Origin of the sequence: Shinella sp. (assembly GCF_049651085.1) — a bacterium.
Classification (GTDB): Bacteria; Pseudomonadota; Alphaproteobacteria; order Rhizobiales; family Rhizobiaceae; genus Shinella.
This window is the reverse complement of the sequence record NZ_JBASBL010000021.1, coordinates 339,275-395,610: the sequence shown is the minus strand read 5'-3', so window position 1 is coordinate 395,610 and position 56,336 is coordinate 339,275. Positions and strand designations below refer to the sequence as shown.

The window sequence follows — 56,336 nt, the reverse complement described above, 5'->3', positions numbered from 1 at the left end:
TCCTTAAGAGCGCCTTCCGCCTTCTCGTCGGCAAGCTGAAGGATACGGATACGGTGTCGATCGTCACCTATGCGGGAAATGCCGGCGTGGTGCTGGAGCCCACGGCGGGCAAGGAGCGCGAAAAGATTCTCGACGCCATCGACAATCTGCAGCCGGGCGGGTCCACGGCGGGCGCGGAGGGGATCGAGACGGCCTACAAGCTCGCTCAGAAGGCGTTCAGGAAGGATGGCATCAACCGCGTCATGCTGGCGACGGACGGCGACTTCAATGTCGGCCCGGCAAGCGACGAGGATCTGAAGCGCATCATCGAGGATCGCCGCAGGAGCGGCATCTTCCTCTCGGTGCTCGGCTTTGGCCGTGGCAACTACAATGACGGCATGATGCAGACGCTGGCGCAGAACGGCAACGGCACGGCCGCCTATATCGATACGCTCGCCGAGGCGCAGAAGGCGTTGGTGGAGGAGGCGGGCTCGTCGCTCTTCCCGATCGCCAAGGACGTCAAGTTCCAGATCGAGTTCAACCCGGATCGCATCGCCGAATACCGCCTGATCGGCTACGAGACCCGCGTGCTGAACCGCGAGGACTTCAACAACGACAAGGTGGATGCCGGCGATATCGGCTCGGGCCATCGTGTCACGGCGATCTACGAGGTAACGCCGAAGGGAAGCCCCGCCGTGCTGCACGATCCGCTGCGCTACGGCAAGGGCGAGGCGTCCGCCACGCCGGCGACGGACAACGGCGAACTCGCCTTCCTGAAGATGCGCTGGAAGAAGCCGGATGGCGACACGAGCGAGCTCGTCACCATGCCGGTGACGGATGCGAATGCGGTTGCCGATGTGAATGCGGCCTCGACCGACATCCGCTTCTCCGTTGCCGTCGCCGCCTTCGGGCAGAAGCTGAAGGGCGTCTCGGCGCTGCAGGACTACGCCTACGGTTCCATCCTCGGCCTTGCGGAAGCGGCAAGGGGCAACGATCCGTTCGGTTATCGGGCGGAATTCCTGAAGCTCATACGGCTTGCCGGAGGGCTTTCCGGCGACAAGGCGCAGTAAGGCGTGATTGGAGCATTTCCAGCCGAAGCTAACTGGCCTGCCGGTCGCTCTCTTGCGGCAATGGATGTGGCGCGAAACGGGGCGTCCTTCTCAAGCGTTCAGCGCTTGAACGCGGGTGATGCAGGCGGATGAGGGGCGCTGTCCAGCGCCTCTCTTTCGTTTGGGGCAGGGGGGCGTAGTCTGGGTTGCTCCCCTCGATGAGATCGAGCCCCGCATCGCGCAGCATCCGCCGGTCCTTGCGCGCGACAAGTATGCGCAGGGCTTCCCGCTCCGCCCGCTTTTGCCGGTGATGCGCCATCATTCGCAGCAGTCCTTCGAGAATTTCCATGCCCGTTGCCTTCCATTTCTCGGGAAGAGCCAAGCAAAAACGTAGACATTTCACAAACGAATAGCGATGATGGTAGGCATCAGGAAAAGCGATGGCGCCATGTATCCTCCGCTCGAAAGCGATCTGCTCAGAATCTTCGTCGCCGTCGCCCAGGCCGGCAATGTCACCCATGCGGCCGAGAGGCTCGGGCGCACGCAATCGGCCGTCAGCATGCAGGTGCGCAAGCTGGAGGATTCGGTTGGTGTGACGCTCTTCGAGCGCGGACCGCGCGGCGTTGCCCTGACATTGGAGGGCAAGCGGCTCCTGCCCTATGCGCGGCGTATAGTCGGCCTTGTCGACGAGACGACGGCGGCGATGCGCACGACGCCGCTCGACGGGCCGGTGCGGGTCGGTATTCCGGAGGAATACAACCAGACGGTCCTGCCCAACGCGCTGGCGGCCTTTGCGGAAATCCACCCCAATATCGAGGTGACGGTGCTGTGCGGCTATACTGCGCAGCAGCTTGCCGCGCTCGATGCGGACGAGCTGGACCTCGCCATCATCTTCGACTGGTGCGATGGCATCGCCGGCGAATTGCTGGCGGTCGATCCCACCGTCTGGGTGTCCTCCGTGGCGCACAACCGGCATCTGGAGCGGCCGGTGCCGGTAGCGCTCTACTGGCGCTCGAGCTGGTGCAGGGATTTTGCGCTGCGCTCGCTGGAGCGATACGCGCTTCCCTACCGCATCGCCTATACCTGCGATACGAGCGGCGGGTTGCGCTCGGCTATCGTCAGCGGGCTCACCATCGCGCCGCTTTCGCGCAGCAACATTCCGCCAGGCGCGCGTGAACTCACCGTTGCGGACGGCTTTCCGCCGATCGATTCGTCCCGCGTCGTGCTGAAGCGCAATCCACGGCGTGGCGGGCCGGCGATCGACGGCATGGCGGACATGATCCGCAAATCCTTCGGGCCGCTCTCCGCCCCCGCGGATCAGGCCTTCGGATAGGCGCGTTCGAGGCCGCCGGAGCGGGTAAGGCCCGTGCGGAAGGCGGCATAGGCGGCGTGCTGGCTGGAGCGGGCGATTTCCGTCAGGCGGATCTGCAAGCGGGCCGGGGCAGTTTCACCCAGCCATTCGCCAAGCTTTTCCAGCTTCAGCGAATTGAGGAAACGGGCGGCGGCCGCATGATCCAGATGGAAGGTGACGCCTTCCAGCAGATTTTCTTCCTGCAGCGGGTTTTCCAGGAGAAGGCGCAGATAGGCCTGCTCGCCCTCGCCAAGGGCCGCGAGCTTGTCGGCCACGGTTTCCCGGTCCGGAAAGGCGGCAGGTTCGGCGCTCATATCATCCCCCAAAGAATCATTTTCACCTTGGATAGGACGGGCAAATGAGGGCTGCAAGCCTGCATGAAGTGTTTGGACTAAAAATCCAATATTGACAAAAAATCCATTTTTGGATTGTTAGGCGCATGTTCGATTCTTCAAATGCCGTTTTCCTGCTTCGCCAGCATTCCACGACCGCTGCTGCCGTCTCCACCCTGTTCTATCCTCATGCCGAAGTCGTGCTGCACGATCTCGAAACGGGGTTGATCGCCGGCATCTGGAATGCCTTTTCGGGCCGCAAGGCGGGGATGGAATCACTCGTCGAGGACGAGCTGGAGGAAAGCGGGGAGGCCGGCGTCTACGGCTCCTACGAAAAGATCGGCGAAGACGGACGGCGACTGAAATCGGTGACCGCCGTGCTGAAGGACGAGTTCGGGCAGGCGGTCGGCCTTTTCTGCATCAACATGGATGTCTCGCATTTCGATGCCGCGGCGAAGCTGCTTGCCGCCTTTACCAGTGCGCCGGTCTCCCGGCCGAAGTCGCTGTTCGCCGGCGATTGGCGGGAGGCGATCAACATTGCGCTTCACGATTGGCTGCGCAGCCGCGGATTGGCGCTGATGGCGCTCAAGAAGGCGGACAGGGTTGCGCTTGTCGCCGCGCTCGACGGGCAGGGCCTGTTCGAGACCCGCAACGCCGTCGATCATCTGGCGGGCCTTATCGGCGCCTCGCGCGCCTCGATCTACAACTATCTCGCCGATGCCCGGCGCCAGAGCCAGAAGGACAGAACCTCGTGACAACGCTGCCGGATTTCCGCCTCGAAACTCACTTCTCGCGCTGGGAATTCAAGGCGCGCCACCACATGACGGCGAGCGACGCCGAGACGATGACCATGTCGGATCTTCTGGCGCTTGCCGGGCCAGAGGACCGCGAGACGTGGGAAAAGGCCTCGCTCGGCTATACCGAGACATGGGGCGCACCGGCGCTGCGCGAAACCATCGCCTCGACCTATGACACGCTTTCGACTGCGGACATCCTCACCTTCGCCGGCGCGGAAGAGGGGCTCTACTGCGCCATGCTGGCGCTGCTCGGGCCGGGCGACCATGCCATCGTGACGGTGCCGAACTACCAGTCGATGGAGACCCTGCCGGTCACCATCACAGGCAACGTCACCGGTGTCGCGTTGCGGGCGGAAAATCGGTGGCAGCTCGATCTCGACGAAGTACGCGCGGCCATCCGGCCGGAAACCCGGCTCATCGCCGTCAATTTTCCCAACAACCCGACCGGAGCCATCGCCGACCAGGACATTTTCCGCGGTCTCGTCGATCTGTGCGCCGAGCGCGGCATCCATCTCTTCTCCGATGAGGTTTATCGCGGACTGGAGATCGATGCGGCAAAGCGCCTGCCGCAGGCGGCGGACCTGTTCGACAAGGGTATCTCGCTCAACGTGATGTCCAAGGCCTATGGCCTGCCGGGCCTGCGCATCGGCTGGATCGCCAGCCGCGACCATGCCCTCCTGTCACGCATGGAAAGGATGAAGCACTACCTCTCCATCTGCAACGCGCGCCCCTCGGAGGTGCTGGCGGGTATCGCGATCAAGGCGCGCGAGACGATCTTCGCCCGCAACCGGGCACTCTGCGCGGAAAATACGGCAAAGCTCGGCGCCTTCTTCGCCGATTACCCGCACCTTTACGAATGGGCAGCGCCGGACGGCGGCTGTGTCGCCTTCACCCGCTATCTCGGGAACGACGGCGTGGAAGAGCATTGCCGCCGGCTGGTCGAGGAGAAGGGCGTGCTGCTACTGCCCTCCAGCCTCTACGTTTCGGACCTGTTGCCGGTGCCGAAGGACCGTTTTCGCGTTGGCGTCGGACGGCGCAACATCGATGCAGGCCTTGCAGCGTGGCGGGAGTTCCTGCAGCAGGCGTGAAAAAAAAGCCGCCCGCGGCGCTGGCCGGGGCGGCTGATCGTTCACGGCAATGGATCTCAGCTCCGGCGACGGCTGCTGCGTTCGCGTGCCGGGGCGGCGGCGCTTTCGTCGGCGGTCTTGTTGCGCAGCGGGCCGATCTTTTCGATGATCTGCGAAAGGGCCGGGCGCTCGCGCGGCTCATGCGCGTCGAGCGCGACGCGCATGGCGGCAAGGTGCTCGCAGGACGTGCCGCAGCAGCCGCCGATGATGCGCGCGCCGGCATCGCGGGCAAGGCGGGCATATTCGGCCATCAGCGGCGGCGTGCCGGAATAGTAGATTTCCGCGCCGCGATATTCCGGGATGCCGCAATTGCCTTTGACGACGACGGCCGCGGACGGGTCAGCGCCGGTCATGTCGAGCAGCGAGGAGAGGATGTCGGAAGCCCCGACGCCGCAATTGGCGCCGACGGCCAGCGGACCGGCGCCGATATCGCCTGCGACGCCATGGATATCCTTCGGGTGCAGGCCCATCATCGTCTTGCCGGCCGTATCGAACGAGCCGGTATAGACATAGGGCATACCGACCCTGGTGGCGGCTTCGGCGGCCGCGCGGATTTCCTCCGGCGAGGACATGGTCTCGATCCAGGCGACATCCGCGCCGCCGGCCTTCAGGCCCTCGATCTGTTCGGCGAAGGCTTCGACGGCGTCGTCATAGGTCATGGCGCCGAGCGGAATGAGCAACTCGCCCGTCGGGCCGACGGAGCCGGCGACGATCACCGTGCGCGGGGCCTTGTCGGCGACGGCGCGGGCGATTTCCGCGGCCTTCCTGTTGAGGTCGAAGACGCGGTCCTGTGCGCGGTGCAGCTTCAGGCGGTGGCGCGTGCCGCCGAACGTGTTGGTGAGGATGATGTCCGCGCCGGCATCGACGAAATCCTGATGGAGCTTCGTGATGTTTTCCGGCTTCGCTTCGTTCCACAGTTCGGGCGCTTCCCCGGCCTCAAGCCCCATGGCGAAGAGCGACGTGCCGGTTGCGCCATCGGCAAGCAGGAAAGGCTTTTCGGCAAGAAGCTGGGCAAGCGGGTTCGTCGCGGTCATGGAGGCATCCTTCTGTTTGTCGCATCATATAAAGATTTCCTTATGTGATTGCAACGTAATGTCGGCAGAGATCAAAAAAGGGCGCCCGGAAAGAGCGCCCCTGTATGGGTATCCGGCAAGCGCGTCAGGCGGCCTGCGCCTCGTGGCTCGTCGGCGTCACCATGCTGGCGATGATCGCGCTGAGGCTGATCGCGCCGATCGGCCTGCCTGCCTCGTCTATGATGTGGGCAAGGGGCTGGTTTGCGGCGGTCATGGCGCGGGCGGCGCTTTCGAGCACGGTGCCCTTGGCGATCGGCATGCCTTCCGGGTTGCCGGACAGCGGCGCCATGATCGTCTCGACATTGACGACGCGGCCGCGATTCACTTCCTTGACGAAGGCGGTGATGTATTCGTCCGCCGGGTTCAGAACGATTTCCTGACCGGTGCCCTGCTGCACGACCATGCCGTCGCGCAGGATCGCGATCTTGTCGCCGAGGCGCAGCGCCTCGTCGAGATCGTGCGTGATGAAGACGACGGTCTTCTTGAGTTCCTTCTGCAGATCGAGAAGCACGGACTGCATGTCGACGCGGATCAGTGGGTCGAGCGCCGAATAGGCCTCATCCATCAGGAGGATGTCGGCATCGTTGGTCAGCGCCCGGGCAAGGCCCACGCGCTGCTGCATGCCGCCCGAGAGCTGGTTCGGATAGTGGTTCTCAAAGCCTTCGAGGCCGACGCGGGCAATCCACTGCCGGGCGCGCTTTTCGCGCTCGCTGGCGGAGACGCCCTGTATTTCGAGGCCATAGACCGTGTTTTCCAGAACCGTGCGGTGCGGCAGAAGCGCGAACTTCTGGAACACCATCGCCGTCTTGTGGCGGCGGAACTGGCGAAGGTCGCTTTCGTTCATCCGGCACACGTCGACGCCGTCATAGAGCACTTCGCCGGCCGTCGGGTCGATCAGCCGGTTGATGTGGCGGATGAGGGTCGACTTGCCGGAGCCGGAAAGCCCCATCACCACCATGATGCCGCCGGCTGGCATGGAAATGTTGATGTCGCGCAGCCCCAGCACATGGCTGTACTTCTGGTTCAGTTCCGCCTTGCCGAGGCCGTTCCTGACGGCATCGACATAGTCGCCGCCGTTGGGGCCGAAGATCTTGTAGAGATTGCGGACCTCGATTGCATGACTAACCATCAATTCCCTCCGAGTGCTTTGCGGCCGCTTGCCACTGGTCTGGCTGTGCGGCCGAAAATGATGGTGATGGCCACGCCGGGCGCCATTTGCCGCCGCCTGCCATCTCTTTCCCCTTTGAGCGCTCCGGGCCAGTCGTCCCGGGTCACTATGAAACGGCGCATCCGGGCTATTCTTGTTGTTTGTTCCCGGCTGCCTTTCGTAATCGCACGTCCTGCCACCTGATAATATGCTGTTTGCGACCTCTGCATTTTTTTGGGCCGATGTCAGGCAAAAAGTCCGGGCAGGCGGAGCGCGGCAGAGACGGTCAGAGCGCGGCCTTGACCTTTTCCGCAACGTCCGGGGCGACCCACTTGGTCCACATGTCCGGGTAAGTTTCGAGGAAGTGCCGTGCTCCGGCCTCGGTGGTGCCGTGGTTTTCGCCCATCCAGGCGAGGATCTTGCCGACCGTACTGTTGTCCCACTGGCGCGTCTTCATATAGTCCATGGCGACGCCCGCCTTTTCGGAAAAAGCCTTGGTCGCGACGGTGAAGACATCCGAGGTCGGATAGGAGTTGACCTTCGGATTGGCGCAATCGGGAACGGCCGTGCAGGTATCCCATTCCGCCTTGTCGTGCTCGACGCCGAACGACAGCTTCACCATCTCGTACTTGCCGAGCAGGGCGGTCGGCGCCCAGTAGTAGCCGAGCCAGCCGGTCTTCTTCTCGAAGGCGTTGGCGATAGAGCCGTCCAGACCTGCTGCCGAGTCCGTGCCGACCAGCGTGAAGCCGGCCTTGTCCGCATCGAGCGCGCGGTAGAGGTTGTCCGTGGAGACCTGGCAGCTCCAGCCCGCCGGACAGTTGTGCACCGCGCCCTTGGAGGCGTCGCCCGGCGCGGGGAAAAGCTCGGGCTGCTTCAGCGCATCCTGCACCGTCTTGATGTCCCGGTGCGCATCGGCGATGAATTTTGGAATCCACCAGCCTTCGACGCCGCCTTCCGAAAGAAGCGGGGCGAGCTGGATGAGGCGGCCTTCGGCGATCGCGGCATCGAGGGTCGTGCGCACGGCGTTCACCCACATTTCAGGGGCCACGTCGGGTTCGCCCTTCTCGTTCATCGAGGTGAAGGTCGACATGGTGTCGCCGGGCACCAGCGTGATGGCGCAGCCGTAGCCTTTTTCGAGGATGAGCTTGTCGACATGGGCTGCGATGCCGGCAGAGGCCCAGTTCATTTCCGCAATCGAGACTTCGCCGCACTCGGCAGCCTGGGCAGGGCCGCCAAAGCCATAGAGGGCGGCGGCGAAAATAGCGGGAGCGAGAAGCTTCTTCATAGGACAAGACCTCCCAGTCTTGAGATGCAGCGTTCAACCCGGAAGGCAGCGCAGGCTCCTGCGATATCCCGGCTGCCCGAAAGTTTTACGACAGGCAAGGAGGTTCGAAGCCAGGTCAGGCGAGCCAATCCCCCTGCTGTAGCCGACGCCGAGCTTTTCTCTGCTTCGCTAGCGGAACCCTGTCGCCGACGGTGTCTTCGTGCGTCACCAGTGCAAGCCTACGGGTTCTCATTGATAAATCAACCTCCTGCACCGTCCGGCTGCGCTTTCGATTCCCCGGCCGGGCGCGTGGAACGTTGCAAATTCTGGTGCCGTCCCGCGAAGATCCGGGCGTTTGCTCGCGGGCGGGACGCGCAGATCCGGCTTTCCAAAAAATAATGCGGATTTCTTTCAAAAAAAGCCGCGATTCATCTTTGCTTAAGCTCCCGATAACGGTCCGGTAACGATGTGCCTCTATTGGTTTTGTCACGGCGGGGGACACCGCCGCCTGCTCCGGAATAGGTATTGCGTACCGGGGTGCCTGGGCTTCGATGCGTTTTTGTCGAATGCCGCCATGCGTATTTTGGCAAGCCGTGCATCACCGCAAGGGATGCACGGCTTTCGCCGTTCAGGGGCATGCAAATCTTCAGGGAAAAGACATGAAAAAACGCCGCCTCCCGGAGAGAGGCGACGCTGCATGCGAGCGGACCTGACGTCTCGCTCGAAGGATCAGCCGACGTTGCGCGTGCGGATGAAGCCGAGCGGGCCGAGCGGTGCGTCCAGGACGACGTTGCGCACGCGGGACTGGGCCTTGGGGGCTTCGCCGTTCCAGGCGATCTGTACGAAGTTCGGCTTGCTGAAGATATACAGCATTGTCTTTTGTCCTTGAAACCCGAAGCCACATGCCCCGGCTGTGTGATGGGCTGGATATAGGCATGTCCGGACGGAAAACCATGGTCGTTCACGGCGCTGGATGTCGCAAAAGGAATATAGCGACGGGGCCGCCTGAACTGTGTGATGCCGTGTTGCGCAAATACATCTTTTTGCCTTGCCGGATTGCGGCAGAATTGCGCTGGATCAGGGCTTTTCGGCGACGGGCGGCAATGTTAGGAGGGCCTATGACAAGAACGATCATGCTTCAGGGCACCGGCTCGGATGTCGGAAAAACGGTACTGGTTGCGGGCCTGTGCCGCATTGCCGCCAATCGCGGGCTGACGGTGCGTCCCTTCAAGCCGCAGAACATGTCGAACAATGCCGCCGTTTCCGCCGATGGCGGCGAGATCGGCCGCGCCCAGTGGCTGCAATCGCTCGCCGCCCGCGTGCCATCCTCCGTGCACATGAATCCGGTGCTTCTCAAGCCGCAGTCGGATGTCGGCAGCCAGATCATCGTGCAGGGCAAGGTGTTCGGTCAGGCGAAGGGGCGCGACTATCAGGCGCTGAAGCCGAAGCTGATGGGCGCCGTCATGGAAAGCTTCGAGACGATCGCCACGGGGGCCGATCTCGTCATTGTCGAGGGGGCGGGCTCACCAGCGGAAATCAACCTTCGGGCGGGCGACATCGCCAATATGGGCTTTGCGACGCGGGCCGGCGTTCCCGTCGTGCTCGTCGGCGATATCGACCGCGGCGGCGTCATCGCTTCGCTGGTCGGGACGCATGCCATCCTGCCGGAGGAAGACCGCCGCATGGTCACCGGCTACCTCATCAACAAGTTCCGCGGCGACGTCACGCTGTTCGATGAGGGGATTGCGGAAATCGGTCGCTTCACCGACTGGCCCTGTTTTGGCGTCGTGCCTTGGCTGAAGGATGCGGCGCGGCTGCCGGCGGAGGATTCCGTCGTTCTGGAGCGGCTTGCCTCGGGCGGCGAGGGGGCCTTGAAGGTTGCCGTGCCCGTGCTGCCGCGCATCGCCAATTTCGACGATCTCGATCCCCTGAAGGCCGAGCCTCAGGTCGATCTCGTCTTCGTGCGGCCGGGCGAACGCCTGCCGGCCGATGCCGGGCTCGTCGTGTTGCCCGGGTCGAAATCCACCATCTCGGACCTTCGCGATTTCCGTGCGGCCGGGTGGGACAGGGATCTGGCCATGCATATGCGCCGGGGCGGCCGTGTCATCGGCATTTGCGGCGGCTACCAGATGCTGGGGGCTCGCGTCACCGATCCGCTGGGCATCGAGGGCAGCGAGCTCGAGGTCGAAGGGCTTGGCCTGCTTGCCGTCGAGACCGAAATGGCGCTTGAAAAGACCGTGCGCAACAGCGCAGCCCGCTCCCTGCAATATGATGTGCCGCTGGAGGGCTACGAAATCCATCTCGGCCGCACCACGGGGCCGGATGCATTGCGACCGGCCGTCAGCATCGACGGCCGCCCGGATGGGGCTGTCTCGCCCGATGGCCGCGTGATGGGCACCTACCTGCACGGCATTCTTTCGAGCGACGCCTATCGCGCCAGGCTGCTTGCCGATTTCGGCATCGAAGGCGGCGGGTTCGATTATCGCGCCAGCGTCGATGCCGCGCTGGACGGTGTCGCGGCGGAGCTGGAGGCAGTTCTCGACCGTCAATGGTTGGAAGGCCTCTTCGGCGCTTCTGATTAAACCGGCTTCCTGAAACGTACAGCCATCGGGTTTCTCCGCCACCTGACTGCCGCACCAAAGTTGCGCCAGAATTCGGTGCGAGGAGTGACGGAAATTCGCCCGATTGTCGGGCGTCGATGCCTGCGCGCGATCCGAAAGGGTGAAATATATGGGTTCTGGTCTTCTCGCACGTTCCGTTCTGGCCAGCCTGGTCGGGCTGTCGCTCGCCGGACTTCCGGCGGTGGCCTTTGCCCAGACCGCCAAGGAGACCACCAGTGCCGGAAAGCGCTGGGAAGAGGAGTTCTCCCTTTGGCAGAAAGTCTCCTCCGGCAGCGATCTTGCGCAATATGAAGGCTACCTGACGCAATATCCCAACGGCACATTCGCCTCCATGGCGCGCCTGCGCATCGCCGAGTTGCAGGCTGCTGCCAAGAACAAGCCGGCCGCTGCCATTGCCGATGAGGCGGCTGCCAAGGCCAGGGCCGAAGAGGCTGCCGCTGCCGAAAAGGCGAAGGCCGAGGACGCGAGGAAAACGGCCGAAGCGGAAAAGGCCAAGGCGGCGGAAGAGGCCAGGGCGGCGGAAGAAGCCCGCAAGGCCGAGGCGGCCGAGAAAGCCGCGGAAGCGGAGAAGGCCAAGGCGGAGGCGGAAGCCGCACGCCTGAAGGCGGCAGACGAAGCGAAGAAGGCGGAGGAAGCGGCCGCCACCCGCAAGCTTGCGGAAGAGAAGGCTGCTGCCGAGGAGAAGGCAAAGGCAGAAGCAGCTGCCGCGGAAAAGGCGCGCGCCGAGGAAGCGGCCCGCCTCAAGGCCGAAGCCGAGAAGAAGGAAGCGGCCGCACGCAAGCTCGCCGAGGAACAGGCGGCCGAGGCAGAGCGCCTGAAGGCGGAAGCGCAGGCCGCTGCCGACAGGGCGAAGGCGGAGGAAGCCGCACGTCTCAAGGCCGAGGCGGACCGCAAGACGGCGCAAGACGCTGCGGCTGCGGAAAAGGCCCGCGCCGAACAGGAGGCCGCTGCCCGCCGCGAAGCCGAGGCCAAACGGGTCGAAGCGGAAAAGGCCGCCGCTGCCGAAAAGGCGCGGATCGAACAGGAAGCCGCCGCCGCTCGCAAGCTCGCCGAAGAGAAGGCAGCCGAAGTGGAGCGCCTGAAGGCGGAGGCCGCCAGGGCTGCGGCCGATGCCAAGGCCAAGGCCGATGAAGCAGCGCGCCTTGCCAGCGAAGCGGAAAAGCGCGCGGATGAAGCTGCCGCTGCCCGCAAGCAGGCCGAGAGCGGCCGGGCCGCCACCGCGACGGACGAAGCCGCGAAGGACAATCGCGCCCTTGCCGCCGAGAAGGCGGATGCTGCCAAGCGCGAGGAAGAGACATTCCAGAAGGCCGTGCTCGAAGGCTCCGAAAAGTCTTTCCGCGCCTACATCGCCCAATATCCGAACGGTCGTTTCGTGGCGGATGCCCGCGAGCGTCTTGCCGCGCTGGCCGGCAATGCCGGGCAGAAATCCGAAACGGCGACGGCTGAAGCCGAGCGCAAGGCCGTTCAGGAGCCGGTTGTCGATCCGCGCGAAGCCTATATGGGGCGCAACACCCGTATCCAGGCACAGCGCTGGCTGAGTGCGCTCGGCTACAACACCTATGGCGCCGACGGCGTCTTCGGCCGTCGTACCCGCGCGGCGGTCGCGGCCTGGCAAGGCGCTTCCGGCTATCGTGCCGACGGCTATCTGTCGCGCCAGCAGTACCGCGCGCTGCGGCAGGATGCGGAATATGCCGCTGCGCAGCAGCAGCAGCAGCAGCGTCAGCGGCAGCGCCGGTACCAGCAGGACTACGATGTGCTGGAAGGACCGGTCGACGGTTATTATGACGATCCCTACTACCGTGAGCGCCGCTACTACGACCCTCGCGGCGGCGTAGTAATCATCCCCGGCTATTGAGTTTGCGACGACCGGACGGCGGTTTCAGCACAGGTGATGGCGCTGCCGGTCGATTGACTTGTGGGGGTCAGAAGCATAATCATCTGGATATTGGATGGTTCCCGGATCCGGAAACGGATCGGGGAGTAAATGGGAATGTGACGCGGCGGACCCAATCAGGGCGCTGCAATCACGGCCGACCCCGCGACTGTAGAGTAGCGAGGGACGCCCATCCGGCGGGAGGACATGCGCGACAGCGTGGCAATGGTGCCCGCGAACCGCGCCTGAAGGCCGGCCGGAAAAGCCACTGGGTGGTATTGCGATAAGCCAAGGCTGGACGCCTCTATGTCTACGAATCGTCCGTCTTTCGCGATGCTGAAGCCCGGGAAGGTGAGGGTGCCCCGCAGGTGTTGAAAAACGCCGGACGCTGCGAGCCAGGAGACCTGCCAGACAATGAGGGCCTGTTGCCCGACCCGGGGAGGGACTTCCCCAACGCCTGCACGGAGGTTGTCATGGCTGTTACTACTACGTCTTCTGTTACCCTTTCCGCAAACGATCGTCTTGTCGCCGGCGTTTTCGCGCTGCTGCTCGGTGCCTTCCTGGTTTTCGGCGCCGGCCTTGCGAATTCGGCCGTGCTGCACGATACGGCGCACGATACCCGTCACTCCTACGGCTTTCCCTGCCACTAAGGAGTTCCTGACATGATCGTTCGTTATCTCCTGGCCGCTCTGGTGGCCGGGCTGTTCTCTGGCGTCCTGATGACGGCCGCCCAGGAGGCACGAGTCGTGCCGCTCATCCTGCATGCCGAGGAATTCGAGGGCGGCGAGGAAGCCGCACCCGCCGCCGAAGGCACAACGCCCGCAACCGAGGGTGCTGTCCACACGCAGGAGCATTCCTCGCTCGGCGCCGTCATCCTCGACGTCGCCTCCTACCTGTCGCCGGTTTCCGTCGCCTACGCCCATGCGGGCGAGGACCACGACGAGGGCGGCATCATGTTCGGCATGAGCCGGTTCTCCGGCACGCTGCTGGCAAATCTCGTGGCGGGCACCGGTTTTGCGCTGCTGCTGGCGGGCTTCAGCCTGGTTTCCGGCAACCCGATCACCGTCGCCAACGGGGCGCTGTGGGGAGCCGCCGGCTGGCTTGCGGTGCACATGCTACCGGCCATAGGTCTGCCGCCGGAACTTCCTGGTTTCCCGGCTGCCGATCTCGGCGACCGTCAGGCCTGGTGGATTGCGACCGTCATTCTCTCGGCGGCCGGTCTCTACCTCCTGTTCCTCAAGCAGGGCATCGTCGCCAAGGTTATCGGCCTCGTGGTGATCGCGGCGCCGCAGGTCTATGGCGCGCCGCAGCCGAGCGACATTTCCAGCAACGTCCCTGCCGTTCTCGGTGCGGAATTCGCTGTCGCTGCGCTTGCAACGACGCTGTTCTTCTGGATCGTGCTCGGCCTCTCGCTGGGCTTTGCCAACGAGAAGATCGCCAAGGCTGACTGATATGACCGTGACATCGCCCGGAGCCGTCCTGGTCCTGGGCGGTGCGCGTTCCGGAAAATCCGCTTTTGCCGAGAGGCTGGTCGCTGAGACCGGCCTCTCGCGTCATTATATCGCCACGGGCCGCGCCTGGGACGACGAGATGCAGGCGCGCATCGCCAAACACCGGGAAGACCGCGGACAAGGCTGGGAAACGCACGAGGAGCCGCTTGCGCTCGCCGCGCGCATCGCCGATGTCGCGCGTGCGGACCGCGCGATCCTGATCGATTGTCTGACGCTCTGGCTCACCAACCTGATGCTGGAAGAGCGGGACATCGCCGCTGAATTTGCCGGTCTCATCGAGGCCATCAAGACGGCGCCGGGACGGCTGGTCTTCGTGTCGAACGAGGTCGGCCTCGGCATCGTGCCGGAAAACCGCATGGCGCGCGAGTTCCGCGACCATGCCGGGCGGCTCCACCAGCAGGTGGCCGCCCTTGTGCGAGAAGTCTATTTCGTAGCGGCCGGACTGCCGCTGAAAATGAAGGGTTGAGCCAATGCTGCAACAGAAAATCCCCGCCACCGTCATCACCGGCTTTCTCGGCGCGGGCAAGACGACGATGATCCGCAACCTCCTGCTGAACGCCGGCGGAAAACGCATTGCGCTGATCATCAACGAGTTCGGCGATCTCGGCGTCGACGGCGACGTCCTGAAGGGCTGCGGCGCGGAAGCCTGCACCGAGGACGACATCATCGAGCTGACCAATGGCTGCATCTGCTGCACGGTCGCCGACGATTTCATCCCCACCATGACCAAGCTGCTGGAGCGGGAGAACCGCCCCGACCATATCGTCATCGAGACGTCGGGCCTTGCGCTGCCGCAGCCGCTCATTGCCGCCTTCAACTGGCCGGAAATCAAGACGCAGGTGACGGTCGACGGCGTCATCACCGTGGTGGACAGCGCCGCAGTGGCCGCCGGCCGCTTTGCCGACGACCATGACAAGGTCGATGCGCTGCGCGCCGAGGACGAGAATCTCGACCATGAAAGCCCGCTGGAGGAACTCTTCGAGGACCAGCTGACCGCCGCCGACCTCATCGTGCTCAACAAGGCGGATCTCATCGACGCGGCCGGTCTTCAGGCCGTGCGCGCCGAGGTTTCTTCCCGCACCACCCGCAAGCCCTCGATGATCGAGGCGCGGAACGGTGACGTCGCCGCTGCCGTGCTGCTCGGCCTTGGCGTCGGCACGGAAGACGACATCGCCAACCGCAAGTCGCATCACGAGCTGGAGCACGAGAACGGCGAGGAGCACGACCACGACCACGACGAATTCGACAGCTTCGTCGTAGAACTCGGCGCCATCGCCGATCCGGCCGCCTTCATCGAGCGCCTCAAGGGCGTGATCGCCGAGCATGACGTGCTGCGCGTCAAGGGCTTTGCCGACGTACCCGGCAAGCCGCTGCGCCTGCTCATCCAGGCCGTCGGCAGCCGTATCGACAACTACTTCGAGCGTGCCTGGACGCCGGGCGAAGCCCGCAACACCCGCCTCGTCGTCATCGGCCTGCACGACATGGACGAAGCTGCCGTCCGCGCCGCCATCGCCGCAGCGGTGTGATATCGGCATGAATGTGTGGTGGCACCCCCCTCTGGCCTGCCGGCCATCTCCCCCGCAGGGGGGAGGATCGGCAAGCGGCAAGACCTTCGCCCGGCTGGCACCGTCAGGGAGGGGGAAAGCCTCGCATCGTCTGTTTTCTCCCCTTGCCAACGCATATCGACAGGCAGGAGGCGTCCCATGCACCTCCTGCTAGCCCAGAAGGGCACCATTGCCGACGGCAAGGAGGCGATCGACCTCGGCCAGACGCCGGGCGATATCCTCTTCCTCTCCGCTGCGGATACGGAGCTCGCCGCCATCGCCGCCGCCCATCGTGCACGGGGCGGCGAAACGCGCCTGCGCCTCGCCAGCCTCGCGACCCTGTCGCATCCGATGTCGGTCGATACCTATATCGAGCGCACGGCGCGTCACGCCAGGCTCATCGTCATCCGCGCGCTCGGCGGGGCCAGCTATTTCCGATACGTGCTGGAAGCCCTGCTGGCGACGGCCGTCGCCAATGGCATCACGCTCGTCGCGCTGCCGGGTGACGACCGGCCCGACGACGGCCTCATCCCCTTCAACCGCGTCGACGACGGGGAACGCCAGCGCCTCTGGGCCTATCTGAACGAGGGCGGCGCTGACAATGCGGACCGCTTCCTTGCCTATGCGGATGCGGTTGTCTTCGGTGGAGAAAAGCCGGAGCCGGCGACACCGCTCGACAAGGCCGGCATCTGGTGGCCGGGGCGGGGCGTCGTTGATGTCGCGACATGGCGTGAACTGTCGGAAAATGTGGCAATCCCTGCAGGATCAGAACCGCCGACCGCCGCCATCTCCTTCTACCGCGCCTATGTCCAGAGCGGCGAGACGCGTCCGGTCGAAATGCTTATCGATGCGCTTGCCGCCGAGGGTGTCCGCGCCCTGCCGCTTTTCGTTTCCAGCCTCAAGGATCCCGCCTCCATCGAGACGGTGCGCGCCGCCTTCGCGGCGATCCACCCGGAAATCGTCCTCAACGCTACCAGCTTTGCCGTCTCGGCTCCCGGCGCCGGCCGCAAGCCGACGGTGCTCGACGAGACCGGCTCTCCGGTGTTGCAGGTCATCTTCTCCGGTTCTTCGCGCGAGGCCTGGGAAGCCTCCGGGCAGGGCCTGACGGCACGCGACCTCGGCATGAACGTCTCGCTGCCGGAGGTCGATGGCCGCGTGCTTTCCCGCGCCGTCTCCTTCAAGGCCGCCGCGCGCTACGACGAGCGGGTCGAGACCAATATCGTCAGCCTCGATCCGGTCGAGGACCGCATCCGCTTCGTCGCGAGGCTCGCTGCCGGCTGGGCGCGGCTTCGCCGTGCTTCGCCGCGTGAGCGCCGCGTCGCCCTCATCATGGCGAACTATCCGAACCGTGATGGCCGGCTCGGCAATGGCGTCGGCCTCGATACGCCGGCCGGCACGATGGAGGTGCTGCGCGCCATGGCGGCGGAAGGCTATGCGGTCGCCGGTCTTCCGGCCGACGGCGATGCGCTGATCGCCCACCTGATGGCTGGCCCGACCAATTCGGCGAGCGACGGCCGGGAAATCCGCGAGACGCTTTCGCTGAGCGATTACAACGCTTTCTTCGCCTCGCTTCCGGAATCGATTCAGCAGGAAATGACGGCGCGCTGGGGCGGGCCGGAGGATGATCCCTTCGTCACTGGCGATCTTTTCGCGCTGCCGCTTGCCCGCTTCGGCGAGACATTGGTCGGTATCCAGCCGGCGCGCGGCTACAATATCGATCCGAAGGAGACCTACCATTCGCCGGACCTCGTGCCGCCGCATGGCTATCTCGCCTTCTACGCCTTTCTGCGGCAGCACTACGGTGCGCACGCCATCGTGCATATGGGCAAGCACGGCAATCTCGAATGGCTGCCGGGCAAGGCTCTCGCGCTGTCGGAAGCCTGTTATCCGGAAGCGGTGCTCGGTCCCGTGCCGCATCTCTATCCGTTCATCGTCAATGATCCAGGCGAGGGCACACAGGCCAAGCGCCGCTCCGCCGCCGTCATCATCGATCACCTGACGCCGCCGCTGACACGCGCCGAGACTTACGGCCCGCTGAAAGACCTCGAAGCGCTGGTCGATGAATATTACGAGGCTTCCGGCGGCGATCCGCGGCGTATCAAGCTGCTCTCGAGGCAGATTCTCGATCTCGTGCGCGACATCGGCCTCGACCATGATGCCGGCATCGCCATATCCGACGGCGAGGATGCCGCGCTCCAGAAGCTCGACGCCTATCTCTGCGACCTGAAGGAAATGCAGATCCGCGACGGCCTGCACGTCTTCGGCGTCTCGCCGGAAGGCCGGCTTCTCACCGACCTGACGGTCGCGCTTGCCCGCGTTCCGCGCGGTCTTGGCGAAGGCGGCGAGGCAAGCCTGCAACGGGCCATTGCAGCCGATGCGCTGGGCGGCGTGGCGTTCGATCCGCTCGATTGCGTCACCTCCGATCCTTGGACCGGCCCGCGCCCTGAGCTCCTTGCGGCACAAACGGATGCCCCCTGGCGCAGCAATGGCGACACGGTGGAGCGCGTCGAATTGCTGGCGGCCCGTCTGGTGGATGGCACACTGGCCTGCCCGGAAGACTGGCACGCCACGCGCGCGGTGCTCGACACCATCGACGCGACGATCCGCCCCGCCATCGCCGCCTGCGGCCCGGCGGAGATCGCGGCGCTGATGCGCGGCCTCGACGGGCGCTTCATCGAGCCCGGCCCCTCCGGCGCGCCGACGCGCGGGCGGCCGGACGTGCTGCCGACGGGACGCAATTTCTATTCCGTCGACAGCCGCGCCGTGCCGACGCCGGCCGCCTGGGAACTCGGTCGGAAGTCCGCCGAACTCATCGTCACCCGCTATGCGCAGGATCATGGCGAATGGCCGACCTCCTTCGGCATCACCGCCTGGGGCACCTCGAACATGCGCACCGGCGGCGACGACATCGCGCAGGCCATGGCGCTGATCGGTGTGAAGCCGACCTGGGACATGGCGTCCCGCCGCGTCACCGGCTTCGAGATCATCCCGCCTGCCATGCTCCGCCATCCGCGCGTCGACGTGACGCTACGCATTTCCGGCTTCTTCCGCGATGCCTTCCCCGAGCAGATCGCGCTTTTCGACCGCGCGGTGCGCGCCGTCGGGGCGCTGGAGGAGGACGATGCGGATAATCCCATCGCCGCCCGCATGCGGGCGGAAGCAGCGGCGCTCGCGGCCAGGGGGGCGTCGGAAAGCGAGGCGGCCAGACAGGCCGGTTTCCGAATCTTCGGTGCGCAAACCGGTGGCTACGGCGCCGGTCTCCAGACCGTGATGGATGAGGGCGTGTGGACCGAGCGGGGCGACCTTGCCGAAGCATGGCTCGCCTGGGGCGCGCATGCCTACGACGGGACGGGCGATGCCGTGCCGATGCGCGAACGGCTGGAGGCGCGCATGAAGAGCCTGCAGGCGGTGATCCAGAACCAGGACAGCCGCGAGCACGACCTGCTCGACAGCGACGAATATTACCAGTTCGAGGGCGGCATGGCGGCGGCGGCGGCACATCTTTCCGGCCAGCAGCCCGTCATCTACCACAACGACCTGTCGCGCCCGGAAAAGCCGGTGGTGCGCACGCTCGAGGAGGAGATCGGCCGCGTCGTTCGCGCCCGCGTCGTCAATCCGAAATGGATCGATGGCGTCATGCGGCATGGCTACAAGGGCGCCTTCGAGATTGCCGCGACGGTCGACTTCATGTTCGCCTTCGCCGCAACGACCGGCGCGGTGAAGGATCACCATTTCGAGGCCGCCTATCAGGCCTATGTGCTGGACGAACACGTGCGCGACTTCCTCATGGAGAAGAACCCGGCGGCGCTCGCCGAACTGGCGGCGCGCTTTGGCGAGGCGATCGACCGCGGCCTTTGGACGCCGCGGTCCAATTCGGCGCGCTACGAGCTGGACATGCTCGGCAAGCGCAGGGCCTCATGACAAGCATTCAGGATCGAAGGGAAAAGACATGAGCGAGAATCACGATGAAACCGCCGGCATGAGCGAAGCCGAACTCGCCCGCCATTCGGAGAAGATGGCGAAGAAGAAGCAGGCGCGCGAAAAGATCATGGCGACCAAGACCGACGAGAAGGGCCTGGTCATCGTCCATACCGGCAAGGGCAAGGGCAAGTCGACTGCTGGCTTCGGCATGATCTTCCGCCATATCGCGCACAAGAAGCCCTGCGCCGTCGTGCAGTTCATCAAGGGCGCGATGGTGACGGGCGAGCGCGACCTCATCGAGGCGCATTTTTCCGATCTCTGCCAGTTCTACACGCTCGGCGAGGGCTTTACCTGGGAAACGCAGGACCGTGCCCGCGACGTGGCGGTGGCGCAGAAGGCCTGGGAAAAGGCCAAGGAACTCATCCGCGACGAGCGCAACTCCATGGTGCTACTCGACGAGATCAACATCGCGCTGCGCTACGACTATATCGACGTCAACGAGGTGATCTCGTTCCTGAAGGCTGAAAAGCCGCACATGACCCATGTCGTGCTGACCGGGCGCAACGCCAAGGAAGAGCTGATCGAGATTGCCGATCTTGCAACCGAGATGGAACTTCTGAAGCACCCGTTCCGCTCGGGCATCAAGGCCCAGCAGGGCGTGGAATACTAGGACCGATTGACCTGAACTGAATGTCGATCGATCCTAGAGCAATTCCGGTAAAAACCGGATCACCGCAATTGCTCCAGGGGTTTGTTTTTGCCGCATTATCCGACGCCGAAGCGATGCCGCTTCGGCTGGAAATGCTCTAGCCTTACCACCCAAGCCAGACCCTGAGGGGATGGCTCTCGTCGGCCATCAGGCGGATGGCCAGCGCGATCGAGGTGATGACGAGGAGCGGCTTGATGATCTTCGCGCCGTTCTTCATCGCCACGCGCGAGCCGGCCTGCGCACCGAGAAACTGGCCTGCGCCCATCACGAGGCCGACTTTCCACAGCACGACGCCGTAAAGCAGGAAGACGATGAACGAGCCGGCATTGGAGCCGAAGTTCAAAAGCTTGGTATGTGCCGTCGCCTTCAGCACACCGAAGCCGGCGAGCGTGACGAAAGCCAGCATGAAGAACGAGCCTGTGCCGGGGCCGAACACGCCGTCATAGAAGCCGATGGCCGGCACGATGGTGACGGTGAAGAGGAAGACGCTCATGCGGCGATGCTTGTCGACATCGCCGATATTCGGCTTCAGCCCGAAATAGATGGCGATGGCCACCAGCAGGAACGGCAGGATCGCCTGCAGCACGTATCCGGGCATGATCGTCGCCAGCAACGCTCCGAAAACCGCACCGAGCGCCGAAAGCGCTGCCATCGGCAATTGCTTGCTGAGCCGCACATGACCGGCGCGCGCATAGGCGAGGGTCGCCGAGCCCGAGCCGAACAGCGATTGCAGCTTGTTGGTGCCGAGCGTTTCCAGCGGCGGAATGCCGGCGATCAGCATGGCGGGAATGGTGATCATGCCGCCGCCGCCTGCAATGGAATCGATGAAGCCGGCGAGAAACGCGGCAAGGAACAGGAAGAACAGGACGTGGAGGGCAATATCGGCCACGAGGGACCTCGGAGAGAGCGGGAAAGGACTTGGCTGCCCTTCTGTCAGACTGGGCGGCAAAAGCAAGGCCCGCCGCCCGTCTGCCGGATGCTTGGCGGCTTGCGGCACAGCCCTTTGCGGGAAAATATGCCTGCCGATCCGCTGCGGGCATCGGGTGTGCCGCATCCGGCATGGTCCGTGCCGCAATCCGGTTTGACCGGTCTGGCGCCCTCCGCTACTAACAGGATTGCGACGGTGCCCCGAGCGGGCCGAGCGGTGTCCGGTGCGGCTGACCCAGAGGGGCTTCATCCGGAACTGTCGGAAACGGCATGGCCGGGCCCTTTCGCGCAGAAATTTGCGAGAGACCGCCAATGCGCGCCGAGGCCCCATCATCCGATACCGCACGACGATCGCTTGTCCTCGGCCTTGGCTGCGAACGCGGCACGCCGCCGGACGAACTCGTCGCTCTCGCTGTCTCCGTCATTGCCTGCCCGCAGGATGTCGCCTTCGTCGCGACGCTGGATGCGCGCGCGCAAGAGCCGGCCATGCATGCCGTCGCCCGGCATTTTTCAGCGCCGCTCGTGACCTTTCCTGCCGACCGGCTGGAGGCGGAGACGCCACGCCTTGCCAATCCTTCCGATCTCGTCTTCGCCTATACGGGTTGCCATGGCGTTGCCGAGGCGGCAGCGCTGGCGCAGGCTGGCATGAATGGCCGGCTGGTTGTGGAGAAGACGAAATCCGCGCAGGCGACAGTGGCAGTCGCCGAATGTTTTCAGTCGCTTGCATCCGTTCCTTCCGCAAGTGATTCTGCCCCTTCGCATTCTGATTCAAGCCGGGAGCACGCCTGATGCACGCCCTGTTCTCCGCCCTGCCGTCGATGGAAAAAGGCAGCGTCTGGCTCGTCGGCGCCGGGCCGGGCGATCCGGGCCTCCTGACGCTGCACGCCGCCAATGCGCTGCAGCAGGCCGATGTCATCGTGCATGACGCGCTGGTCAATGCAGAGTGCCTGTCGCTCGCCCGGCCCGGGGCCGTGCTGGAATTTGCCGGAAAGCGCGGCGGCAAGCCCTCGCACAAGCAGCGGGACATTTCGCTTCGGCTCGTCGAACTGGCCCGCGCCGGCCACCGCGTGCTCCGCCTGAAGGGCGGCGATCCGTTCGTCTTTGGGCGCGGCGGCGAGGAGGCGCTGACGCTTGTCGAGCACGGCATACCCTTCCGCATCGTGCCGGGTATCACGGCGGGCATCGGCGGGCTTGCCTATGCCGGTATTCCGGTGACGCACCGCGAGGTCAACCACGCCGTCACCTTCCTAACGGGCCATGATTCCTCCGGTCTCGTGCCGGACCGCATCAACTGGGAGGGCATCGCCAAGGGCTCGCCCGTCATCGTCATGTATATGGCGATGAAGCATATCGGCCAGATTGCCGCCAACCTGATCGCCGGCGGCCGTTCGCCGGACGAGCCTGTCGCCTTCGTCTGCAATGCCGCGACCGCTGAACAGACGGTTCTGGAAACGACGCTTGCCCGCGCCGAAGCGGATGTCGAGGCGGCCGGCATCGAGCCGCCGGCCATCGTCGTCGTCGGCGAGGTCGTGCGCCTGCGCGGCTCGCTCGACTGGCTCGGTGCGCTGACCGAGGGCCGCAGGCTTGCGCCCGATCCGTTCGGCTCGCGCGAAATGAAGGATCCGGCATGAGCGGATTGCTCATCGCCGCGCCGGCGTCCGGCTCCGGCAAGACGACGGTGACGCTCGGGCTGGCGCGGGCGCTGGCCGATGCCGGCGTGCGTCTCGTCTCGGGCAAGGCGGGGCCGGACTATATAGACCCGGCCTTCCACGCCGCCGCCAGCCGCAAGCCTTGCCTCAACTACGACCCCTGGGCCATGCGCCCGGAGCTCATCCGCGCGAATGCCGCCATTCAGGGCGGCGAGGGCGATTTCCTGCTGGTCGAGGCGATGATGGGCCTTTTCGACGGGGCTGCCGATGGCACCGGCGCGCCGGCCGATCTTGCCGTGACGCTGGGTCTTCCGGTCGTGCTCGTCGTCGATTGCAGCCGCATGTCCCAGTCCGTCGCCGCGCTGGTGAAGGGCTATACGGACTTTCGCGGCGATGTGCGCGTGGCGGGCGTCATCCTCAACAAGGTCGGCAGCGCCCGGCACGAGGCAATGTTGCGCGGCGCGCTGGAGGCGAGCGGCATCGAGATTTTCGGCGTTCTGGGAAGCGATCCTGCGCTCGCCCTGCCGGAGCGCCATCTTGGCCTCGTGCAGGCCGGCGAGCATGGCGCACTCGAAACGTTTATCACCCATGCGGCTGATGTCGTGACGCGCTGCTGCAACCTCGAGCGCCTCCTTGCCGTGGCGGCGACCCGGCCTGTGCAGCCACCGGCTCCGTCCGCCCTGCGCCTGCCGCCGCTCGGCCAGCGGATCGCCATTGCGCAGGACCAGGCCTTCGCCTTCACCTATGAACATCTGCTGATGGGCTGGCGTGCGGCGGGGGCGAGTCTTGCCTTCTTCTCGCCGCTTGCCGACGACGCGCCGGCCGCCGATGCCGATGCCGTCTACCTGCCCGGCGGCTACCCGGAACTGCATGCCGCGACCCTTGCCAATGCCGGCCGTTTCCGCCAAGGCATGCAGGATGCAGCGCGCCGGGGAGCGCGCATTTATGGCGAATGCGGGGGCTACATGACTCTGGGGGAGGCTCTGGTTGCTGCGGATGGATCCCGCTACGGCATGCTTGGCCTCCTGCCGCTCGTCACCAGCTTTGCCGAGCGCCGGCGCCATCTCGGCTATCGCCGCGTGAGGCCGCTCGCCGGTTCCGGCTTTGCCGCGCCGATGACCGCGCACGAATTCCATTATTCGACGGTGGTTCACGAGGGGGAGGCGGACCGCCTCTTCGCCGTTACGGATGCCATGGGCGAGGATCTCGGCGAGGCCGGCCTGCGTCGCGGCGCTGTCAGCGGTTCCTACATGCATCTGATCGACCTTGCGCCGGAGGCGGCATGAGCGCGCCGCGCATCGTCCATGGCGGCGGCATTGCAGCGGCGGCCGCGCGCTTCGGTGGCCGGCCGGAGGACTGGCTCGACCTTTCCACCGGCATCAACCCCAATCCCGTTGCCGTGCCTGACGTGGACGTTGCGGCCTGGCACCGCCTGCCGGATCGCCACAGGCAGGATGCGGCCCGCGCCGCCGCCGCCCGCTACTACGCCACGCCGAATGCCCTGCCGCTCCCCGTTCCCGGTACGCAATCCGTCATCCAGCTCCTGCCGCGCCTCGTGGCCCCGGGCCGCCGCGCCGCGGTGCTTGTCCCGACCTATGGCGAATATGCCCGTGTGCTCGCCAATGCCGGCATAGCGGTGGATCGCGTCTCCCGCCTCGATGAAGTCACCGAGGCGCACGGCCTCGTCGTCGTCGTCAATCCGAACAACCCGGACGGCCGGCTTTTTGCTCCTGACGAACTGCTCGGCCTCCACGCCCGTCTATCGGTGAAGAGTGGCCTTCTCGTCGTCGACGAGGCATTCGGCGACATGCGCCCGGACGGCTGCATCGCGCCGCTTGCGGGCGATGGAATGCCCGGCCTTGTCGTTTTCCGTTCCTTCGGCAAGTTCTTCGGTCTTGCCGGCCTGCGACTCGGCTTCGTGATCGGCGAGACGGCGGTGCTGGAGCGTATCGAGGACGGGCTCGGCCCATGGGCCGTCTCCGGCCCGGCCCTGACGATCGCCACCAAGCTCATGGCATCTGACACGTCCGGTATTCATCGTGCCATCGAGGAGCGCAAGGCGGCGCTCGATGCAACGCTCCGGGCGGCCGGTCTTGCAGTCGCGGGCGGAACCGGCCTCTTTTCCCTCGTTGAAAACCCGGCGGCCGCAGCGATCCACGAAGGCCTTTGCCGCCACCATATTCTTGTGCGTCCCTTTGATTATGATTCTCGCTGGCTGCGCTTCGGCCTAACGCCGGATGCGGCGGCGGATGCAAGGCTTGCCGCGGCGCTGGCCGATGTGGTGCACTGAGCGATGACCGAGACGCTGTTCATCCTGTTCTTCGCGCTCGTGCTGGACCGGTTCGTCGGCGACCCGGATCAGCTCTGGCGGCGCGTGCCCCATCCGGTCGTGCTGTTCGGCAAGGCGATCGGAACGATGGACAGGTTCCTCAACGGAAAACGCCTTTCCGCCGGCATCAGGCGGTTCAACGGCGCTGCCGGCATCGCCGTGCTGCTTGCCGCCAGTCTCTTCCTCGGCTTCCTCCTGCACCGGCTTCTCGCGCCGCTCGGGATCATCGGTGCGCTTATCGAGGTCGTCATCGTCGCCGTCTTCCTTGCCCAGAAAAGCCTGCACGATCATGTGCGCGCCGTCTCGATCGGCCTCAGGCAGGGCGGCATCGAGGGCGGGCGGCAGGCCGTGTCGATGATCGTAGGCCGCGACCCGGCGACACTGGACGAACCGGCCGTCTGCCGTGCCGGCATCGAGAGCCTTGCGGAAAATTTTTCCGACGGGGTCGTTGCGCCGGCCTTCTGGTACGCCCTGCTGGGCCTGCCGGGCCTCTTTGCCTACAAGATGCTGAACACGGCCGATTCGATGATCGGCCACAAGAACGAGAAATATCTCGATTTCGGCCGTGCGTCCGCCCGGCTCGACGATCTTGCCAACTGGCCGGCCGCGCGCCTCTCCATCCTGTTCATTGCCGCCGGTGCATGGATGGCCAGGGGCAGGGCGGCCGCGCGTCTGGCGATCGGCACGGCGCTGCGCGATGCGGGGCTCCACCGCTCGCCCAATTCCGGCTGGCCCGAGGCGGCGATGGCGGGTGCGCTCGGCATCGGCCTTGCCGGCCCGCGCATCTACGGCGGCACGCGTGTCGATGAGCCGATGATGAATGCCAGCGGCCGCACCGTGGCGGCGGTTGCCGACATCGACCTGTCGCTGCGCATCTTCTACGCGGCCTGCGCCGCTCTTGCCGCCGCGGTCCTGCTGGCGGCGTTTCTATCCGCGTTGCTCTGAGGCCCGCGCACGGCTCTTGCTGAAACTTTCCGGCGTCAGTCGTTGCCGGCGTAGCGCATCAACCGGTCCATGTCGGGAACTGTCAGGTGTCGGTTGTTTTCGATGCGGATGACGTTTTCCTTGCGCAGCTTGGTGAACTGGCGGCTGACGGTCTCGATCGTCAGGCCGAGGAAATCGGCGATATCGGCGCGCGAAAGCGGCAGGTCGAAGGTCGACATGTCGACGCTTTCCGGGTCGATATGGACGGCGATGAGGTAGAGGAAGCTCGCCACCTTCTCCTGCGCCGTCTTGCGGCCGAGCGTCAGCATCCAGTCGCGCGCCTCGTCCAGCTCCTTCAGCGCCTGCCGGTGCAGCTTGTGCTCCAGTTCCGGCGTCTTCTTGACGAGCCGGTCAAGCACGTTGCGCGGGAAATTGCAGACTTCGCTGTCGGTCGCCGCTTCCGCAGTGATGGCGCTTTCCTCGATGAACGGGCGGCCGAGGAAGTCGGGGGCGAATTGCAGGCCGACGATCTGCTGGCGGCCGTCCGCCATCACCTTCGTCAGCTTCACAACGCCGCGCATGATGTTGGAATAGTGCACCACCGTCTCGCCCTGGCCGATCACCTCGGTGCCGCTTTCCAGCCGGTGGCGGGTGGAGTGCTTGTTAAGCTCGGTCAGCTGCTCGGCCGTAAGTACGCCGCAAACCCCGCCATGACGGGCTTCGCATGCCTGACAGACAAGTGGAATGTCGGAATTATGGATATCTTTGCGGCGAACTTCCATATCGGCTTCCCTTTTGCCGCGCAGCTGTCGGCGTGCTAGTGCCGTGCTATCGCACGCAGACGTGAACATAAAGCGTATCGCCGCGTGGCAAAATAGCGCCTCCTGACGATTGTCAACTTGTAGCGTACCTGCGCCCGCATTCATTTGATCAAAATCAAATCGTGACGCGCCTTTCGGGGGTATCTGCCTTGTAAGCAAGGAGAGACCCATGCAGGACGCACTCGTAGAACGCCTTTCATCGCCGGTGCCGCGCTATACCAGCTACCCGACCGCCCCGCATTTCAGCGAAAGCATCGGGCCGGACGTCTATGCGGACTGGCTCGGGGCGCTGGGACCGGCGAATCGCCTGTCGCTCTATGCGCATATCCCCTATTGCGACCGTCTCTGCTGGTTCTGTGCCTGCCATACCAAGCAGACGCTGCGCTACGAGCCGGTGGAGGCCTATCTGAAAGGGCTGCATGCCGAGATCGCCGCCATCGGCGGTCGCGTGTCGCGCGAAGTGCCCGTGACGGCGCTGCATTTCGGCGGCGGCTCGCCGACCTTGCTGCGGCCGGCCGACATGATCGCGCTGAAGCACTGTCTCGACCGCAGCTTCGCCTTCGCGCCGGATGCCGAAATCTCCGTGGAAATGGACCCGAACGACCTCGACGAGGCGCGGCATGACGCACTCGCCGCCATCGGCATGACGCGCGCCAGCCTCGGTATCCAGGATTTCGACCCCAAGGTGCAGAAGGCGATCAACCGGATCCAGACCTTCGAGCAGACGCGCGGCGTGGTGGAAGCGGCGCGGGCAAGGGATGTCGGCTCGGTGAACTGTGATATTCTCTATGGCCTGCCGTTCCAGACGATGGAAACGCTGGCGCAGACCGTCCGCGCGGTCATCTCGCTTGCGCCGGACCGCATCGCGCTCTTCGGCTATGCCCATGTGCCGTGGATGAAGAAGCACCAGACGATGATCGATGAAGCGGCGCTTCCGGGCATCGTCGCGCGGTTCGAGCAGATGAGCATGGCGGCGGACATGCTTCAGGCGGCGGGCTATGAGGGCATCGGCATCGACCATTTCGCCTTGCCGGCCGACGGGCTTGCCGTCGCCTCGCGCAACGGCACGCTGCGCCGCAATTTCCAGGGCTATACCGACGATCAGGCCGATGCGCTGGTCGGGCTCGGCGCGTCGGCCATCGGCCAGCTGCCGCAGGGCTACGTCCAGAACATGCCGGCCACCGGCGAATATCTGCGCCGGGTGGAGGAGGGCGGTCTTGCCGCCGTGTGCGGTTATGCGCTGACGCAGGAGGATCGCGCCCGTGCCTGGGTCATCGAGCGGGTCATGTGCGATTTCGGCTTCTCCTTTGCCGATCTGGCCGCCCGCCACCGGATCTTCGCCGCCACCATCAGGGCGGAAGCCTGCGGTTTTGCGGCAGCGGATCGGGATGGTCTTTGCCGCATCGAGGGGGATCGTTTCCTGCTGACGCCGGCGGGCCAGCCCTTCGCCCGCACGGTCGCGGCCGTGTTCGATGCGCATCTTGCGAGCGGTCGCGGGCGGCATTCGATGGCGGTCTGATCCTTGGTTGCAGCCATGTCCTTTGCGCAACACAGCTTCGCGGATCATGCGAGGGCCCTCATCAAAGCCATTGGCAATCGCATCGGATTTCCATATAGGATCGCCCAACTATAGATTCATGAGGTATGGGCGTGACTGCTACATTCGACAAGGTTGCCGACATCATTGCTGAAACGAGCGAGATCGATCGCGAGACGATCACGCCGGACAGCCACACGATCGATGATCTCGGCATTGACAGCCTGGACTTCCTCGACATCGTTTTTGCGATCGACAAGGAATTCGGCATCAAGATCCCGCTGGAAAAGTGGACGCAAGACGTAAACGAGGGCAAGGTTGCGACGGAAGAGTATTTCGTCCTGAAGAACCTTTGCGCCAAGATCGACGAACTGCGCGCCGCCAAGGCCTGACACAACGGCCCCGGCTGCTTTCGGGCGGCATTGCGCCGGACGATCCCGGTGCATTTGGCTATCGGCCTGCCGTCTTGGCAGGCTTTTCGATTTCGGGACCCTGCCCGAGGGACTAATCCGATGCTGCTAGAATATTTCCAGATGATCGACCGGGTGGAAGCTGTCGACGGCGCACGCCGCGTGCTCAAGGCCCGTTCGGTCGTGCCGTCGAAAAGCCCGGTCTTTGAAGGCCATTTTCCCGGCATGCCGCTCGTTCCGGGCGTGCTTCTGATCGAAACCATGGCGCAGGCCTCCGGCTTCCTCGTGATGGCTGCGAGCGATTTTGCTGCCATGCCATTCCTGATGAGCGTCGACGGGGCCAAGATGCGCACCTTCGTCGAACCCGACGCGGTGCTCGACATCGAGGCCGTGCTGGAGCATGACGGATCGGGCTACGCCGTGACGAAGGCGAAGATTTCGTCTGCCGGCAAGAAGGTGTGCGACGCGCAGCTGAAGCTGCGCACCATGCCCTTTGCCGAGGTGCCGCTCGCCGATATCGTGCGCAAGCGCGCTGGCGAGGTGGGTTTGTTCGAGGCGCTCGCAGCGTCCGCTGAAGGGAAGTGAACATGGCCAAGGCGAACAACGATGTGGTGATCACCGGCGTCGGCATCGTCACCTGTCACGGTGTCGGGGCGGAGGCCCATGTGAAAATCCTCGGCGCTGCAACGGCGCCCGAGCTGAAGATCGAGACAGAGCGCTTCGCGCCCTATCCGGTGCACCCGATGCCGGAGATCGACTGGAACCAGCAGATCGCCAAGCGTGGCGACCAGCGCCAGATGGAGAACTGGCAGCGTCTCGGCGTCTTCGCCGCGGGCCTCGCGCTCGATGATGCCGGCCTCAAGGACGATGCGGACGCCTGCGGCACGATGGACATGATCGTGGCGGCCGGCGGCGGCGAGCGCGATATCAATGTGGATTCGCTAATCGTCGACGAGGGCCTAAAGCGCAACGACCGCGAACAGCTGCTCAACGAGAAGCTGACGACGGAACTCAGGCCGACGCTCTTCCTCGCCCAGCTTTCCAACCTGCTCGCCGGCAACATTTCCATCGTCCATAAGGTCACCGGTTCTTCCCGCACCTTCATGGGCGAGGAAGCAGCGGGCATCAGCGCGGTGGAGACGGCTTTCCATCGCATCCGGGCCGGTCAGTCGACGCATACGCTTGTCGGCAGCGCGCTCGTTGCCGAGCGGCAGGACGTCATTCTGCTTTATGAAGCCATCGGCGCGCATGCGACTGGCGGCTGGACGCCGCTCTGGTCGCGCGATGAGGACGCCGGCGGCGGCATCATCACCGGTTCGGCGGCCGCCTTCCTCATTCTCGAGTCGCGCGAGCACGCGCAAGCACGCGGCGCGCGCATCTATGCGACGATTGAGGCTATCGGCGGCGACCGCGGCGCGCGCGACGAGGGCCGCCTTGAAGCGCGGCTTGAGCGCCTTTCCGAGGGCGCTGCTGCCGGCGGCGAGACCGTGGTCTTCTCCGGTGCCTCCGGCGCGCATGATGCGACGAAGCGCGAAAAGGCCTGGCTCGACAAGCGCTTTGCCGGCAGTGCGCTGCGCGGCTACAGCGCCGTCATCGGCCAGTCGCTCGAAGCGCAGTTCCCGCTGGGCCTCGCCTTCGCCGCGCTGACGCTCGGCGCAGGTGTCAAGGTCGCTCCATTCGACACGGCGGCCGAGGCGGCCATGAATGCGCCAGCCGCGACCGCCGTCGTCACGACCGTCGGTCATTCGCGCGGCGAGGGCGTCGCAATCCTAGTCGCAGAGAAGTGAGGTCACGGCCATGACGAAAGCCGCATACAGGGATCATCTCGGTCGCCCCATCGTCGCCGTCACCGGCATGGGCGTCGTTACCTCGCTGGGGCAGGGGCTCAAGGACAACTGGGCCGCGCTCACCGATGGCGTTTCCGGCATCAAGGGCATCACCCGCTTCCCGGTCGATGGCCTCAATACCCGCATTTCCGGCATGGTCAATTTCATCGAGGTTCCGGTCGAAAACCCCGTCGAACGCTCCTATGCCTATGCCCGCGAGACGACGGACGAGGCGCTGGCGCAGGCTGGCCTTTCCGGCGACTTCGGCGGCCCGCTTTTCCTGGCCGCACCGCCCATCGAGCCCGACTGGCGCGACCGTTTCGCGCTTGCCGACCGCGCGCCGCCCTCGCAGCGCCCCGGCGACGCCTATGACCGCTTCCTGGCCGTGCTGCGTGACAAGCCCGATGCCGACCTGCATGAGGCCTGGGCCTTCGGTTCCATTTCCGAGCGCCTATCCGACCGCTACGGCACGCGCGGCCTGCCGGTGACGCTGTCGACCGCCTGCGCTTCGGGCGCGACGGCGATCCAGCTCGGCGTCGAGGCGATCCGTCAGGGACGCACCGACCGCGCGCTGACCGTCGGCACCGATGGTTCGGTCACGGCCGAGGCGCTCATCCGCTTCGCGCTGCTTTCGGCGCTCTCGACGCAGAACGATCCGCCGACCAGGGCTTCCAAGCCGTTCAGCAAGGACCGCGACGGCTTCGTGATCGCCGAAGGCGCCGCGACGCTGGTGCTGGAATCGCTCGAATCCGCCATTGCCCGCGGTGCAAAGGTTCTCGGCATCCTCAAGGGCTGCGGCGAGAAGGCCGACCATTTCCACCGCACGCGCTCCTCGCCGGACGGCGCTCCGGCCGTCGCGACGATCCGCGCCGCGCTGGAAGACGCCGGCATCGACGAGAGCGGCATCGGCTACATCAACGCCCATGGCACCTCGACGCCGGAAAACGACAAGATGGAATATCTCTCCATGTCGACTGTGTTCGGCGACAAGCTGGCGGGTATCCCGGTCTCCTCCAACAAGTCGATGATCGGCCACACGCTGACGGCGGCCGGCGCGGTCGAGGCGGTGTTCTCGATCCAGACCATGCTGACAGGCACCTTGCCGCCGACCATCAACTACCAGAACCCCGACCCGGCCATCGTTCTCGACGTCGTGCCTGGCGTGAAGCGCGACAAGCAGGTCACTGCCGTCCTGTCGAACTCCTTCGGCTTTGGCGGTCAGAACGCCAGCCTTGTCATGACGGCCGAACCCGCCTAAGCGGGCGGGTCGACAACTTTATACGGAAGAACACCATGCGCGCTCTCCAGCTCATCGACGACCGCAAGCTCGAAATCACCGACGTGCCGGAGCCGGAAGCTCCCGGTCCCGGTGAGGTGACGCTGCGCGTCAAGGCCGTCGCCCTCAACCATATCGACGTCTGGGGCTGGCGCGGCATGGCGTTCGCCAAGCGCAAGATGCCGCTGGTCATCGGCGCGGAAGCGGCCGGTGTCGTCGAAGCGATCGGTCCCGGCGTCTCCAGCGTGCTGCCCGGCCAGCTCGTTTCGGTCTACGGTGCGCGCACCTGCGGCCTCTGCAAGCCCTGCCGCGAAGGCCGTGACAATCTCTGCGAACATGTCGGCGGCGTTTACGGCTTCCATCTCGACGGCTTCGCGCAGGAGAAGATCAACCTTCCCGCCCGCCTGCTGGTGCCGGCACCGCCCGGCATCGATGCGGTCGCCGCGGCGCTTGCGCCCGTTACTTTCGGCACCGTCGAGCACATGCTGTTCGACAATGCCAAGCTCGAACCCGGCGAAACGATCCTCGTCCATGCCGGCGGCTCGGGCATCGGCACGGCGGCGATCCAGCTCGCCAAGAAGATCGGCTGCACCGTCATCACCACCGTCGGCTCGAACGACAAGATCGAGAAGGCCAAGGCGCTGGGCGCCGATCACGTCATCAACTATCGTGAAGACCGCTTCGAGGGCGTGGTGCGCAAGCTCACCAAGAAGAAGGGCGTCGACGTCGTCTTCGAACATGTCGGCAAGGACACCTGGGCGGGCTCGATGCTCTGCCTCAAGCGGGGCGGGCGTCTCGTCACCTGCGGCTCCACCTCGGGCGTTTCCACCGATATGAACCTGATGATGCTCTTCCAGCAGCAGCTCAAGCTGTTCGGCTCCTTCGGCTGCCGCATGGAGAACATGGCCAACGCCATGCAGAAGATGGCGCGCGGCATCGTGCATCCGGTCATCGATACGGAAATCACCTTCGACGGCATCGCGACGGCGCTGGAGCGCATGGAATCGCGCCAGATCTTCGGCAAGATCGTCCTGAAGCTGGATTGATCCTGTGAAGATGATCGTCACGCGTCTGGTTCTTGCGCTCAGGAACACGAAGCAATGGCTGGTGGCGCAGTTCGCCTTCGGCCTGCTCAACCTCCTGAAGCTGCTGCCGGCGGACGGTGCGATCAACTTCGCCGATCGTCTGGTGCGCTGGATCGGTCCGAAGACGCGCCGCCACAAGCTGACGCTGACCAACCTGCGCAATGCCTTTCCGGAGAAATCCGAGGCGGAAATCGAGGCGATCGCGCTCGATGCCTGGGGCAATATGGGCCGGCTCGCCGCCGAATATGTCTTCCTGGACCGCTTGTTCGATTTCGACCCGGAGAAGACGACGCCGGGACGTATCGAGGTCACGGGAATTCCGCTCTTCGTGGATCTTCGCGACAACCCGCGCCCCTTCATCGTCTTCACCGCCCATACCGGCAATTTCGAGATATTGCCCGTCGCCGGCGCGGCCTTCGGGCTGGACGTGACGGTCCTGTTCCGCCCGCCGAACAACCCCTATGTCGCCGAAAAGGTGTTCGAGTTCCGCCGCAAGCGCATGGGAGAACTCGTTCCGTCCCATGCCGGCTCATCCTTCACGCTTGCCCGCAAGCTGGAGAGCGGGGGGCCGGTCGGCATTCTGGTCGACCAGAAGTTCACGAGGGGCCTGCACACGAAGTTCTTCGGCTGCGACGTGCAGACCAATCCGCTTCTCGCCAAGCTCGTCCGACAGTTCAACTGCGAGGTCTACCCGGCCCGCTGCGTGCGTCTTCCGGGCAACCGGTTCCGGCTGGAGCTCGAACCGGCGATGGAAATTCCCCGCCGCGCCAACGGCTCCGTCGATGTGGAGGCGACCGCGCAGATGCTCAATGACAAGGTTGAGCAGTGGGTGCGGGATTATCCAGGCCAGTGGCTCTGGTATCACGACCGATGGAATATCAAGCACGGCCTTATTACTTGAGAGCTTTTTATCTCTTCTTGGCGTTCTAAATTTGAACGCGTTCAGTTTTGCAGCTTATGCGACTTTTGTTTAATTATGGATTTGACATCCCTCAATACGCTGTTACCATTTCGCTAATGAAAGCGCTTTGGGTGGGGTTTTTCGGGAGGATACGGTCAAAGATAGCTGTTTTCGGATTGTATTTAATAGTGATGTGATTTCAATTGCTGTATGTTTCAGCAATTCGGGGAACATGTATTGAAAGCTCTAGTAGAGTTGTTCTGGTTTAAGTATTCTCAGCTTCAATATGCTGTGAAATCTGGAAATGAAAAACTCGTTTCCATGCTGGACAGGGAAATCGAACCGGCCCTGGAGACCGTGTTGCAGAAGGAGGCCAGCAACGCCTCCGAACTCCGCTCCCAGTTCCAGTTGATTGTGGATCTTCTCCGGGACGAATCGGAAGACCGGATCTGCGTGCTCCGGCAGGCGCACAATCTCAAGTTTCTGCTGGACCGCTATTTCGGCACCGAGGAGGCGGCCGGCCCGTTCGGGCTTACGCAATCCGAAGGCATGCGTCCCCTCGCGGCGGCACGTGTCGTCGAGGACGGCCTGCTCAACGAGGCGATCCTCGACAGCCTGCCGGATCGCGTCGCGGTCATCACGACGGACTATCGCTACCTCTATTCAAATCCGTTGAACGCCGGACGTTTCAGCCTAAAGCCCATCGATCTCGTCGGGCGCCATATCGTGGAATTCATCGGCTTTCATCGATTCGAAAGCAGCATGAAGCGGAACCTCGATCGTTGCTTTGCCGGGGAGGTGGTCGAGTACGACTATGTTTCTTCCCGCCGGGGCAATGGCGCCACCCGCTGCCGCATGACACCCTGCCTGTCGGCTAGCGGGAGCGTGCTCGGCGCCATCCTCGTTCTCCAGGAAGAGCTCTCCTCGCGCAGTCCCGTAGCCGCATGAGGCTTACGAGGCGAGCTTCGTTCCGCGCAGCATGAACTGCTGCTCGAAGGCGATGTGACGCCGGATCGATTCGAAGAAGCCGCGGAGCATGTAGCCTGCGGCTTCGGCGTTCACGGTTTCATCGCCGCTGCCGAGCCGCGTCAGCGTGTCCGTCAGTTCTTCCGCAAAGCACTCGTCCTCGACATGCTCGAATTTTAGCCGGGCGATGGCTTCGGCCAGTTCCTGTTCGCCGGCGTTCCTGGTTTCCAGCATCGGGAAGAGGGCCTCCTCTTCGTAGCGATGGATGCCGTTGATCAGCGGGATCAGGGATTTCGCCGCGTAGATGCATTTCTGCCGGTTGATGTTGGCCGGGAGGCTGTCGGCGATTTCCTCCAGCGCCGTACACAGCGACAGTTGCGCGTTGTGGGCCTGTTTCAGCCAGTCGAGGGAAACGGCGTCCGTCGGGCGATCCGAGAGCAGCCGGGCGATGCCTGTATAGTCCGTCATGTCGTGCCTCCTCGTTCGGGCAAGCGCCGCGGTCATTTCGGCCCGGCTGCGTCAAGCTGTCTCTAGATGCCGTTCGCTTCCTTCTGCCGCCTTGATCCATGTCAAGGATGCTGGCATGCGCATCTGCGAATGCTCACTGGAGCGTAATGGCCGATTCCGCGCGGGAGCCGGTCGCTGCGAATGATTTACGAGTTGGGGGATGCCAACGATGAAATATGTAACGGAAACGATAGCCCTGGCCGTGGGGGCGTTCTTCGCGCTGCTCGGCGCGGCTTTTGCCAAGGACAGGCTCTTCGAGGCCCATATGTGGGTCCTGTTCTTCGTGCTGCTCGCCAGCACGCTCTTCATGGTGCGGCGTATCTCTTTCGCCCCGGCCAAGGTCACGACGTCATCTGGGGGTGACGACGTCTATTTCGACGAGGTCGTCAAATACGGCGTCATCGCCACCGTGTTCTGGGGCGTCGTCGGCTTCCTGGTCGGCGTCGTGGTGGCGCTCCAGCTGGCCTTCCCCGATCTCAATATCGAGCCGTGGCTGAACTTCGGGCGCACGCGTCCGCTGCATACCTCGGCCGTTATCTTCGCCTTCGGCGGCAATGCGCTGATCGCCACGTCCTTCTATGTCGTGCAGCGCACCTCGCGCGCCCGCCTGTTCGGCGGCAATCTCGGCTGGTTCGTGTTCTGGGGCTATCAGCTCTTCATCGTCATGGCCGCCACCGGCTATCTGCTCGGCATCACGCAGAGCAGGGAGTATGCCGAGCCGGAATGGTATGTCGACATCTGGCTGACCATTGTCTGGGTCGCGTACCTCGTCGCCTTCCTCGGCACGATCATGACCCGCAAGGAACCGCACATCTATGTGGCGAACTGGTTCTTCCTGTCGTTCATCGTGACGATCGCCATGCTGCACATCGTCAACAACCTGGCGATCCCGGTTTCGTTCCTCGGCTCGAAGAGCTATTCGGCCTTCTCCGGCGTGCAGGATGCCCTGACCCAGTGGTGGTACGGCCATAACGCGGTGGGCTTCTTCCTGACGGCCGGCTTCCTCGGCATGATGTACTACTTCATCCCGAAGCAGGTGAACCGTCCGGTCTATTCGTACCGCCTGTCGATCATCCACTTCTGGGCCCTGATCTTCATGTACATCTGGGCGGGTCCTCACCACCTGCACTATACGGCTCTGCCTGACTGGGCGCAGACACTCGGCATGGTGTTCTCGATCATGCTCTGGATGCCCTCGTGGGGCGGCATGATCAACGGCCTGATGACGCTCTCGGGCGCCTGGGACAAGATCCGTACCGACCCGATCGTCCGCATGATGGTCATGGCCGTCGCCTTCTACGGCATGGCGACCTTCGAAGGTCCGATGATGTCGATCAAGTCGGTCAACTCGCTCAGCCACTATACGGACTGGACGATCGGCCACGTGCATTCGGGTGCGCTCGGCTGGAACGGCCTCATCACCTTCGGCGCGATCTACTTCCTCGTTCCGAAGCTGTGGAAGCGCGAGCGGCTCTACTCGATCCGCATGGTCAACTGGCACTTCTGGCTCGCAACCCTCGGCATCGTCGTCTACGCCGCCGTCATGTGGGTCGCCGGCATCCAGCAGGGTCTGATGTGGCGCGAATACGACGAGCAGGGCTTCCTGGTCTACTCGTTCGCCGAAACGATCGCCGCCATGTTCCCGTACTACGTGCTGCGTGCCGTCGGCGGTGGGCTGTTCCTCCTTGGAGCACTCATCATGGCCTACAACGTGACCATGACAATCCTTGGCTACCAGCGTGACGAGGCTCCGATTCCGGGTGCCGTGCCCGCCCTCCAGCCGGCTCAATAGGAGGTGGATTGATGTCCATTCTTGATAAACACGCCATCCTCGAACGAAACGCGACGCTTCTGCTTGTCGGTTCGCTCTTCGTGGTCACCATCGGCGGCATCGTCGAGATCGCCCCGCTCTTCTACCTCGAGAACACCATCGAGAAGGTCGAAGGCATGCGGCCTTACTCGCCGCTGGAGCTTGCCGGTCGCGACATCTATATCCGCGAAGGCTGCTACACCTGTCATAGCCAGATGATCCGGCCGTTCCGCGACGAGGTCGAGCGCTACGGGCATTACTCGCTGGCGGCGGAATCAATGTACGACCATCCGTTCCAGTGGGGCTCGAAGCGCACGGGACCGGACCTTGCCCGCGTCGGTGACCGCTACTCGAACGAGTGGCACGTCCAGCACCTGATCGAGCCGCGCTCGGTTGTGCCGGAATCGGTGATGCCCAGCTACGCGTTCCTGAAGGAAACGACGATCGAGGTGAAGAACATCGCCATGCATCTCGAGGCCAATCGCGGCGTCGGCGTGCCCTATACGGACGAGATGATCGCCAACGCCGAAGCTGACCTCAAGGCGCAGGCCGACCCGAACGCCGATACGTCCGGCGTCGAGGCCCGCTACCCGAAGGCCAAGTTCGGCGACTTCGACGGCGATCCGGCGAAGCTCACCGAAATGGATGCGCTCGTCGCATATCTGCAGATGCTCGGCACGCTGGTGGACTTCTCCACCTATGATGACGCAGCCGGTTACCGCTGAGGAGGACCCCATGGAAACCTATACCGCCATGCGCGCCTTCGCCGACAGCTGGGCACTGCTCGCCATGACGCTGTTCTTCGTGGCTGTCGTTTTGTTCACCCTTCGCCCCGGCGCCCGCAAGGCGGCCGAACGGGCGGCTGAAATCCCTCTCAAGGAGGACTGATCATGGCCGAGAAGCATATCGACGAAATCTCGGGCGTCGAAACCACCGGTCACGAATGGGACGGGATCAGGGAACTGAACAACCCGATGCCGCGCTGGTGGGTCTGGACGTTCTACGTCACGATCCTCTGGGCGATCGGCTACACGATCTTCTTCCCGGCCTGGCCGCTGATCTCGGATGCGACCAAGGGCACGCTCGGCTGGTCGAGCCGCGCCAATGTCGCGGCTGAACTTGCCAGCGCCAAGGACGCGCAATCCGGCTTTGTCGACCAGATCGCCAAGTCGTCGCTGCAGGAAATCATGGCCGATCCGCAGCTGTCGCAATTCGCGATTGCCGGTGGCGCCTCCGCCTTCAAGGTCAACTGTGCCCAGTGCCACGGCTCGGGCGCAGCCGGCTTCCCGGGCTTCCCGAACCTCAACGACGACGACTGGATCTGGGGCGGAACCGCGGACGACATCTACTACTCGATTGCCCACGGCATCCGCCATCCGGGCGACGAGGAGACCCGCACCGCGGAAATGCCGGCCTATGGCGACATTCTCCAGCCGGAGGAGATCAAGCAGGTCGCGGCCTATGTCGTCAGCCTGACGGGCACGCCGTCGGATGCCGGTCTGGTCGAACCCGGCAAGCAGATCTTTGCCGACAACTGCGCCGCCTGCCATGGCGACGACGCCAGGGGCAACCGCGAAATGGGGGCACCCGACCTTGCCGATGCCATCTGGCTGAAGGGCGAGGGGGAAGCTGCCATTGCCGCCCAGGTCCGGGCACCGAGGCACGGCGTCATGCCGGCCTGGCTGCCGCGCCTCGGTGAGCCGACCGTCAAGCAGCTTGCGGTCTTCGTCCACTCGCTGGGCGGCGGCGAGTAAGCGCCGCATACCAATAGGCAAAAGAAGAAAGGCCGCGGTTTCCGCGGCCTTTCTTTTTGAGGATGTCTGGGGATCCGCCGCCTGACCCTTACGCCACCACGGTGTTTCGCCCTGCCGATTTGGCGCGGTAGAGGTTGCGGTCCGCTGCCGCGAGTGCTTCCACCGGGTCGAAGCGGGGCGCGCAATGGAAGGCGCCGATGCTGATGCCGAGCGCGATCCGGATTCCGGCCGGTGTCTGAAGGTCTATGGCTGCCACCGCCTCGCGGATCGTCTGGGAATGATCCAGCATGCGCTCGGGCGATGCCTGGTGCAGGAACACGGCGAATTCTTCCCCGCCGAGCCGGCCGACGATATCGTTTCCACGGGAAAGCCCGGCCAGAACTGTCCCGATGGCGCTCAGCGCCTCGTCGCCGGCTGCGTGGCCGAAGCGGTCGTTGACCGACTTGAAGTGATCGACGTCGATGAAGAGCAGGCCGCCATGCACGCCGGCGCGGCTTTGCGCTTCCAGTTCCGCCATGAAGGCAGCCCGGTTGAGAACTCCGGTGAGCGCGTCCCGTTGCGCCTGATGCTGCAGGCGCGCATAGGCTGCGGCAAGCTCGTCCCTTGCCTGCGCCAGCGCGAGGTTCGCGGAGCGCAGTTTTTCCGCCTGGTAGAAATGGGCGAGCGAGGCGGGAATGGAGATCGCGATCGGGCAGACGATGGTCATGACGAGCCCGGCACCAGCCACCTTGCCGCCCAGCATCGGTACGAAGGCGAAGCTGATCAACAGCGACGCCAATGTGGAGAGCACCGCGATGGCCAAAGTCTTGCCGAGGATTCTATACATGGAACGAGCCTGCGCCTGATTGAACCGCAGGCTCTGACTAGGAGCGTCTGGTTGATAAAGGCTGAATTCCTCCGGTAAAAGTCGCCCCGTCTATCATATTGAGTTTATTGGACGTATTTACCGATCGGACCAGACCGCAAGCTCGTAGCCGTCCGGGTCGGTAAACTGGAAACGCCGGCCGCCAGGGAAGTCGAAAATCGGCTTGACGATCGTTCCGCCGGCGGTTTCGACACGGGTGAGGGCGTCTTCCAGATCGACGGCGAACAGGATGACGAGCGGCCCGCCGGATGCCTGGACCGGCGCCATCGTCGTGAAGCCGCCGGTGAGGCGGCCGTCCTGGAACTCGCAATATTGCGGGCCGTAGTCCGTAAAGGTCCAGCCGAATGCGCCTCCATAGAAGGCCTTGCTCCTGGCGATGTCCGTGACATTGAACTCGATATAGTCGATCTTGCGGTCCGCACCCTTGCTGCTCATCGCCGTATCTCCTCTTCTTCCATCAGTCTTGCCAGCGCATCGATGTCCCGCGCCACATGGGCGGCATCCTGCTCGAACGCCGCCGCAGCAGTGTGAACATTACCTCTGCCCCGTCGCCGTTCGGCACGATGCGCAATGCGTTCTCCACCTTGATGCCGCTCGGCAGCGTCACCGTGTGATCGATGACGCCGAAGTCGTTCTGCGGCGCAAAGCGCACGCGCACGATCCCGATCGGTCCACCATCGGCGATCCAGTCGTCGCCGTCGCGCGTGAGGCCGGATGCAAGTCCCGAGGCCCATAGTGGCATGTTTTCGGGCTTTGCGGCAAAGGCGTATACAGCGCGCCAATCACGCTGGATGGTCCGGTGTATGATGCGGGCGGGCATGGTCGTCATGGGTATCTCCGTTTGGCTCGTTCAAGCTGCGGGTACAGGCTAGGCGATTGTCCGGGTCGAGAATCGTGTCGCGGGACGGGGAGAGATGCTTTCCGACCGCGGCCGGGCCGAAAAAGCCCTGTTGTGAGCAGAGCAAATCGACGCAGCCACGCGGTCCGGCAGTCCCCGTTCGACCGGTTTCCCAGCGGCGCGTCTTGCGTCCATGCATGCGGAAACATGCCGCAAAGCCCTGGAAATGCGGCGAACTTGCGGTAGCTGCCGTCGCGCCTGGCCAGGATCGTTCCGGTCATTGCGTCCTTCCTATGCGGCAACCCGCCACGTCCTGCTATGTATGAAACTTGACGTAGATCAACGATGGGGCCCCCCGTTGGGGTCATTGTGATAGCACAACGACAGGTGCGGCCGATCCTATGCAACAGAATTCTACCACCATCTACAGTTCCGTCGAACGCCACGAGGCGGAGCCGGTCAATTCGGCGAAGGTGCGCAAGCCACTCTACGAGAAGCGCAAGAAGATTTTCCCGAAGCGCGCGGAAGGCCGTTTCCGGCAGTTCAAATGGCTGGTGATGCTGGTCACGCTCGGTATCTATTACCTGACGCCGTGGATCCGGTGGGATCGCGGCCCCCATGCGCCGGATCAGGCTGTGCTGGTCGACCTTGCCGGCCGGCGCTTCTATTTTTTCTTCATCGAGATCTGGCCGCAGGAATTCTTCTTCGTGGCGGGGCTGCTGGTGATGGCGGGGTTCGGCCTGTTCCTCGTCACCTCCGCCGTGGGCCGCGCCTGGTGCGGTTATGCCTGTCCGCAGACCGTCTGGGTCGACCTGTTTCTTGTCGTGGAGCGGGCGATCGAGGGCGACCGCAATGCGCGCATCAAGCTCGATACCGGCCCATGGACGTTCGACAAGATCTGGAAGCGTGTCAGCAAGCACACGACCTGGCTGGTGATCGCGGTGGCGACCGGTGGCGCCTGGATTTTCTATTTCGCCGATGCGCCGACGCTGCTCGTCAATTTCGCCACGCTGCAGGCGCCGCCCGTCGCCTACATCACCGTCGCCATCCTGACGGCCACGACCTATATTTTCGGCGGGCTGATGCGCGAGCAGGTCTGCACCTATATGTGCCCCTGGCCGCGTATCCAGGCGGCGATGCTCGATGAAAGCTCGCTCGTCGTAACCTACAACGACTGGCGCGGCGAGCCGCGCTCGCGGCATACCAAGAAGGCGGCTGCCGCTGGGGAGACCATCGGCGATTGCGTCGATTGCAATGCCTGCGTCGTCGTCTGTCCCATGGGCATCGATATCCGCGACGGCCAGCAGATGGAATGCATCACCTGTGCGCTCTGCATCGATGCCTGCGACAATGTCATGGACAAGGTCGGCAAGGAGCGCGGCCTGATCGCCTATGCGACGCTTTCGGATTATTCGGCCAACATGGCGCTGGCGACGGCCGGTGGCACGGCCGCGATCGATCCTGCACGGGTGCGCGATGCCGGCGGCAAGTTCGACAACAAGATCAAGCATTTCAACTGGCGCATCATCTTCCGGCCGCGCACGCTGCTCTATTTCGGCGTCTGGTCGCTGGCAGGCTTTGCGCTGCTCTTTGCGCTCCTGTCGCGCGATCGGCTGGACCTCAACGTCATCCACGACCGCAACCCGCAATTCGTCGTCGAATCGGACGGCTCGATCCGCAACGGCTATGGCGTGAAGCTGCTCAACATGATTCCCGAGCCGCGCGTCATCACCGTCTCGATCCACGGCATGCCGGGCGCCACCATGAAGATCGCCGGCCATGAGAATACCGATGGCCGCAGCGTCGACGTTCCGGTCGATCCTGACAAGGTGACGGCGCTGCGTGTATTCGTTACCCTGCCGAAGGACCGGCTTGCAGAAGCAACAGACGGTTTCCAGATTGTCGCCGAGGACCGGCAGGGCCACGAGCAGGACGCCTATTCCGCCAACTTCAACACGCCGGGAGTAAAGTGATGACCACGGAGCGCAAGCAGCAAGGGTTCGTTTTCACCGGATGGCACATGGCGGGTGTCATGGTGCTGTTCTTCGGGACCATCATCACCGTCAATCTCATCATGGCCTGGAACGCCTCGAACAGCTGGAGCGGCCTCGTGGTGCAGAACACCTATGTCGCCAGCCAGCAGTTCAACGGCAAGGTGGCGGAGGCGAGGGCGCTCGCCGCCAGCGGCATCGAGGGCGAGCTTGCGATCGAAGGCGCCCGCATCACCTATCGCGTTGTCGATGCCAAGGGCGCGCCGCTTGCTGCCGACGAGGTGTTGGCCGTGTTCAAGCGCCCGGTGGACGAGCGCAAGGATTTCACCGTGGCTCTCATGCCGGACGGGTCGGGGCTCTTTGTCTCCGAGCGGGAGGTTCCCGCCGGCCAGTGGATCATTGATATCAGCACGAAGAACGACGGTGGAAAGGTGTTCCACCAGACCCTTCGGATGGTAGTTGCAGGAGGCACGAAATGAGCTGCTGCGCGCCGGGTACGGAAGGCGCTGTCGACGCTGAAAGGGCGCTGCACGCCTTGCCTTCCTCGGAAGAGCTGTTGCTTGCCAGCCGTCTGGTCGGCGAGGGGCTGCGCCAGAGTGACCTCGGCGTGCCGGGCGTTCATTGCGGCCTCTGCATCACCACCGTGGAAAACGCGCTGAATGCGCTGCCGGAAGTGGCGCGCGCTCGCGTAAATCTCTCCACGCGCCGTGTCTCGGTCGTGTGGAAGGAAGCGGTCGATGGCCGGCAGACGGACCCGCAGGCGATAGCCGCCGCCATCCGCGCCACGGGCTATGACACGCACCTGTTCATGCTCGCCGCAGAAGGCGACGACCGCTTGCGCAACCAGCTCATCCGCGCCGTGGCCGTTTCCGGTTTCGCCGCGACGAACATCATGCTGCTATCGGTGTCCGTCTGGTCCGGTGCGGAGGCCGCGACGCGCGACCTGTTTCACTGGATTTCCGCCTTCATCGCCGGCCCGACGCTGATCTATGCCGGTCGCTTCTTCTATCAATCCGCCTGGAATGCGGTCCGCCATGGCCGCACCAACATGGACGTGCCGATCGCGCTCGCCATCACGCTGTCCTATGTCGTCTCGCTCTGGGAAACCCTGCACAGCGCCGAACATGCCTGGTTCGACGCGACGGTGAGCTTGCTGTTCTTCCTGCTCATCGGCCGCACGCTCGACCACGTCATGCGCGACCGTGCCCGCTCGGCCATCACCGGCCTTGCGCGCCTTTCGCCGCGCGGCGCAATGGTCGTGCGGCCGGATGGCTCGCGCGACTACCGGACCGTCGAGGAGATCGCCGTCGGTGAACATCTTTCCATCGCGGCCGGTGAGCGCATTCCGGTCGATTGCCGCGTCATCACCGGCGCAAGCGACATCGACCGTTCCATCGTCAATGGTGAGAGCGCCCCGCTTTCGGCGACGCCCGGCACCCGGCTCGAAGCGGGCGCGATGAACCTTACCGGTTCGCTGGTCGTCGAGGCCGTCGCGACGGCCCGCAACTCGTTCCTGTCGGAGGTCATCGGCCTCATGGAGGCGGCGGAAGGGGGCAGGGCGCGCTATCGCCGCATCGCCGACCGGGCCGCGCAGATCTATTCGCCTGCCGTGCACCTTCTGGCGCTCGCCTCCTTCCTCGGCTGGGGCTTTTACGACGGCGACTGGAAGCATGCCATGCTCGTCGCCATCGCCGTATTGATCATCACCTGCCCCTGTGCGCTCGGCCTTGCCGTGCCCGTCGTGCAGGTCGTCGCGGCGGGCCGTCTCTTTGCCGGTGGCGTCATGGTGAAGGACGGTTCCGGTATGGAACGCCTTGCCGAGATCGACACCGCCGTCTTCGACAAGACCGGCACGCTGACGCTCGGCAAGCCGCGCCTCGTTGGTCGCGACAAGGTCGATCGAGCCAATCTGGCGCTGGCGGCGGCGCTCGCGGTTCATTCCCGCCATCCGCTTTCCGTTGCACTGGCAGGCGCCAATGCGGGGCCGGCGCCCTTCATCGATGCTGTGACGGAAGTGGCCGGCGGCGGCCTCGAGGCCGTCATGCCGCAGGGTGTGCTTCGCCTCGGGAACCGCGCGTTTGCGGCCGGCAGGGCCGCGACGGGCGAGGATGAGCACGGGCTGTCGGAGGTCGTTCTGGCGCGCGACGGCGCGGTGCTGGAAGTCTTCCGCTTTGAGGATGCGCTACGTGCCGGCGCGAACGAGGCCGTCACCGCCCTGAAGCAGGATGGCGTCGAGATGGCCATCCTCTCGGGGGACCGCGCGCCCGCCGTGTCCCGGATCGCCGGCATGCTCGGCATTGCCCGCTGGGGCGCCGGGCTGTCGCCGCGTGAAAAGACGGAATCGGTCGCCGAACGGGCTGCTGCCGGTCACCGTGTGCTGATGGTCGGCGACGGCATCAACGATGCGCCCGCGCTTGCCGCCGCCCATGTCTCCATGGCGCCCGCGACGGCGGCGGATGTCGGCCGGCAGGCGGCGGACTTCGTCTTCCTGCATGAAAGCCTGGAGGCCGTGCCCTTCGCCGTGGAGACCGCGCGCCGCGCCGGCCGCCTGATCCGGCAGAATTTCGCACTCGCCGTCACCTACAATGTCATCGCGGTTCCGATCGCGATCCTCGGCCATGCGACGCCGCTGATCGCTGCCATAGCGATGTCCACATCGTCGATCATCGTGGTGGTGAACTCACTGCGCCTGCGTGGAAAATTGCCGGCCTTCGCGATGCGCGCGGCAAACGAGGCCCGGAGGGGCAATCCCATGGCGCTAGCTGCATGAACACGCTGATCTTCCTCATCCCGATCGCGCTTTTCCTGGGCGCGCTCGGCCTCGGCGCCTTCCTATGGTCGCTTCGAAGCGGCCAGTACGACGATGTCGAGGGCGCCGCCTGGCGGGTTCTCGATGATGGTGACGACAAGCCGGGACGCTAGGCCTGTTGGCGGCTAAAAACCCGCAAAAGCCAAACAATCCCTTGTCGTAAATCGATTTGAATGCCAAAACACCACCGCTGGAGCCTAGGCTCCAAACTCTCTTTTTGCGCGGCGTTTCCGGCATGGGCCCGGAAAATCTCCCCGCCGCGCCATCCTACGGAGGTATTATCGTGGCACAGGCGGAAATCGGGCTTATCGGTCTCGGCGTGATGGGGTCGAACCTTGCGCTCAACATTGCCGAAAAGGGCAACAAGATCGCGGTCTTCAACCGCACGGTCGCGCGCACCAGGGAATTCTACGAAGAGGCAGGCGACCTGAAGGGCCAGATCGTGCCCTGCGAGACGATCGAAGAGTTCGTCGCCGCCATCCGCCCGCCGCGTCCGATCATCATCATGATCCAGGCCGGTGCTGCCGTGGACCAGCAGATGGAACTGCTGCGCCCGTATCTCGAAAAGAACGACATCATGATCGATGCCGGCAACGCGAATTTCCGCGATACGATGCGCCGCTTCGATGCGCTGAAGGATTCCGGCCTCACCTTTATCGGCATGGGCGTTTCCGGCGGCGAAGAGGGTGCACGCCATGGCCCGTCCATCATGGTCGGCGGCACGGAAGACTCGTGGAAGCGCGTCGAGCCGGTGCTGACCTCGATTGCCGCCAAGTACAAGGACGATCCGTGCGTCGCCTGGCTCGGCGAGAACGGTGCGGGCCATTTCGTCAAGACCATCCACAACGGTATCGAATATGCCGACATGCAGATGATCGCCGAAATCTACGGCATCCTGCGCGACGGCCTGAAGATGAGCGCCTCCGAAATCAGCGCCGTCTTCGGCGAATGGAACAAGGGCCGCCTTGAATCCTACCTCGTCGAGATCACCGAGAAGGTGCTCGCCGCCAAGGATCCGATCAGCGGCAATCCGATCGTCGACATGATCCTCGACAAGGCCGGCCAGAAGGGCACGGGCAAGTGGTCCGCCATCGAGGCGCAGAACATGGGCGTGCCGGCCACCGGCATCGAGGCGGCCGTTGCCGCCCGTTCCATCTCCTCCTTCAAGGGTGAGCGCGAAGCGGCTGAAAAGATCCTCGGCCTGCCGGATGTTCCCGCCCTTGCAGTTGCCGACAGGGCGGCCTTCATCAAGGATCTCGAAAGCGCACTGCTCGCCGGCAAGATTGGCGCCTATGCGCAGGGCTTCGCCGTCATGTCCGCTGCCTCGAAGGAATATGACTGGAACCTGCCGATGCCGACGATCGCCAGGATCTGGCGCGCCGGCTGCATCATCCGCTCGCAGTTCCTCGACGCGATCACCAGCGCCTTCACCAAGACGCCGGATGCGGCGAACCTGATCGTCACCCCGGCCTTTGCCGATATGGTCAAGGAAACCGACGGTGCGCTGCGCCGCGTCGTTTCCACCGCCGCCCTGCATGGCCTGCCGGTTCCGGCTCTGGCGTCGGCGCTCGGCTATTTCGACAGCTACCGCCGCGGCCGCGGCACGGCGAACGTCATCCAGGCCCAGCGCGACTTCTTCGGCGCGCACGGCTTCGACCGTGTCGATGGCGCCGACAGCCACCACGGCCCCTGGGGTTCCGGCCTCAACGGCTGAGGTTGGGTGAACGCTTGAAGTCAGAAGGCCCGGTCGCGAGACCGGGCCTTTTGCTTGATTGGAAGTCTGCGCGGGATCAGGCGTAAAGGCCTCGAAGGTGAGGGCCGGCCGCACCCTCCGCTGCCGCTGCCGGTGCAAGTTCGACCGAGGCGCTGGGCGGCGGCATTCTCGTGCCCACAGCAAAGAGGATCGCGCTAAGCACCGCGAAGCCGGCGAAGAGAAGGAACATGCCTGGACCGCCGAAGAGGCCGAGCATGAGGCCGCCCAAGGTCGGCCCTACGAAATTGCCGATGGTCGAGAACGAATGGGCTCCGAAATAGCTGCCCCTGTTGCGCTCGTTCGAGATGCCGTCGACGAGCAAGTATTCGGACGGAACGACCAGGATTTCTCCAATCGTGAAAACGACCATTGAGATCGCCAGGCCCCACAAGCCGCTGGACGCAAGGAAGCCGAGCTCGGCGGCAAGGAACAGCAGGCAGCCGATCACCAGCGCATTCAGCGCGCCCGCGCGCTCGATGAAGCGACGGGCGAACGGATTTCCGATCAGGACGACAGCGCCATTGATCGAGACGATATAGGCGAAAATCTCCACGCCGCCGGCGATGCTGCCGGAGAGATAAGGAGCAAGGGTGGCCGACCATTGGCCGTATACCGCAAGCAGAAAGGTGCCGCCGCCGACGAAGAAGGCAAGACGGGGATCGCGGATCGCAGTCTTGATGCTCTCAAGCACCGATGCTCCGGGCGCGGAGGCCGGCTCGGCTCCGCTGCGGTGAAGGGGAACCTTCAACAGGTGCAGGGCAAGCGCGAACAGCGCATAGACAATGCCGGCAAGGATGAAGAGCATCGTGGAGGCCGCGCCTGCCGCGATGCCGATCAGCGGGCCGACGGCAAAGCCGAAATTGATCGCGGTGTAGCGCCAGGAGAAGTATTTGAGGCGCAGCGGTTCCGGGCATACGTCGCTCATCAGGGCGCGGGAAATCGGCTCGTTGATCGCGATGGCGACGGCCGCGACGATCTGGGCGAGGCAGAATGCGAGAACCGTCTGGGCGACGCCCATCCCGACCATGGCAAGGGCCATGGACAGAAGCGTCAGTGTCAACACGGTCTTGCGCCCCACCTTGTCCGACAGGGAGCCGGCGAACGGGGCCGCGACCGCCCCCACAAGCGGGCCGATACCAAGCAGCATGCCGATCATGGCCGGTCCGAGCCCGAAGGACTGCTGCAACTTGATGGCAAGGAACGAGAGCGTCATCGCCCTCGCGACGTTCACGAGACCTGCGCCGGCGACGAGGAACAGCACATAATTCAGTCTTTGTTTTTCGTCGTTCATGCTCGACCTCTCGTTTGCCCGTTACGCTCGTTCCGATTCAGTCGGCGGCCTTGCGATGCCGCAAAATGCGGCCGCCTGCAACAGCCACAGTTGGCCACGCGGCAGAATGAGATGGAGGGTGGCGGATGATGCGTCAGGCTTCGTCTGTCGGGATCGGATAGCTCAGCGTCTGCAACTCTTCCGGCGCTATGCCTTCGATGCGGGCAAGCACCGCTTTGGCCAGTTCCCGTCCGGCAAGGCGGATGTCCTCGCGCATGGTCACGACCTCGGGGCGCAGCCATTGCAGCAGCATGTGCGATTCCTTTGAGACCAGGTCGACATCCTGCCCGAGCTTGCGGCCGCATGCTTCGAGCGCGGCGACGAGCGCCACTGCGCCGGAGCCGCTGCCCGAGACGATGCCGTCAGGCGCGTCGGGCGCGCCGAACATCGCTTCGGCCACCTTGCGGATATCGACAAGGCTGGTGTCGAGATTCACCTCGTTGAACGGCAGGGCCGTCGCGCCGAAATCGCGGATGCCCTTCTCGAAGCCTGCGCGCATGTGCAGGTAGAAGGTGAGGTAAGGCGGCGGCTGGAGCAGCACCAGCCGCTTGCGGCCGCGCTCGACCAGCTTGCGCACCGCCTCATAGGCAAAGCGCTCGTTGTCGAAATCGTGATAGGGGTGGGCAAGACCCATTTCCGTGCGGCCATGCGTGACGAAGGGGAAGTTGTGTTCCATCATCAGCGCGACGCGCGGGTCCTTGGGCTCGGTGCGTGAAATGATCACGCCGTCGGCAGCCCCCGTCTCCAGCACGTAGCGCACGGGATCGAGCGCATTGCCCTGCGTGCGGTAGGGCGTGACCACGAGATGGTATTGCGTCGAGGCGAGGATTTCCGAAATGCCGACGACCATCGGGCTCGTTAGGCCCATGATCTCCTCTTCCAGGCTGAGGATCAGGCTGATGACATTGGTCTTGCCGGTGCGAAGGCGCACGCCCGCGCGGTTCGGCTGGTAGCCGATCTGGCGCGCGACGAGGCGCACGCGCTCCTTCGTCTCGCTGCTGATGTCGGGCGCGTCTTTCAGTGCCCGCGAAACGGTGGTGATGCCGAGGCCGGTCATGAAGGCGATTGTCTTCAGCGTCGGCCGCTCGCCGGAATGTGGAAGTGCCGCTGTCTGGCCCTCGCTCATCTTCCTGTCCATGCCTGTCCGCCATTTCTCCGTGTGAGCGGCTGGTTATACTTTTTTAATCCCGGCCGCTACTCCCTCGGGAGAGCGTGCCTAAATCTGTAACGATACAGGTGGTTTGTCGAGATGGAATTTGCGAAACCGCTATGATTGTGGAGCGCCTGATGAGTGTTGCGCCGCAAAGCCGTAATTTGTGCGCCTGCGAGATTTGCGCCGTTCACGGCTTTCAATTTACCTTTAAATATTAATGTTTTTCAATGATTTGATTTGTTTTCTTCTTTCTGTTTTCCGCTGGCGACACAGCCGTCTTCGAGGAGGAAAATCTGCCGTGGAAAGAAATCGTGTAAATGCAGATGCACCCCGGTTGCAGGATTAAATCGATTGGACTAAGTTTTTACTGCAACGTTTCAGTGAGGGAGGAGACTCATGAAAATTCGCTCTATGGCTGCTGTTCTGGCAGCGACCGTGGTCCTGCCGTTCGCCGCAGCCAATGCGACCGATCTGGAAGTAACCCATTGGTGGACGTCCGGCGGGGAGGCCGCGGCGGTCGCCGAGCTGGCAAAGGCATTCGACGCAACGGGCAACAAGTGGGTCGACGGCGCGATCGCCGGTTCGGGCGGCACGGCGCGCCCGATCATGGTCAGCCGCATTACCGGCGGCGATCCGATGGCGGCCACGCAGTTCAACCACGGTCGCCAGGCCGAGGAACTGGTCGAGGCCGGGCTGATGCGCGACCTGACGGATGTCGCCATGCGCGAGAACTGGAAGGAGGTCATCCGCCCCGCGAGCCTGCTGGAAAGCTGCACGATCGACGGCCGGGTCTATTGCGCTCCGCTCAATATCCATTCCTGGCAGTGGCTCTGGCTGTCCAATGCCGCCTTCGAGGCGGCCGGCGTCGCGGTGCCGAAGAACTGGGACGAGTTCGTCGCGGCCGCACCGGCGCTCGAAAAGGCGGGCATCGTGCCTCTCGCCGTGGGCGGACAGGCCTGGCAGACTGCCGGCGCGTTCGACGTCCTGATGCTTGCCATTGCGGGCAAGGACACGTTCTACAAGGTCTTGAAGGACAAGGATGCGGAAGTGGCTGCTGGTCCCGAGGTCGCCAGGGTCTTCAAGGCGGCCGACGACGCGCGCCGCATGTCCAAGGGCACCAATGTGCAGGACTGGAACCAGGCCACCAACATGGTGATAACCGGCAAGGCCGGCGGCCAGATCATGGGTGACTGGGCGCAGGGTGAATTCGCGCTTGCCGGCAAGGTCGCCGGCACGGACTACACCTGCCTGCCGGGGCTGGGCATGAACGACGTGATCGCCACGAGCGGCGACGCATTCTATTTCCCGGTCCTCAAGGACGAGGAAAAATCGAAGGCGCAGGAGGTTCTGGCCTCCACCCTCGTCAGTCCGTCTGCGCAGGTCGCCTTCAATCTGAAGAAGGGCTCGCTGCCGGTGCGCGGCGACGTCGACCTCGCCGCCGCCAATGACTGCATGAAGAAGGGCCTGGACATCCTTGCCAAGGGCAATGTGGTCAATTGGACCGACCAGTTGCTTTCGGCCGACACCCAGAAGCAGAAGGAAGACCTCTTCTCCGAATTCTTCGCCAACGCATCGATGACGCCGGAAGACGCGCAGAAGCGTTTTGCCGACATCATCGCTTCGGCGGAGTGATCAGGCGCGCGTGACGACGGCCGGCGGCAGGGCCGCCGGCCGTCCACCCCTGACGAGGACCAAGGAGGATTGACCCATGACGGGCCAGGTACACACCGGTCGCCCCGGCAGATTGCTGCGCAATCTCAATTCCAAGATTGCTTCCATTCCCATGATCCTCACCGCCGTCGCCATCTTTCTCGGCGGCACGGTCTGGACAGTGGTCTACTCGTTCACCAATTCCAAGCTGCTGCCGAGGGCGAAGTTCGTCGGCTTCGATCAGTACGAGCGCCTGTGGGACGCGCCGCGCTGGATCATCTCGATCCAGAACCTGGCGATCTACGGCCTCTTCACGCTGGTCTTCAGCCTGGTGATCGGCTTCCTGCTCGCTGCGCTGATGGACCAGAAGATCCGCTTCGAGAACACGTTCCGCACGATCTTCCTTTACCCCTTCGCCCTTTCGTTCATCGTCACCGGCCTTGTCTGGCAATGGGTCCTCAATCCGGAATTCGGCGTGCAGTTCGTGGTGCGCTCGCTGGGCTGGGAGAGTTTTACCTTCGATCCGCTCTACAATTCCGAGATCGTCATCTACGGCGTGCTGATCGCCGGGCTCTGGCAGGGCACGGGCCTCGTGATGTGCCTGCTGCTGGCGGGCCTTCGCGGCATCGACGAGGATATCTGGAAGGCCGCGCGCGTCGATGGCATCCCGATGTGGAAGACCTATCTCTTCATCGTCATTCCGATGATGCGCCCCGTCTTCATCACCACGCTCGTCATCATCGCGAGCGGCATCGTCAGGGTCTACGACCTCGTGGTGGCGCAGACGAGCGGCGGGCCGGGCATCGCCTCCGAAGTGCCGGCGAAATACGTCTACGACTACATGTTCCAGGCGCAGAATCTGGGGCAGGGCTTTGCCGCTTCCACCATGATGCTCGTCACCGTCGCCATCATCATCGTGCCCTGGGCCTATCTGGAATTCGGAGGACGCAAGCGTGGCTGACCTCGCCCCCCTAAAGCCCGGCGCGGAGCCCTGGGGCGCAAAACCCCGCCGCACGCTCTCCGGCCGCAACATCATGCTGTACGGCACGCTTCTCGTCGCGGCGCTCTACTATCTGCTGCCGCTCTACGTGATGGTCGTCACCTCGTTGAAGGGCATGCCGGAAATCCGTATCGGCTCCATCTTCTCGCCGCCGCTGGAGGTGACCTTCGAGCCCTGGGCCAAGGCCTGGGCCAGCGCCTGCACCGGCCTCAACTGCGATGGTCTTTCGCGCGGCTTCTGGAACTCGGTGCGCATCACCATCCCCTCGACGCTGATCTCGATCCTCGTCGCCTCGGTGAACGGCTATGCGCTGGCCAACTGGAAGTTCAAGGGCGCCGACATCTTCTTCACGATCCTCATCGTCGGCGCCTTCATTCCCTATCAGGTGATGCTCTACCCGATCGTCATCGTGCTCAGGGAAATGGGCATCTACGGCACGCTCACCGGCCTCGTCATCGTGCATACGATCTTCGGCATGCCGATCCTGACGCTGCTCTTCCGCAACTACTTCTCCTCCCTGCCGGAGGAGCTGTTCAAGGCGGCGCGCATTGACGGGGCGGGATTCTGGCAGATCTATTTCCGCATCATGCTGCCCATGTCGCTGCCGATCTTCGTCGTGGCGATGATCCTGCAGATCACCGGCATCTGGAACGACTTCCTGTTCGGCGTCGTTTTCACCCGGCCGGAATACTACCCGATGACCGTGCAGCTCAACAACATCGTCAACTCCGTCCAGGGGGTGAAGGAATACAACGTCAACATGGCCGCGACTTTGCTCACCGGCGCGGTTCCGCTCATCGTCTATTTCGTGTCGGGACGCCTGTTCGTCCGCGGCATCGCCGCCGGCGCAGTCAAGGGTTAAGCCATGCAGAATTCCGTATCCATCAGGGACCTGTCTTTGAGCTTCGGCGCGGTTACCGTGCTGGAAAGCCTCAATCTCGACGTCGGCAACGGCGAATTTCTCGTGCTGCTCGGCTCGTCCGGTTGCGGCAAGTCGACCCTGCTCAACTGCATTGCCGGTCTCCTTGAGCCGACCGGTGGACAGATATTCATCAAGGACAGGAACGTCACCTGGGAGGAACCGAAGGACCGCGGCATCGGCATGGTGTTCCAGTCCTATGCGCTCTATCCGCAGATGACGGTGGAGAAGAACCTCTCCTTCGGCCTTCAGGTGGCAAGGATGCCCCGGCCGGAGATCGACAAGCGCATCGCGCGCGCCGCAGAAATCCTGCAGATCGGCCCACTGCTCAAGCGCAAGCCCGCCGAGCTTTCCGGTGGCCAGCGCCAGCGCGTGGCGATCGGCCGGGCGCTGGTGCGCGATGTCGACGTCTTTCTGTTCGACGAGCCGCTGTCCAACCTCGATGCCAAGCTGCGCTCGGAGCTGCGCGTGGAAATCAAGCGGCTGCACCAGTCGCTGAAGAACACGATGATCTACGTCACCCATGACCAGATCGAGGCGCTGACGCTGGCCGACCGCATCGCCATCATGAAGAGCGGCGTCATCCAGCAGCTTGCAGATCCGAACACGATCTACAATGCGCCGCGCAACATGTTCGTCGCCGGCTTCATCGGCTCGCCCTCGATGAATTTTTTGCGCGGCGAGATCGTGGAGCGGGGCGGCAAGCCGGTCTTCACGACGAACGGGGTGGATTTTTCGCTCGACGGCTATGCGGCCGGCGAACCGCTCCGGCAGGGGCGCAAGGTCGTGCTCGGCGTGCGGCCGGAACATGTGAAGGTCGATGAGGACGTTCCGGGGGCAAAGACCCATCAGGCAACCGTCGATATCGAGGAGCCGATGGGTGCGGACAACCTGCTCTGGCTGAAACATGCCGGCCACACCATGTCCGTTCGGGTCGGCGGCGCGCGTCGCTTTGCGCCCGGCAAGGCGGTGAAGCTCGCCTTCGACATGAGGCTCGCGTCGCTGTTCGATGCAGACACGGAGGAGCGGATCTAGCGGCAACCTGCCACGCATAGGTTCACGGACAATGCCATGACCCAGACAACCGACATCACCGCCATCGACCTTTCAGGCATCTGGAGCCTCACCAGCACCGACGCGGCGCACAGCGCGCCGATGCGCGTGCCGGGCGACGTGCACAGCGCGCTGCTTGCCGCCGGTCTCATTCCCGATCCCTATTCCGGCCGCAACGAGCGGGACGTGCAGTGGGTGGCGCAGAAGGACTGGGCGATCGAGCGCAGCTTCGACGTAACGCCCGAAATGCTGGAAGGAAACTGGTATCTCGACATCGGCAGCATCGACACGGTCGCCTCCGTCTATGTGAACGGCGTGCTGGTTCTCGATACCGACAATTGCTTCCGCCGCTACCGGCCGGATGTCAGCACTGCGCTGAAGGCCGGGCGGAATGGCCTGAAGGTGCTGATTCATTCGAGCATCGCGGCGGGCGCCAGCCGGCAGGCCGAGCAGCCGTTTTTCGTGCCGTGGCATCCCGGCAATTCGCCGATCCCGAACGGCAACATGCTGCGCAAGCCCCAGTGCCATTTCGGCTGGGACTGGAACATCGCCATCGCGCCGCTCGGCATCTATGGCGAGATTGCCCTGCGCAAGCTGGACGTCGCGCGCATCGAGCATGTCACGACCCGCCAGTTCCACCATGCCGACGGGGCCGTCGACCTCTACGTCACCGCTACCCTCCATGCCGAAACGCCGGGCATCCTGCCGGTGCATTTCGCCCTCGGCGAGGAGCGGGTGCGGCTCGATATCGGCGTTCGGGACGGCGAGACGCAGCTCACCCACATGTTCCGCATCGAGAAACCGGCGCTCTGGTGGCCGGCGGGCCATGGCGAGCAGGCGATTTATGCCTTGCGCGTCGAAACGCCAACGGAAACGGTGGTACGCCGCATCGGCCTACGACGGGTCGAGTTGATCACCGACAAGGACGAGGCGGGCAGCCGCTTTGCCCTCAAGGTCAACGGCCGGGAAATCTTCTGCCGCGGCGCGAACTGGGTTCCCGCCGACGCGCTGCCCTCGCGCATCACGCCGGCCGGCGTGCGCGATCTCCTGCAATCGGCCGCCGATGCCAATATGAACATGATCCGCGTCTGGGGCGGCGGCTTCTACGAGCCGGACTGGTTCTACGACCTCTGCGACGAACTCGGCCTGATGGTCTGGCAGGACTTCATGTTCGCCTGCAACCTCTATCCCTCGACCGGCGACTTCCTCGACAATGTCGCCGCCGAGGTGGAATATCAGGTGCGGCGGCTGTCTTCGCACCCATCCATCGTGCTGTGGTGCGGCGACAACGAGCTGGTCGGCGCGCTGACCTGGTTCGAGGAAAGCCGAAACAACCGCGACCGCTATCTCGTTTCCTACGATCGCCTCAACCGCACCATCGAAGTGGCGATGAAGAAGGCGGCGCCCGGCGCCATCTGGTGGCCGTCCAGCCCTGCCTCCGGCTATCTCGATTTCGGCGATGCCTGGCATGCCGACGGCTCCGGCGACATGCACTACTGGTCCGTCTGGCACGAGAACAAGTCCTTCGACGACTACCGCAGCGTGCGACCGCGCTTCTGCTCGGAATTCGGCTTCCAGTCCTACACCTCCATGCCGGTCATGAAGACCTTCGCGGAGCCAAAGGACATGAACATCGCCTCGCCGGTGATGGAGAGCCACCAGAAGAATGCCGGCGGCAACGAGCGCATTGCTGGCACCATGTTCCGCTATTTCCGCTTCCCGAAGGATTTTGCCAGTTTCGTCTATCTGAGCCAGATCCAGCAGGGCCTCGCCATCCGCACCGCCGTCGAATACTGGCGCTCGCTGAAGCCCCATTGCATGGGCACGCTCTACTGGCAGCTCAACGATACCTGGCCGGTCGCCTCATGGTCGAGCCTCGACTACGGCGGCAGCTGGAAGGCGATGCACTACATGGTGCGCCGCTTTTTCCAGCCGGTCACTGTGGCCGCCATCCC

52 protein-coding genes, 1 pseudogene and 1 riboswitch (2 of these 54 running past the window's edge) are annotated in these 56,336 nt (G+C 64.1%); of the genes and pseudogenes, 39 read left to right on the top strand and 14 right to left on the bottom strand.

Annotation, left to right across the window (positions count from 1 at the left end):
- Window positions 1-1,049, top strand: the 3' portion of a protein-coding gene (locus tag WA950_RS14415) for a vWA domain-containing protein (RefSeq protein WP_424552380.1). It extends 1,033 nt beyond the left edge of the window; the window shows 1,049 of its 2,082 coding nt (coding positions 1,034-2,082); its start codon lies off the left edge, out of view; the stop codon is at window positions 1,047-1,049.
- Window positions 1,050-1,077: 28 nt separating this feature from the next.
- Here WA950_RS14415 and WA950_RS14410 read toward each other — a convergent pair whose 3' ends face one another.
- Window positions 1,078-1,377, bottom strand: a complete 300-nt coding sequence (locus tag WA950_RS14410; RefSeq protein ID WP_424552379.1) for a hypothetical protein — start codon at window positions 1,375-1,377, stop codon at window positions 1,078-1,080.
- 99 nt (window positions 1,378-1,476) lie between these two features.
- Here WA950_RS14410 and WA950_RS14405 point away from each other — a divergent pair, with 99 nt between their 5' ends.
- Window positions 1,477-2,361: a LysR family transcriptional regulator gene (locus WA950_RS14405; RefSeq protein WP_424552378.1), complete on the top strand. Its 885-nt coding sequence runs from the start codon at window positions 1,477-1,479 to the stop codon at window positions 2,359-2,361.
- Here the strand turns inward: WA950_RS14405 and WA950_RS14400 are convergent.
- Window positions 2,346-2,693: a hypothetical protein gene (locus WA950_RS14400; RefSeq protein ID WP_424552377.1), complete on the bottom strand. Its 348-nt coding sequence runs from the start codon at window positions 2,691-2,693 to the stop codon at window positions 2,346-2,348. The two genes, WA950_RS14405 and WA950_RS14400, sit on opposite strands and share 16 nt — an antisense overlap.
- A 125-nt stretch (window positions 2,694-2,818) precedes the next feature.
- On the opposite strand from WA950_RS14400, the gene WA950_RS14395 reads away from it, so the two are divergent.
- Together WA950_RS14395 and WA950_RS14390 are read left to right on the top strand one after the other, a co-directional pair.
- Window positions 2,819-3,466: a helix-turn-helix transcriptional regulator gene (locus WA950_RS14395; RefSeq protein WP_424552376.1), complete on the top strand. Its 648-nt coding sequence runs from the start codon at window positions 2,819-2,821 to the stop codon at window positions 3,464-3,466.
- Window positions 3,463-4,596: an aminotransferase class I/II-fold pyridoxal phosphate-dependent enzyme gene (locus WA950_RS14390; RefSeq protein WP_424552375.1), complete on the top strand. Its 1,134-nt coding sequence runs from the start codon at window positions 3,463-3,465 to the stop codon at window positions 4,594-4,596. Before WA950_RS14395 ends, WA950_RS14390 begins: the two co-directional genes overlap by 4 nt.
- Before the next feature lie 56 nt (window positions 4,597-4,652).
- Here the strand turns inward: WA950_RS14390 and bmt are convergent, their stop codons facing one another.
- The 4 genes from bmt to WA950_RS14370 all read right to left on the bottom strand — a co-directional run bounded on the left by bmt (window position 4,653) and on the right by WA950_RS14370 (window position 8,992).
- Window positions 4,653-5,669 (bottom strand): betaine--homocysteine S-methyltransferase, encoded by a 1,017-nt coding sequence (gene bmt, locus WA950_RS14385; protein WP_424552374.1) that lies wholly within the window; start codon window positions 5,667-5,669, stop codon window positions 4,653-4,655.
- Between the two features lie 124 nt (window positions 5,670-5,793).
- Window positions 5,794-6,837, bottom strand: coding sequence for a quaternary amine ABC transporter ATP-binding protein (locus tag WA950_RS14380; RefSeq protein ID WP_424552373.1), 1,044 nt, complete (start codon window positions 6,835-6,837; stop codon window positions 5,794-5,796).
- Window positions 6,838-7,141: 304 nt separating this feature from the next.
- On the bottom strand, window positions 7,142-8,140 hold the full coding sequence (locus WA950_RS14375; protein ID WP_424552372.1) for an ABC transporter substrate-binding protein: 999 nt from the start codon (window positions 8,138-8,140) through the stop codon (window positions 7,142-7,144).
- A gap of 708 nt (window positions 8,141-8,848) precedes the next feature.
- A complete protein-coding gene (locus WA950_RS14370) occupies window positions 8,849-8,992 on the bottom strand; it encodes a hypothetical protein (RefSeq protein WP_424552371.1) in 144 nt (47 codons plus the stop codon).
- 245 nt (window positions 8,993-9,237) lie between these two features.
- Between WA950_RS14370 and WA950_RS14365 the strand changes: the two genes are divergently transcribed.
- The 8 genes from WA950_RS14365 (at window position 9,238) to cobO (ending at window position 20,259) form a co-directional block, all read left to right on the top strand.
- Window positions 9,238-10,701, top strand: a complete 1,464-nt coding sequence (locus WA950_RS14365) for a cobyric acid synthase (RefSeq protein WP_424552370.1) — start codon at window positions 9,238-9,240, stop codon at window positions 10,699-10,701.
- 148 nt (window positions 10,702-10,849) lie between these two features.
- Window positions 10,850-12,595, top strand: a complete 1,746-nt coding sequence (locus WA950_RS14360; protein ID WP_424552369.1) for a peptidoglycan-binding domain-containing protein — start codon at window positions 10,850-10,852, stop codon at window positions 12,593-12,595.
- Window positions 12,596-12,673: 78 nt separating this feature from the next.
- A riboswitch (cobalamin riboswitch) is annotated at window positions 12,674-13,039 on the top strand.
- A gap of 47 nt (window positions 13,040-13,086) precedes the next feature.
- Complete coding sequence (locus WA950_RS14355; protein ID WP_424552368.1) at window positions 13,087-13,263, top strand: CbtB domain-containing protein; 177 nt, start codon at window positions 13,087-13,089, stop codon at window positions 13,261-13,263.
- Window positions 13,264-13,275: 12 nt separating this feature from the next.
- The gene (locus WA950_RS14350) at window positions 13,276-14,064 is read left to right on the top strand and encodes a CbtA family protein (protein ID WP_424552367.1); all 789 of its coding nucleotides are present in this window, start codon (window positions 13,276-13,278) and stop codon (window positions 14,062-14,064) included.
- 1 nt (window position 14,065) lies between these two features.
- A complete protein-coding gene (gene cobU, locus WA950_RS14345) occupies window positions 14,066-14,590 on the top strand; it encodes a bifunctional adenosylcobinamide kinase/adenosylcobinamide-phosphate guanylyltransferase (protein WP_424552366.1) in 525 nt (174 codons plus the stop codon).
- 4 nt (window positions 14,591-14,594) lie between these two features.
- On the top strand, window positions 14,595-15,650 hold the full coding sequence (gene cobW, locus WA950_RS14340; protein WP_424552365.1) for a cobalamin biosynthesis protein CobW: 1,056 nt from the start codon (window positions 14,595-14,597) through the stop codon (window positions 15,648-15,650).
- A 177-nt stretch (window positions 15,651-15,827) separates the two neighbouring features.
- A complete protein-coding gene (gene cobN / locus WA950_RS14335; protein WP_424552364.1) occupies window positions 15,828-19,589 on the top strand; it encodes a cobaltochelatase subunit CobN in 3,762 nt (1,253 codons plus the stop codon).
- Between the two features lie 28 nt (window positions 19,590-19,617).
- A complete protein-coding gene (gene cobO / locus WA950_RS14330) occupies window positions 19,618-20,259 on the top strand; it encodes a cob(I)yrinic acid a,c-diamide adenosyltransferase (RefSeq protein WP_424552363.1) in 642 nt (213 codons plus the stop codon).
- Window positions 20,260-20,401: 142 nt separating this feature from the next.
- Here the strand turns inward: cobO and WA950_RS14325 are convergent, their stop codons facing one another.
- Window positions 20,402-21,187: a TSUP family transporter gene (locus tag WA950_RS14325; protein WP_424552362.1), complete on the bottom strand. Its 786-nt coding sequence runs from the start codon at window positions 21,185-21,187 to the stop codon at window positions 20,402-20,404.
- Between the two features lie 350 nt (window positions 21,188-21,537).
- On the opposite strand from WA950_RS14325, the gene WA950_RS14320 reads away from it, so the two are divergent.
- From WA950_RS14320 to cbiB, 5 genes are read left to right on the top strand one after another with little or no spacing between them, the layout of a single operon-like run.
- Window positions 21,538-22,014: a cobalamin biosynthesis protein gene (locus WA950_RS14320; RefSeq protein ID WP_424552361.1), complete on the top strand. Its 477-nt coding sequence runs from the start codon at window positions 21,538-21,540 to the stop codon at window positions 22,012-22,014.
- Complete coding sequence (gene cobA, locus WA950_RS14315) at window positions 22,014-22,856, top strand: uroporphyrinogen-III C-methyltransferase (protein WP_424552360.1); 843 nt, start codon at window positions 22,014-22,016, stop codon at window positions 22,854-22,856. Before WA950_RS14320 ends, cobA begins: the two co-directional genes overlap by 1 nt.
- Window positions 22,853-24,160 (top strand): cobyrinate a,c-diamide synthase, encoded by a 1,308-nt coding sequence (locus WA950_RS14310; protein ID WP_424552359.1) that lies wholly within the window; start codon window positions 22,853-22,855, stop codon window positions 24,158-24,160. Before cobA ends, WA950_RS14310 begins: the two co-directional genes overlap by 4 nt.
- Window positions 24,157-25,164, top strand: a complete 1,008-nt coding sequence (gene cobD, locus WA950_RS14305) for a threonine-phosphate decarboxylase CobD (protein WP_424552358.1) — start codon at window positions 24,157-24,159, stop codon at window positions 25,162-25,164. Before WA950_RS14310 ends, cobD begins: the two co-directional genes overlap by 4 nt.
- A 3-nt stretch (window positions 25,165-25,167) precedes the next feature.
- Window positions 25,168-26,148, top strand: coding sequence for an adenosylcobinamide-phosphate synthase CbiB (cbiB, locus tag WA950_RS14300; RefSeq protein WP_424552357.1), 981 nt, complete (start codon window positions 25,168-25,170; stop codon window positions 26,146-26,148).
- A gap of 35 nt (window positions 26,149-26,183) precedes the next feature.
- Here cbiB and WA950_RS14295 read toward each other — a convergent pair whose 3' ends face one another.
- Window positions 26,184-26,909, bottom strand: a complete 726-nt coding sequence (locus WA950_RS14295) for a Crp/Fnr family transcriptional regulator (RefSeq protein WP_424552356.1) — start codon at window positions 26,907-26,909, stop codon at window positions 26,184-26,186.
- A gap of 208 nt (window positions 26,910-27,117) precedes the next feature.
- On the opposite strand from WA950_RS14295, the gene hemN reads away from it, so the two are divergent.
- The 8 genes from hemN to WA950_RS14255 all read left to right on the top strand — a co-directional run bounded on the left by hemN (window position 27,118) and on the right by WA950_RS14255 (window position 34,931).
- On the top strand, window positions 27,118-28,467 hold the full coding sequence (gene hemN, locus WA950_RS14290) for an oxygen-independent coproporphyrinogen III oxidase (RefSeq protein ID WP_424552355.1): 1,350 nt from the start codon (window positions 27,118-27,120) through the stop codon (window positions 28,465-28,467).
- A 125-nt stretch (window positions 28,468-28,592) separates the two neighbouring features.
- Window positions 28,593-28,877 carry an acyl carrier protein gene (locus tag WA950_RS14285; RefSeq protein WP_150129872.1) on the top strand — a complete coding sequence of 95 codons (285 nt, stop codon included), beginning with the start codon at window positions 28,593-28,595 and terminating at the stop codon, window positions 28,875-28,877.
- Window positions 28,878-28,997: 120 nt separating this feature from the next.
- On the top strand, window positions 28,998-29,480 hold the full coding sequence (locus WA950_RS14280; RefSeq protein ID WP_424552354.1) for a 3-hydroxyacyl-ACP dehydratase FabZ family protein: 483 nt from the start codon (window positions 28,998-29,000) through the stop codon (window positions 29,478-29,480).
- A 2-nt stretch (window positions 29,481-29,482) separates the two neighbouring features.
- Window positions 29,483-30,682 carry a beta-ketoacyl-ACP synthase gene (locus tag WA950_RS14275; RefSeq protein WP_424552353.1) on the top strand — a complete coding sequence of 400 codons (1,200 nt, stop codon included), beginning with the start codon at window positions 29,483-29,485 and terminating at the stop codon, window positions 30,680-30,682.
- Between the two features lie 10 nt (window positions 30,683-30,692).
- Entirely contained in the window at window positions 30,693-31,979 is a 1,287-nt protein-coding gene (locus WA950_RS14270) for a beta-ketoacyl-ACP synthase (protein WP_424552352.1), read from the top strand.
- 35 nt (window positions 31,980-32,014) lie between these two features.
- Window positions 32,015-33,043, top strand: coding sequence for a zinc-binding dehydrogenase (locus WA950_RS14265; RefSeq protein WP_424552351.1), 1,029 nt, complete (start codon window positions 32,015-32,017; stop codon window positions 33,041-33,043).
- 10 nt (window positions 33,044-33,053) lie between these two features.
- Window positions 33,054-33,983 (top strand): lipid A biosynthesis lauroyl acyltransferase, encoded by a 930-nt coding sequence (locus WA950_RS14260; RefSeq protein ID WP_424552414.1) that lies wholly within the window; start codon window positions 33,054-33,056, stop codon window positions 33,981-33,983.
- Window positions 33,984-34,193: 210 nt separating this feature from the next.
- Window positions 34,194-34,931 carry a PAS domain-containing protein gene (locus WA950_RS14255; RefSeq protein ID WP_424552350.1) on the top strand — a complete coding sequence of 246 codons (738 nt, stop codon included), beginning with the start codon at window positions 34,194-34,196 and terminating at the stop codon, window positions 34,929-34,931.
- A 3-nt stretch (window positions 34,932-34,934) separates the two neighbouring features.
- Here the strand turns inward: WA950_RS14255 and WA950_RS14250 are convergent, their stop codons facing one another.
- A complete protein-coding gene (locus WA950_RS14250) occupies window positions 34,935-35,417 on the bottom strand; it encodes a hemerythrin domain-containing protein (protein ID WP_424552349.1) in 483 nt (160 codons plus the stop codon).
- A 208-nt stretch (window positions 35,418-35,625) separates the two neighbouring features.
- On the opposite strand from WA950_RS14250, the gene ccoN reads away from it, so the two are divergent.
- The 4 genes from ccoN to ccoP are packed head-to-tail and all read left to right on the top strand — an operon-like array spanning window position 35,626 to window position 39,020.
- On the top strand, window positions 35,626-37,248 hold the full coding sequence (gene ccoN / locus WA950_RS14245) for a cytochrome-c oxidase, cbb3-type subunit I (protein WP_424552348.1): 1,623 nt from the start codon (window positions 35,626-35,628) through the stop codon (window positions 37,246-37,248).
- 11 nt (window positions 37,249-37,259) lie between these two features.
- Entirely contained in the window at window positions 37,260-37,991 is a 732-nt protein-coding gene (gene ccoO, locus WA950_RS14240; RefSeq protein WP_424552347.1) for a cytochrome-c oxidase, cbb3-type subunit II, read from the top strand.
- 10 nt (window positions 37,992-38,001) lie between these two features.
- Entirely contained in the window at window positions 38,002-38,154 is a 153-nt protein-coding gene (locus WA950_RS14235; protein ID WP_424552346.1) for a cbb3-type cytochrome c oxidase subunit 3, read from the top strand.
- Window positions 38,155-38,156: 2 nt separating this feature from the next.
- Window positions 38,157-39,020: a cytochrome-c oxidase, cbb3-type subunit III gene (gene ccoP, locus WA950_RS14230; RefSeq protein ID WP_424552345.1), complete on the top strand. Its 864-nt coding sequence runs from the start codon at window positions 38,157-38,159 to the stop codon at window positions 39,018-39,020.
- Window positions 39,021-39,108: 88 nt separating this feature from the next.
- On the opposite strand, the gene WA950_RS14225 is transcribed toward ccoP, so the two are convergent.
- The 3 genes and pseudogenes from WA950_RS14225 to WA950_RS14215 all read right to left on the bottom strand — a co-directional run bounded on the left by WA950_RS14225 (window position 39,109) and on the right by WA950_RS14215 (window position 40,714).
- Window positions 39,109-39,846, bottom strand: a complete 738-nt coding sequence (locus WA950_RS14225) for a GGDEF domain-containing protein (protein ID WP_424552344.1) — start codon at window positions 39,844-39,846, stop codon at window positions 39,109-39,111.
- 117 nt (window positions 39,847-39,963) lie between these two features.
- A complete protein-coding gene (locus WA950_RS14220) occupies window positions 39,964-40,320 on the bottom strand; it encodes a VOC family protein (RefSeq protein WP_424552343.1) in 357 nt (118 codons plus the stop codon).
- Window positions 40,317-40,714: pseudogene (locus tag WA950_RS14215) on the bottom strand (SRPBCC family protein). The gene WA950_RS14220 and the pseudogene WA950_RS14215 overlap by 4 nt, the downstream one beginning before the upstream one ends.
- Window positions 40,715-41,124: 410 nt before the next feature.
- Between WA950_RS14215 and ccoG the strand changes: the two are divergent.
- From ccoG to gndA, 5 genes are all read left to right on the top strand, one after another.
- On the top strand, window positions 41,125-42,696 hold the full coding sequence (gene ccoG / locus WA950_RS14210; RefSeq protein ID WP_424552342.1) for a cytochrome c oxidase accessory protein CcoG: 1,572 nt from the start codon (window positions 41,125-41,127) through the stop codon (window positions 42,694-42,696).
- Window positions 42,696-43,193 (top strand): FixH family protein, encoded by a 498-nt coding sequence (locus WA950_RS14205; RefSeq protein WP_424552341.1) that lies wholly within the window; start codon window positions 42,696-42,698, stop codon window positions 43,191-43,193. The genes ccoG and WA950_RS14205 overlap by 1 nt, the downstream gene beginning before the upstream one ends.
- Window positions 43,190-45,484 carry a heavy metal translocating P-type ATPase gene (locus WA950_RS14200; protein WP_424552340.1) on the top strand — a complete coding sequence of 765 codons (2,295 nt, stop codon included), beginning with the start codon at window positions 43,190-43,192 and terminating at the stop codon, window positions 45,482-45,484. Before WA950_RS14205 ends, WA950_RS14200 begins: the two co-directional genes overlap by 4 nt.
- Window positions 45,481-45,636 carry a cbb3-type cytochrome oxidase assembly protein CcoS gene (gene ccoS, locus WA950_RS14195; RefSeq protein WP_424552339.1) on the top strand — a complete coding sequence of 52 codons (156 nt, stop codon included), beginning with the start codon at window positions 45,481-45,483 and terminating at the stop codon, window positions 45,634-45,636. Before WA950_RS14200 ends, ccoS begins: the two co-directional genes overlap by 4 nt.
- Before the next feature lie 170 nt (window positions 45,637-45,806).
- Window positions 45,807-47,237: an NADP-dependent phosphogluconate dehydrogenase gene (gndA, locus tag WA950_RS14190; RefSeq protein ID WP_424552338.1), complete on the top strand. Its 1,431-nt coding sequence runs from the start codon at window positions 45,807-45,809 to the stop codon at window positions 47,235-47,237.
- Window positions 47,238-47,313: 76 nt separating this feature from the next.
- Here gndA and WA950_RS14185 read toward each other — a convergent pair whose 3' ends face one another.
- Together WA950_RS14185 and WA950_RS14180 are read right to left on the bottom strand one after the other, a co-directional pair.
- Complete coding sequence (locus tag WA950_RS14185; protein WP_424552337.1) at window positions 47,314-48,567, bottom strand: MFS transporter; 1,254 nt, start codon at window positions 48,565-48,567, stop codon at window positions 47,314-47,316.
- 133 nt (window positions 48,568-48,700) lie between these two features.
- On the bottom strand, window positions 48,701-49,732 hold the full coding sequence (locus WA950_RS14180) for a LacI family transcriptional regulator (RefSeq protein ID WP_424552336.1): 1,032 nt from the start codon (window positions 49,730-49,732) through the stop codon (window positions 48,701-48,703).
- Window positions 49,733-50,155: 423 nt separating this feature from the next.
- Here WA950_RS14180 and WA950_RS14175 point away from each other — a divergent pair, with 423 nt between their 5' ends.
- The 5 genes from WA950_RS14175 to WA950_RS14155 form a co-directional block, all read left to right on the top strand.
- Window positions 50,156-51,391: an ABC transporter substrate-binding protein gene (locus WA950_RS14175; protein WP_424552335.1), complete on the top strand. Its 1,236-nt coding sequence runs from the start codon at window positions 50,156-50,158 to the stop codon at window positions 51,389-51,391.
- A gap of 76 nt (window positions 51,392-51,467) precedes the next feature.
- Window positions 51,468-52,370: a carbohydrate ABC transporter permease gene (locus WA950_RS14170; protein WP_424552334.1), complete on the top strand. Its 903-nt coding sequence runs from the start codon at window positions 51,468-51,470 to the stop codon at window positions 52,368-52,370.
- Between the two features lie 73 nt (window positions 52,371-52,443).
- Window positions 52,444-53,271, top strand: coding sequence for a carbohydrate ABC transporter permease (locus WA950_RS14165; protein WP_424552413.1), 828 nt, complete (start codon window positions 52,444-52,446; stop codon window positions 53,269-53,271).
- A gap of 3 nt (window positions 53,272-53,274) precedes the next feature.
- Complete coding sequence (locus WA950_RS14160; protein WP_424552333.1) at window positions 53,275-54,363, top strand: ABC transporter ATP-binding protein; 1,089 nt, start codon at window positions 53,275-53,277, stop codon at window positions 54,361-54,363.
- A gap of 36 nt (window positions 54,364-54,399) precedes the next feature.
- Window positions 54,400-56,336 carry the 5' portion of a beta-mannosidase gene (locus tag WA950_RS14155; protein WP_424552332.1) on the top strand. Its footprint extends 523 nt past the window's final position, so 1,937 of the gene's 2,460 nt are visible here — the first part of the coding sequence; its start codon is at window positions 54,400-54,402; its stop codon lies off the right edge, out of view.

Bases quoted from the DNA above. Each gene is read 5' to 3' on its own strand.
- WA950_RS14410 (WP_424552379.1), bottom strand. From the start codon at position 1,377: ATGGAAATTCTCGAAGGACTGCTGCGAATGATGGCGCATCACCGGCAA.
- WA950_RS14405 (WP_424552378.1), top strand. From the start codon at position 1,477: ATGTATCCTCCGCTCGAAAGCGATCTGCTCAGAATCTTCGTCGCCGTC.
- WA950_RS14400 (WP_424552377.1), bottom strand. From the start codon at position 2,693: ATGAGCGCCGAACCTGCCGCCTTTCCGGACCGGGAAACCGTGGCCGAC.
- WA950_RS14395 (WP_424552376.1), top strand. From the start codon at position 2,819: ATGTTCGATTCTTCAAATGCCGTTTTCCTGCTTCGCCAGCATTCCACG.
- bmt (WP_424552374.1), bottom strand. From the start codon at position 5,669: ATGACCGCGACGAACCCGCTTGCCCAGCTTCTTGCCGAAAAGCCTTTC.
- WA950_RS14380 (WP_424552373.1), bottom strand. From the start codon at position 6,837: ATGGTTAGTCATGCAATCGAGGTCCGCAATCTCTACAAGATCTTCGGC.
- WA950_RS14375 (WP_424552372.1), bottom strand. From the start codon at position 8,140: ATGAAGAAGCTTCTCGCTCCCGCTATTTTCGCCGCCGCCCTCTATGGC.
- WA950_RS14370 (WP_424552371.1), bottom strand. From the start codon at position 8,992: ATGCTGTATATCTTCAGCAAGCCGAACTTCGTACAGATCGCCTGGAAC.
- WA950_RS14365 (WP_424552370.1), top strand. From the start codon at position 9,238: ATGACAAGAACGATCATGCTTCAGGGCACCGGCTCGGATGTCGGAAAA.
- WA950_RS14360 (WP_424552369.1), top strand. From the start codon at position 10,850: ATGGGTTCTGGTCTTCTCGCACGTTCCGTTCTGGCCAGCCTGGTCGGG.
- WA950_RS14355 (WP_424552368.1), top strand. From the start codon at position 13,087: ATGGCTGTTACTACTACGTCTTCTGTTACCCTTTCCGCAAACGATCGT.
- WA950_RS14350 (WP_424552367.1), top strand. From the start codon at position 13,276: ATGATCGTTCGTTATCTCCTGGCCGCTCTGGTGGCCGGGCTGTTCTCT.
- cobU (WP_424552366.1), top strand. From the start codon at position 14,066: ATGACCGTGACATCGCCCGGAGCCGTCCTGGTCCTGGGCGGTGCGCGT.
- cobW (WP_424552365.1), top strand. From the start codon at position 14,595: ATGCTGCAACAGAAAATCCCCGCCACCGTCATCACCGGCTTTCTCGGC.
- cobN (WP_424552364.1), top strand. From the start codon at position 15,828: ATGCACCTCCTGCTAGCCCAGAAGGGCACCATTGCCGACGGCAAGGAG.
- cobO (WP_424552363.1), top strand. From the start codon at position 19,618: ATGAGCGAGAATCACGATGAAACCGCCGGCATGAGCGAAGCCGAACTC.
- WA950_RS14320 (WP_424552361.1), top strand. From the start codon at position 21,538: ATGCGCGCCGAGGCCCCATCATCCGATACCGCACGACGATCGCTTGTC.
- cobA (WP_424552360.1), top strand. From the start codon at position 22,014: ATGCACGCCCTGTTCTCCGCCCTGCCGTCGATGGAAAAAGGCAGCGTC.
- WA950_RS14310 (WP_424552359.1), top strand. From the start codon at position 22,853: ATGAGCGGATTGCTCATCGCCGCGCCGGCGTCCGGCTCCGGCAAGACG.
- cobD (WP_424552358.1), top strand. From the start codon at position 24,157: ATGAGCGCGCCGCGCATCGTCCATGGCGGCGGCATTGCAGCGGCGGCC.
- cbiB (WP_424552357.1), top strand. From the start codon at position 25,168: ATGACCGAGACGCTGTTCATCCTGTTCTTCGCGCTCGTGCTGGACCGG.
- WA950_RS14295 (WP_424552356.1), bottom strand. From the start codon at position 26,909: ATGGAAGTTCGCCGCAAAGATATCCATAATTCCGACATTCCACTTGTC.
- hemN (WP_424552355.1), top strand. From the start codon at position 27,118: ATGCAGGACGCACTCGTAGAACGCCTTTCATCGCCGGTGCCGCGCTAT.
- WA950_RS14285 (WP_150129872.1), top strand. From the start codon at position 28,593: ATGGGCGTGACTGCTACATTCGACAAGGTTGCCGACATCATTGCTGAA.
- WA950_RS14280 (WP_424552354.1), top strand. From the start codon at position 28,998: ATGCTGCTAGAATATTTCCAGATGATCGACCGGGTGGAAGCTGTCGAC.
- WA950_RS14275 (WP_424552353.1), top strand. From the start codon at position 29,483: ATGGCCAAGGCGAACAACGATGTGGTGATCACCGGCGTCGGCATCGTC.
- WA950_RS14270 (WP_424552352.1), top strand. From the start codon at position 30,693: ATGACGAAAGCCGCATACAGGGATCATCTCGGTCGCCCCATCGTCGCC.
- WA950_RS14265 (WP_424552351.1), top strand. From the start codon at position 32,015: ATGCGCGCTCTCCAGCTCATCGACGACCGCAAGCTCGAAATCACCGAC.
- WA950_RS14260 (WP_424552414.1), top strand. From the start codon at position 33,054: ATGATCGTCACGCGTCTGGTTCTTGCGCTCAGGAACACGAAGCAATGG.
- WA950_RS14255 (WP_424552350.1), top strand. From the start codon at position 34,194: ATGTTTCAGCAATTCGGGGAACATGTATTGAAAGCTCTAGTAGAGTTG.
- WA950_RS14250 (WP_424552349.1), bottom strand. From the start codon at position 35,417: ATGACGGACTATACAGGCATCGCCCGGCTGCTCTCGGATCGCCCGACG.
- ccoN (WP_424552348.1), top strand. From the start codon at position 35,626: ATGAAATATGTAACGGAAACGATAGCCCTGGCCGTGGGGGCGTTCTTC.
- ccoO (WP_424552347.1), top strand. From the start codon at position 37,260: ATGTCCATTCTTGATAAACACGCCATCCTCGAACGAAACGCGACGCTT.
- WA950_RS14235 (WP_424552346.1), top strand. From the start codon at position 38,002: ATGGAAACCTATACCGCCATGCGCGCCTTCGCCGACAGCTGGGCACTG.
- ccoP (WP_424552345.1), top strand. From the start codon at position 38,157: ATGGCCGAGAAGCATATCGACGAAATCTCGGGCGTCGAAACCACCGGT.
- WA950_RS14225 (WP_424552344.1), bottom strand. From the start codon at position 39,846: ATGTATAGAATCCTCGGCAAGACTTTGGCCATCGCGGTGCTCTCCACA.
- WA950_RS14220 (WP_424552343.1), bottom strand. From the start codon at position 40,320: ATGAGCAGCAAGGGTGCGGACCGCAAGATCGACTATATCGAGTTCAAT.
- ccoG (WP_424552342.1), top strand. From the start codon at position 41,125: ATGCAACAGAATTCTACCACCATCTACAGTTCCGTCGAACGCCACGAG.
- WA950_RS14205 (WP_424552341.1), top strand. From the start codon at position 42,696: ATGACCACGGAGCGCAAGCAGCAAGGGTTCGTTTTCACCGGATGGCAC.
- WA950_RS14200 (WP_424552340.1), top strand. From the start codon at position 43,190: ATGAGCTGCTGCGCGCCGGGTACGGAAGGCGCTGTCGACGCTGAAAGG.
- ccoS (WP_424552339.1), top strand. From the start codon at position 45,481: ATGAACACGCTGATCTTCCTCATCCCGATCGCGCTTTTCCTGGGCGCG.
- WA950_RS14185 (WP_424552337.1), bottom strand. From the start codon at position 48,567: ATGAACGACGAAAAACAAAGACTGAATTATGTGCTGTTCCTCGTCGCC.
- WA950_RS14180 (WP_424552336.1), bottom strand. From the start codon at position 49,732: ATGAGCGAGGGCCAGACAGCGGCACTTCCACATTCCGGCGAGCGGCCG.
- WA950_RS14175 (WP_424552335.1), top strand. From the start codon at position 50,156: ATGAAAATTCGCTCTATGGCTGCTGTTCTGGCAGCGACCGTGGTCCTG.
- WA950_RS14170 (WP_424552334.1), top strand. From the start codon at position 51,468: ATGACGGGCCAGGTACACACCGGTCGCCCCGGCAGATTGCTGCGCAAT.
- WA950_RS14165 (WP_424552413.1), top strand. From the start codon at position 52,444: ATGCTGTACGGCACGCTTCTCGTCGCGGCGCTCTACTATCTGCTGCCG.
- WA950_RS14160 (WP_424552333.1), top strand. From the start codon at position 53,275: ATGCAGAATTCCGTATCCATCAGGGACCTGTCTTTGAGCTTCGGCGCG.